The organism is Bradyrhizobium sp. 41S5, assembly GCF_011516665.3.
Lineage (GTDB): Bacteria > Pseudomonadota > Alphaproteobacteria > Rhizobiales > Xanthobacteraceae > Bradyrhizobium > Bradyrhizobium quebecense.
Map to the genome: position 1 here is coordinate 6,851,515 of NZ_CP083721.1, position 55,110 is coordinate 6,906,624.

The following is a 55,110-nucleotide window of genomic DNA, read 5'->3' on the forward strand; positions in this document are numbered from 1 at the left end:
CGCACGGGTCGCACGGCGATCTATGACTGCAGCCTCACCAATGCGACGAACGGCAAGATCGTGGCGGAATTCCGCGGCCATTCCCGGACCATCGCCGACGCGATGCCCGCTCACGCCGAATCGCTCCCGGCGCGATGATCCGGCATCGGCTGTCGTGCTGCGGCAATCAGCCAGCTCACGCGAACTATCGCCATCAAGCGTGAGTTCGGGGACGCCGAGCCATCAATGCCGGCATTCGCCGGTGGCGACCGGGAGCGCGCCCCAGACGTTGTCATCGCGTGTGTCGCCCTGCCCCCTCGGGGCGGATATTGCCATTCTCACCGGAATCTGCTTCGACAGCGACCACAGGCTGCTCGAACCAGCCGGCCAGTATTTTGACAAGGAGCTTGATCAGGCATGCCGTCACCCGTGCGTTCCGGCGACCGATCTCGTCGGCAGGCGGAGGCGCGCCGACCAAAGAGATCGCTCGCGGGCACTGTGCGCAAGGCCGCCGGCGACAAGGATCCCGCAGCAGCCGCGACAAAGTCCGAGCGATCGCGAGACCTGATCTTGCAATCCGCAGCACAACTGTTTCGGCGCCAAGGATTTTCGGCCACGACACTGCGCCAGATCGCCGCGAGGGCAAAAATAAAGGCCGGGAGCATCTACTACCATTTTGATTCCAAGGAAGAGATCCTTGGCGAGGTTCTGGATCGTGGCCTGCGTCACGTCTTCGAAACCGTAAAGAATGCAGTCGAGCGGGCCGGCAAAGTCTCGCACCGGCGCAGGATCGGCCTCGCGATCGAGGCCCACCTTGTCGCACTGCTCGAGACCAGCGACTTCACGTCAGCCAACATCCGCATCTATGGTCAATTGCCGGAGCATTTGAAGAAGCCGCATCGGCCGTTGCGGCGCGCCTACGCCGAATATTGGGACAAGCTCTTCATCGAGGCGCGGCGCGCCGGCGAGATCCGGGCGGATATGGAGGTGGTGCCGTTGCGCATGTTCGTGATCGGCTCCCTCAACTGGACGAGCGAATGGTTCAGGCTGGAAAACCGCGATGCGGTCCTTGAACTGGCGCACCGCACGGAGCTGCTGATCTTCGAGGGCGTTCGCACCTCCTGAGGCACGTTACCTGCCCTGCCACACCGGCTTGCGCCTCTCCGCGAAGGCTTTCGGCCCCTCGACGGCATCGAGACTTGCATAAGTCTCGACATGGAGCCGCTCGGCTTCGACGAGTCCCTGCGCGTAGCCGAGATCCATCGCGGCAAGCACGCTGGCCTTGGCCGCCTTGACCGACAGCGGCGCGCCTTCCACGACCTTGCGGGCCAGTTCCTGTGCGCGCTCCCGGACCGCCTGCGGCGTTTCTTCGAGAGAATTGACGAACCCATGCTCGGCCAGCCGCTCGATCGGCATCGTCTCTCCGGTGAGAACCATTTCCATCAGCATTGGCTGCGGCAGCATCCACAGCAACGGCACTGCCCAGGGCGTCCCGCGCCCCATCTTCACTTCGGTGATACCGGCGCGCGTGCCGCGCAACGCGACCCTCAGGTCACATTTCAGCGCCAGCATCATCCCGCCGGCCATCAAGGAGCCGGTCATGGCGGCGATGATCGGCTTGGAGACCTTCCGCATCGCATTCTGCATCGGATCGCGCATCAGCGTCAGGATATCCACTCCATCCCGCGATCGGATTTCTGCTGCCTGTTTCAGATCGAGTCCTGCACAGAACACGCCGCAATCCGCCGAGGTCAGAATGACGACACGCACCGACGGATCGGCTTCCACCCTGCTCCAGGCATCCGTCAGACCATTCATCGCCTCGACTGACAGCGCGTTCTTCCGCTCAGGACGGTCGATCGTCACAGTCGCAATGCCGTCCTCGACCGCGTAGCAGACCTGTTCTTTGTCGGTCACAGTATCTTCTTCCTTGAATTCTAACATTTGTTAGAATACATCGCCGGAGGCCGAATGCAACAGAATGGCGAAGGGCTCGAAGGAGGAAACAGGATGGCGCATTTCTGGACGCCGCCCGCGGAACTCGTGGAGAGGAGCAACCTGAGTGCGTTTCTTCGCGCTACAGGGCAGCCCGACTACGACGCACTCGCCGCGAAGGCGGATGCTGATCCGGCGTGGCTCGTGGAGGAAGTGTTCAAGTTCTGCGACGTCCGCTTCTATCATGCTTTCGACAGGGTTCTGGATCGTGCGCGGGGCGAGCCGTGGGCGCGCTGGTGCGTCGGCGGGACCACGAACATCGTCCTCAACTGCATCGACCGGCACCGCGGTACGGCCGTCTGGGACAAGCCTTTTCTGATCTGGGAAGGCGAGGACAGGCACGAACAGCGGCGATTGAGCTATGCCGAGTTCGCCGCCGACGTCGGACGGCTGGCCTCTGGCCTGCGCAAGCTCGGCATCGGCAAGGGCGACGTCGTCGCCATCTACATGCCGAACCTGCCGGAAACCTTCGTGGCCTTCTTTGCGATCCTGAAGATCGGCGCGATCGTGATGCCGCTGTTCTCGGGCTTCGGCCCCGACCCGATCCGCTCTCGGCTCAATCACGGCGAAGCGAAGGCAGTCATCACGGCGAACGGCACCTGGCGCCGCGGCGTTCCGGCACCGCTGAAATCAGTCCTCGACGAGGCACTCGAAACTGCGCCGAGCGTCCAGCATGTCGTCGTGGCCGACCGCGGCGGGCTCGGCATCGACACCCCCATGCGCCCGGGGCGAGACCACAGGTGGGACGAAATCGCCCGGGAGGGCGCGGACCTCCCGACCGCGGAGATGGACGCCGAGGATCCCGCAGTCCTGCTCTACACCTCGGGCACGACCGGCGAGCCGAAGGGTTGCGTATGGACGCATATCAGCTTCATCGGCTCCATGGTTACGCGGGACATGATCATCTGCGGCGACTTCAAGCCGACCGACCTGTTCTTCTTCTTCAGCGACATGGGGTGGATGGTGGGCGCGATGTGCGCCTGTATCCCAAGCTTCGCCGGCGGTAGGCTGCTGGTCGCGGAGGGCACGCCGGATTATCCCGATACGGGCCGCTTCTGGCGCCTCATCGAGGAACACAAGGTCACCTATCTCGGCGTGTCGCCGACCATCGTGCGGGGGATGATGCGATATGGCGAGGAGGTCGACAGATACGACGTCTCGAGCCTGCGGATGACCGCTTCGGGCGGCGAAGCCTGGACCGATATGCCGTGGAGATGGTTCTTCGAGCACGTTTGCAAGTCAAAGATTCCGATCATCAACATATCCGGCGGCACGGAGGTCGGCGGCTGCATTTTCACCGGCACGCCGAACCACCCGATGAACCCATGTTCGTTCTCACGGCCGGCGCTCGGGGTCGGTGCAGACATCGTCGACGTAGCGGGCAACCGCGTTCCCGACGGCGAGGTCGGTGAGCTCGTCCTGCGTCACGCGTCGATCGGGCTCACCAAGAGCCTTTGGAGGGCCGATCAGCGCTATCTCGAGAGCTACTGGAATACGATTCCCGGGATCTGGGTGCACGGCGACTTTGCGATGCGGGGCAAGGATGGACTCTATTACATCCTCGGCCGCTCCGACGACACCATCAAGATTTCAGGAAAGCGCGTCGGTCCGGCCGAACTGGAAGGCGTGCTGACCGCAACCGGAAAAGTCGCGGAAGCGGCGGTCTTCAGCATCCCTCATCAGGTGAAAGGCTCGGCAATTGTGTGCGCCTGCGTGCCGATCGCAGGACTGCAAGAGTCCTCTACCCTGCCCGAGGAACTGTCCCAGGCACTGGTGCACGGCATGGGCGCCTCGTACCGCCCGGAGAGGGTTCTCTTGGTCGACGATCTGCCAAGGACGCGCAACATGAAGATCATGCGCCGCGTGCTACGTGCCGTCTTCGAGGGCAAAGACCCCGGCGACCTGTCGGCGCTCGCCAATCCCGAGACCATCACGGATATCCGGCTCAGACTCCAGGCGCCGGTCTAGAGCATTTTCGGTTCTGATTGAATCGGAACCGAAGCTCTAGATTCTTGTTTTGACGCGTTTTCTTCACGCGAACCGGGTCCACTTCGCTCGAAAACGCATAGGGCGCATCACACGAAGCGTGAGATCGCTTCGCGTGATGAAACTGGCCTCACCGGGAGGGTCGGTTCCTTGTCGATCAGAACCGATCGTGACTAGATCGGGCAATCCGGCGGGAACGAAGGCTTGCGCTTCTCCAGGTGAGAGGCCAATCCCTCGCGCGCCTCATTGCCGGCAAAGCCGAGGATTTCCAGCGCAGTCGAAGTGTCGAACAACGGCCCGTTGACGCGAAGCCAATTGTTCAGCGCGTATTTCGTCCAGCGGATCGCGCTCTGTGCGCCGGTAGCGAGATCCTGCGCCGTCTCAAGCGCGACCTTCTGGAGGTCCGCATCTTCCACGCACAGCGAAACCAGTCCGATCCTCTCGGCCTCCTCGCCCGACAGCGGCTTGCATGTGAGCAGATAATATTTCGCTTTCGCCAGTCCGCAGAGCAGCGGCCAGATGATGCAGGCGACGTCGCCCGCAGCGACGCCGAGGCGCGTGTGCCCATCGACGATCCGCGCTGATTTGCCGCAAATCGACACGTCGGCGAGAATTCCGACAACGAGGCCGGCTCCCACGGCAACGCCGTTGATAGCCGAGATGATCGGCTTGTTGCAGTTGATGACGTTGTAGACGAGGTCCTTCGCTTCCTTCCAGGTGGCCATCCGCGCCGCCGGATTGTCGAGCAGCGACTTGATTAGCTCGAAATCGCCGCCCGCCGAAAACGCCTTCCCTGCCCCCGTGACGATCACGGCATTGATATCGGGATCGTTGTCGATGTCGCGCCAGATATGGGTGAGCTGCGTATGGGTCTCAGCATCGACGGAATTGTAGGTCTCGGGACGATCGAAGGTCAGCCTCAGTATTCGTTGGGCCGGATAGTCGAGCTTCAGCCTGGTATAGGCGGCGTATCGTTTTGACATCTTGATCTTCCCGCTGTTGGCGCATAAGAAGCGCTACCATTTATTTCTAACAGATGTTAGAATTTGTGGTCTGCCGGCGCAAGCACCGCGTTCGGAACAAGATTGTCGAAAGACAGCGCCTGAGGAAACGACCATGGCAACCGAGTTCAGTGCCCAGATTGGCGCGGCATCCGGTATCGGAACCGTCGGCGCACTGTTCGCCGCTTGTGCCGAACTTCATGCCGGACGAGTCGCGATCGAGCATCGCGGGAGCCGCATGACCTATGGGGAGTTGCTCGACCGGGTGCGTCGTCTGACCGCCGTCCTTGCTGCACGGGGGTTGCGGCGCGGCGACCGCCTCGGACTCTTGTCGCGAAACCGCCCGGAATATCTGGAGATCGAACTGGCAGCGGCCAATTTGGGGGTCATTACAACCTGCCTGAACTGGCGATTGTCGGACCGCGAGCTCGCCTATTGCATCGAGCTCGTGTCGCCCAAGCTCCTGGTCGTCGAAGCCGATCTCGCGGCAAACCTCTCGCCCGCCGTCAGGGTCAACCCGATCCTGGAAATCGGTCGGCAGTATGAAAACGAGCTCGCGCGACAAGACGGGCGCGCTTCCCCGTCAATCGCCGATCCGGAAGATGGGCTCGTCATTCTGTACACCAGCGGAACGACCGGCCTGCCGAAGGGCGCCGTCATCTCCCACCGCGCGATGGTGATGCGCGCGCTGCTGTTTTCGTCCGAACTCGGCATAGCGCCGCACGACACGTTCGTCGCGTGGACACCACTGTTCCACATGGCATCGACCGACCATGCACTCGCCACGCTGCTGCGCGGCGGAACGGTCGTCGTGGTGGATGGATTCGATCTGGCAACGCTACTGACCACCGTATCCCGGCACGACATCGGCTGGCTGGTGCTGATCCCCGGCATGGTGGAGGCCTTCGTCGAAGGCCTGGACGCACAGCGGACCAAAGTGAAGGGCGTGCGGGTTTGCGGGGCGATGGCGGACCTCGTGCCCCCGCACGCCATCGCCGCGGTGACCAAGCTTCTTGATGCCCCCTATCTCAACAGCTTTGGCTCGACCGAGACCGGCCTGCCACCCGCGACCAGGGCGTTGATCGCTCCGGGAGAAGTGCCGGCCACTTTGTCCAAACGCCAAAATGCGTTCTGCGAGATCAAACTGGTCGATTCGTCCGACCACGAGGTCGCGCTCGGCGAACCCGGCGAACTGGCGATCCGCGGCCCCACGCTCTTCTCCGGCTATTGGCAGGCGGACGAGACCAACGCGCGCGATTTCCGCGGCGGCTGGTTTCACATGGGCGACGTCTTCAGGCGCAACCAGGACGGATCACTCGATTTCGTCGACCGCGCCAAATACCTGATCAAGTCGGGCGGCGAGAACATCTATCCGGCCGAGATCGAGCGCGTGTTGCTGAGCGACGAGCGGGTCACAGAGGTCACGGTCGTGCGCGCCGCCGACGCCAGGTGGGGAGAGGCTCCCGTTGCTTTTATCGCATGCCGTGACGATGCCCGGCCGGCCGAGGATGAACTCGTCGATTTGTGCCGTCGCGAACTGGCCGGCTACAAGCGGCCGCGTGAGTTCCGCTTCATCGCCTTTGATGAATTTCCGCGTTCCACGAGCGGCAAGGTCCTCCGCCATGAACTTGAACGCCTGTTGAAGGCCTCCACATGAGCGACAGCAGTCTTCGGGGAAAGGTCGCCGTTATCGGCATTGGAATGTCGGCGGTTGGCAAGGTGCCAGGCCGCAGTCCCCTCTCGCTTGCCGCCGAAGCCGCAAGGCGCGCACTCGCCGATGCCGGAATCGCAAAGAGCGAGGTGGACGGTGTCCTCTCGAGCCATGCTTTCGCGTCGCCATTCCACCGCTTCAGCGTTGCATTCAGCGAATATTTCGGGATCCGCCCCACCTTCTCGAACACTCTGCAAGTCTCCGGCGCTACGGCGGCGACGATGTTCAACGTGGGCGCTGCCGCCATCCACGGCGGCCTCGCCAAAGTCGTTCTGGTTGTCGCGGCTGACAGCCTTCTGACCGGACTGACGCCGGATCTGGCGCTGCGTTCCCTCACCGAGAGCCGGGATCAGCAATACGAAATGCCGTTCGGAATTCCCGTTGCCAATACCTTCGCGATGACCGCGCACCGGCATATGAAGGAATTCGGTACCACGGCCGGGCAGCTTGCCGAGGTCGCGGTGGTGCACAGGCGCCATGCGGCGCGGACCCCGGGCGCGCAGCAGACAACGCCAATCACGGTCGAGGACGTGCTCACCTCGCCGATGGTTACCACACCCTATCACAAGCTTGACTGTTCATTGATATCGGACGGTGGAGCGGCATTCGTCCTCGCTTCCGCCGAACATGCCAAGGCGCTCGGCATCGAAAACCCGGTCTACATCCTTGGCTGCGGCGAGTGCTACACCCACGAGCACATCTTCCTGATGCCTTCCCTCACATCGACGGGAGCAGTCGAGTCCGGCCGACGGGCCTATGCCATGGCCGGTTACGGGCCGGCCGACATGGATGTCGCCGGCATCTACGATTGCTTCACCGGAACCGTGATCATGATGCTCGAGGATCTCGGCTTCTGTCGCAAAGGAGAGGGCGGACCGTTCGTCGCTGACGGGCACATGACATATGGCGGACAAATCCCGTCCAACACCCACGGTGGCCTGTTGTCGTTCGCCCATTCGGGAATGCCTGGCTCCTTGTTTCACTTCCATGAGGTGATCGCTCAACTGCGCGGCCAGTGCGGCGATCGGCAAGTCGAGCGCGCGCAGCTTGGGCTGGTGCATAGCCTTGGAGCAGGATTTGCGACCAACGCCAGCACCGTTCTGGGCACGCGGGGGGCATTGTGATGTCGGTCGAGGACGCTGCCCGAAGGCCCCTCCCCGCCCCGGACGCCGACACGGCCGCGTTCTGGCGCGGCTTGCAGGAGGGAAAGCTGCTGCTGCAACACTGCCGCCGGTGCCGGCATGTGCAGTATTATCAGCAAGCGACGTGCCGTCAGTGCGGCAGCGAAGAGCTCGAGCACAGGCCGGCAAGAGGCCGAGGCAAGGTCCACTCCTTCAGCGTGGTGCATCGCGCGCCGGGCCCGGCCTTCAAGGCCGACGTTCCGTACGCGGTACTGCTCGTCGAGCTTGTGGAAGGGCCGCGCATGATCAGCACCTTGACGGGAAGTAACCCGGCGGACGTCACCTTCGACATGGATGTCGAGCTGACCTTCGAACGCGCCTCCGACGACATCACGCTGCCGCGATTCCGGAAAGCCTAGAGGTTTGCATGAGTTCTCCTTGCATCCGCGCGCGACTAATTCTAACGGTTGTTAGAATTTGACGAAATGATCGGCCAGATGACTTCCAACCTTACCCACGAGCAGGCGCGTATCCGGATGCCGAAATACGCACTGACCTGCACAGCAATCCGCAACGATATCGGCAAGCCATCGATCGGCTCGCCGAGCAGCCAGAGGCGCGCGCAATGGCAATCATGAAGTCGGACGTCATCACCTCAAGTGAGGAATATCTACGCAACCGCGACGCCTACTCTGCGCGTGTCGCCGATCTCCGACGTCGCCGGGCCGCGGCTGCGATCGGCGGGCCCGAGCGAGCGCGCAAGCTGCACAAGGAGCGTGACCAGCTCTTGCCGCGCGAGCGGATCGCGGCCCTGATCGATCCCGGATCGCCATTCCTCGAATTCTGTCAGCTTGCGGGCGAAGGGCTGTACGACGGCGTACCGCCCGGCGGCAGTATTGTCACCGGCGTCGGAACGATATCCGGACGGCCTTGCATGATCATTGTCAACGAGCCCACCGTGAAGGGCGGGACCTACTACGGCATCACCTGCAAGAAGCACGTCCGCGCCCAGCGCTTCGCCTGGCAGCACCGGCTTCCGTGCGTGACCATGGTCCAGTCGGGTGGCGCCAATCTGCCCGACCAGCCCAACATCTTCCCCGACGACGGCCAGTTCGGCTCGATCTTCTACAACCAGGTCCGGATGTCCGCCGAAGGCATTCCACAAATCGCGATCGTGCACGGTCCGTCGACGGCGGGCGGCGCCTACATACCCGCCCTTTGCGATGAGACCGTCATCATCAGAAACCAGGGCGCCATGTTCCTCGGCGGTCCGCAGCTCGTCTACGCGGCCACCCGCGAGGAGGTCGGCATCGAGGCGCTCGGCGGCGGAGAGATGCACAGCCGCGTCAGCGGTGTCACCGATCATCTCGCCGAAAACGACGCGCATGCGATCGCAATTGCGCGCGAGATCGTGGCCAATCTCGGCGAAATCCCAAAGCAGAGCTGGACGATCGGCCCGGTGCGCGATCCCTTGTTCGATCCAACCGATATCTACGGCCTGATCAGCTCGGATCCCCGCGTTCCCACCAACAATCGCGACATCCTGGCCCGTCTCGTCGACGGCAGCGAATTCCATGAATTCAAGCCGCTTTACGGCGATACCCTGATTACCGGCTTCGCGCGGATCATGGGCTTCGAGATCGGGATTCTCTGCAACAACGGCGTGCTGTTCTCCGAGAGCGCGCTCAAGGCCACGCATTTCATCGAGCTGTGCTGCAAGCGTGACATTCCGCTGCTGTTCATGGCCGACGTCACCGGCTTCATGGTCGGCCGTGACGCCGAGGAAGGCGGCATCACCAAGAACGGTGCGAAAATGGTCACGGCGATGGCGAGCGCCAATGTGCCGAAATACACGCTGATCATCGGCAACGCCTACGGTGCGGGATACCTCGCGATGTGTGGCCGCGCGTTCCGGCCAAACGCAATGATGATGTGGCCCAACGCCCGTTCTGCGATCATGGGTCCCGACCAGGCTGCCACGACGCTCGCGATGGTTCGCGACGAAGTGCACAAGCGCGATGGCACGACGTGGACCGACGCCGAGCGCGAAGCCTACATGGCGCCGACCCGGCAGACGTTCGAAGCCTTCGCCAATGCCTACAACTTCGCCCGCAACACCTGGTGCGACATGGTGATCGATCCGCTCGAAACCCGCAGCGTGATGGCGCTGCTGCTCGATCTCGCCGGCAGGATCCCGCATCAGCACACCGATTTCGGTGTGTTCCGGATGTAAACGCAGGAGACCAGCCGTGTTCAAGAAGATCCTGATCGCCAACCGAGGCGAAATCGCCTGCCGCATCGCCCGCACCTGCCGACGTCTCGGCGTTGCGGTGGCCAGCGTTCATTCCACCGCGGATGCCGACGCCTTGCACGTCAAGGTCATCGGCGAATCCATCGAGATCGGCGGCGCACCGGCCTCGGAGAGCTACCTGCGGATCGATGCCGTGATCGCCGCCGCAAAGGCCACCGGCGCCGAAGCAATTCATCCAGGCTTCGGTTTCCTGGCCGAGAACGCGGCCTTCGCCCGTGCGGTCGAGGCGGCCGGTCTGGTGTTCATCGGACCGACGCCAGAGACCATCGAGCGGCTCGGCGACAAGGCATCCGCGAAACATGAGGCCGCCGCCGCGGACGTTCCGACCGTGCCCGGCAGCAAGGTTCCGAGCCAGGACCCGGCCGAGATCGAACGCGCGATTCGCCAGCTCGAGCTGCCCGTTATGCTGAAGGCTGCCGCCGGCGGCGGCGGCAAGGGCATGCGGGCCATCTCATCTCTCGATGGGCTGCCCGACGAAATCGAGTCCGCAATGCGCGAGGCCAGAAATGCCTTTGGCGATGCCGGTCTCATTGTGGAAAAGCTGATCCAGCGCGGCCGGCACCTCGAAGTGCAAATCGCCGGAGATGGCAACGGCAACGTCGTTCATATGTTCGAGCGCGAATGCTCACTTCAGCGCCGTCACCAGAAGCTGATCGAGGAAGCGCCCGCCGCCAACTTGCCGCCTAGGCTTCGCGAGCGCATCCTTGGCGACGCCGTCCGGCTCGGCCGCCGCCTCAAATATCGCGGTGTCGGCACGGTCGAGTTCATCGTCAGCGGCACCGACTACTACTTTCTGGAGGTAAATCCCCGGCTCCAGGTCGAGCATCCCGTGACGGAAATGGTGACGGGTATTGATATCGTCGAGACCATGCTCCGCGTCGCAGCCGGCGAAGGCCTGCCGATGACGCAGGACGACGTCATCTGCCGTGGTCATGCCGTCGAAGCCCGCATCTGCGCCGAAGATCCGAACGACGGTTTCATGCCTTCCACCGGCGATATCGCCTACGCTCGCTTTCCGAGCGGCGACATCCGCATCGAGACCGGCGTGGAGAGCGGGTCGACCGTGACACCCTACTACGATTCGATGCTTGCCAAGCTCATTGCGCACGCCGCAACCCGCGATCAGGCGCTCGACAGCCTTCGCCGCGCGCTCGATGAGACCTCAATCTTCGGGGTCACGACCAATCGGGAGTTTCTCGGGCGCCTGATCGCCCTGCCTGCGACCCGGAGCGCAACGTTCCATACACGCCTGATCGACGAAGAGATCGCCACGCTCGTGGACCGGGCCGATGCCATCGGCCCAAGCGTGCTCGCTCTGGGAGCCTATTTCTGGATGATGCGCCAGCGCCAGACCGCGTCCGACGGCCCCTGGCGCTCCAGCGCATTGACCGGCTGGCACATGGGGACCGAGGGCGACGGGATGTCCCCGATCCCCCTGCTACACCTTGAGAGCGCGGGCATCAGCGCGGAAATCCGTTTCGCTCCACTGCAGCCCGGCGGTTTGATGCTGATCGGCGTAAACGACGACCGGATTGCGGTGAAGCTGGCGCCGATCGGCAATGACGAATTTGTCGCCGTGGTGGACTCACGGCGCGAGACGGTACGTATCCGCCAGCAGGATAACTCCATCTTCGTGCACGATCCGTGCCGCACGCACACGATGATCGCCATTCCCTATCTCAGGTACATCAGTAGGAGTTCCGAGATCAGCGGCGAACTGCGCGCCCCGATGACGGGCGCGGTGTTGAAGGTCAATGTTGCAGTTGGCACGCGCGTGAAAGCCGGAGATACGGCCGTCGTCATGGAATCCATGAAGATGGAGCTGCGTATTGCCAGCGAGGTGGACGGCGTCGTCACCGCGGTTCACATCAAGCCCGGCGAAACCGTCGAACGCAACGCGATCGTTGCCATCGTCGAGCCGGATCAGGCCGTGCAATAGCGCGGCCTTCAAAACATTCATGACAATTCAGGGATGAACATGTTGCGATTGGGAAGCGTGAACTACGAGGTGCGGGGCAAGATCGCGGTCTTGACGCTCGACGAACCGGACAAGCTGAATGCCCTGACCGCCGGTATTCGTGCAGGCATTCTCGAAGGCCTGAAGCGCGCCGATCAGGACGATGGGGTCCGCGTAACCGTCATTACGGGCGCCGGCGGCAAGGCATTCTGTGCCGGCGCCGATATCGGCAATTTCGATTTCAAGCCGGAGAAGGCGCGCGCGTTCTTTATCAACGCCATGGATGTTCTCGCCGCGCCGGAACGGGCGCTCAAGCCGGTGATAGCCGCGGTCAACGGCATCGCTTACGGCGGCGGTTTCGAGCTTGCGATCGCATGCGACTTCATCATCGCTGCGGAACGCGCCCGTTTCGCCGTACCGGAAATCAAGCTTGGGATATTGCCGGGCTTCGCCATCGTGCGTCTGGGTGACATCGTCGGCCGCGCGAAAGCCAAGGAAATGAGCATGCTCGGCGAGCCTGTCAGTGCCGACGAGGCATGTCGCCTCGGCATCGCGTCTCGCGCTGTCCCCGATGACAGACTTCTTCCCGAGGCGCTGGCGTTCGCGGAACGCGTTGCAGCGCAACCTCGCCTCGCCGTGCAGATGGCAAAGTCGTTCTACAACCGCGGGCTCGGCGGCGATGAGATGCGCCACGCGATCGACGGCTTTCCGTTCCTGTTGACGCATGCCGACGCACGCGAAGGCATCAACGCCTTTAGCGAGAAGCGCAAGCCCCGATTCGGCGACAACTAGAGCATTCTCGGTTCTGATTGAATCAGAACCGAAGCTCTAGACTCCTGCTCTGACGCGTTTTCTTCACGCGAACCGGTGTCCACTTCGCTCGAAAACGCTCTAGCCATACCTGAACCCACCACCGACCATAAGAAACGAGGGAGACTACGTGAAGAAACATTTCCTGGCGCTGGCCATGCTTGCGGCTGCGACATCGACGGCCTCCGCACAGATATCGAACGACGTCGTCCGCATCGGTGTCCTGACCGATCTTTCCAGCTGGGGGCGCGACAATAGCGGTCCCGGTTCAGTCGAGGCGGCGAAAATGGCGGTCGAGGAATTCGGCCCGACAGTTCTGGGCAAGCCGATCGAGATCGTCACCGCCGATCACCAGATGAAGACTGATGTCGGCCTGCAGATCGTGCGGGACTGGTTCGACAACGGCAAAGTCGATGCCGTTGCCGACATCCCGAATTCGGGCATCGCGATCGCCGTTCACAACATGGTCAGGGAGCGCAACAAGATCGCCCTGCTCTCCGGGCCCGGCGCGAGTTCCCTGACGGACGAACTGTGCAGCCCCAATACCGTTCACTTCGCCTACGACACCTATGCACTTTCCAAGGTGACGGCCTCGGCCGTCCTCAACGAGGGCGGCAAGTCCTGGTTCTTTGTCACCGCGGACTACGCGTTCGGTCAACAACTGGAGAAGGACGCAACACGTTTCATCAAGGAGCTGGACGGCAAGGTTCTCGGCAGCGTGCGGCATCCGACCAACACGGCGGATTTTTCCTCCTTCGTCCTGCAGGCGCAGAACTCCAAGGCAGATGTGGTGGCATTCGCCAACGCCGGCCAGGACACCGACAACGCCATCAAGCAATCCGGCGAATTCGGGCTGGTCCAGGCTGGACAGAAATTGGTCGGCCTCCTGATGTTTGACACCGACGTGCATGCCGTCGGCTTGCAGGCTGCGCAAGGCACCTACATGACCACGGCTTCCTACTGGAACATGGATGAAGCGACCCGCGCTTGGTCAAAGAATTTCTTCGCCAGGACCAAGGTAATGCCGACCATGATCCACACCGGCGTATACGGATCGGTGCTACATTATCTCAAAGCAATCCGGGCCGCCGGTACTGACGATCCGGCCGCCGTGATGGCCAAGATGCGCGAACTGCCGGTCGAGGACGCCTTTGTGCACGGCGGCAGGCTGCGCGAGGACGGCCGGGTCATTCGCGACATGTACCTCGCCCGCGTCAAGAAACCGTCCGAATCGAAGGAGCCGTGGGACTACCTTGAGATCGTGAAGACGATCAAGGGCGAGAACGCCTACCGGCCCGTCAGCGAGTCGAAGTGTGCACTTCTCAAAAAGTAGGGGTGATTCACGCCTGGCGAGAGAATTGATCGCCTGCGTGACGTTGACGAGTGCGACGCGCCGGTAGATTCCGGCGCGTTCGACATGCTCGCTGCAACAGCGGTATTGGCCGTGCGCTTGCCGAAGCTTTCCACGAGCGCGGCAACCGCGTCATCATCGCGGGACGAATTTGTTAGCCTCGGAGTACTTTTCCGCTCAGCCGCCAGAGTTTCTCGTCGCTGGTCGATACCGCGACAGCACCGTTCTTGATGGCATCCAGCACGTGGCCGCGATCGCAGATGAAGCCCGACGCGATGATCGGCGGCATGGCTTTGCGATGTTGAACAGGCACGTAGGACAACATGGGCGCCGGCATCAGTTGCACGAGATTGGGTTCACTCTGTCCAAGGGCGGCCACGCTCCTCGGAAAGGTCGAGCGATCCGTCACAAACACTTTCTGAATGGCAACCAGTCCTGACTTCTTCGCGCGCTGAATGGTTGCCACCCGCGTCGAGACGACGCCCTTGGCGCCGATCTCGACGAGATAGTCGACGCCGCCCTTGTCCTGGGACAGACCATCGGAACTGTCGATATTCACGACAGGATACTTGTCGGCATCTAAAAGTGCCTTGATGACCGCCCCGAGCTTTCGCAACTCGAAATTGGCAACGATCGCGATCTCCGCCTCGCCGCCGAGGAATTCCTCGACGAGCTCGGCGCCATAGAGCGTCGCAATCACGGGATGCCTTGTCAGGCGCAAGGCCAAGGATTTGTCCATGGCCTCAATGTAAAGTTACGCGCCGACTTTGTCACTCAATCCGAGTTTCCCGGGATTTAGAATATTCTTCGGATCGAGAGCCGCCTTGACCGTTTCGAGCACCGGGAAAGCCGAGCCCAGCGAGCCCGCCATATAGGGCGCGCGAAGCAGGCCGACGCCGTGATGGTGACTTAACGTCGCATCATACTTGATGATGACGGCATTCGCCGCATCCCATGCCTGGCGATACCACGTCTGACGGTTCTCGACTTCGACTTCGCCGCGCAGCGAGAAATAGAGACAGGCGCCATCGACATAGGCATGCGATTGATGCGCCGAACCGGCCAGCGTGCCCGGAACGGCGTTGATGGCCTTGACGACTTCGTCATAGATCGCCGGCAAGTCGCGCCACGGTCCGATCATTTCCAGCGTGTCCGCGACAAAGCCCGGGCTCGGGGTGAACCCTTCGGCGCTCTTGCCGGTGAGGTAACGGGTGTCGAGCCAGCGCTCGAGGATCGCCTCGCTGTCGAGCTTTTCGCCGAGCTCCGCGCAGGCGGTCTCGCTGATTGCCATCACGGCATCGACCATCTCGCGCGCGCCTTCGTCGGCGATCAGCAACACATTGCTCTTCGGCATGCCGAACTGAACGCCGCTCTCCAGCTCGTCATAGAGCCGGAGCGCGGCCGGACTGGCACCGCGCTGCATGATCTGCCGGCACGCTTCGAGACCGATCGCGAAGGTCTTGAAGCCATAGGCAATGGCACGCCCGTAATCCGGCAGCCTGTGCAGCTTGAAGCGGATCTTTACGACGACGCCGAGCGTGCCTTCCGACCCGATGAACAATTGCAGCAGGTCCGGCCCGACGGCCGCACGCGAATAGCCGCCGACCGTGATCAGCCTGCCATCCGCGAGCACGACATCCATGCCGAACACCATGTCCTCGATCTTGCCGTAGCGCGTGGAGAGCTGTCCTGCTCCGCGGCAGGCAACCCAGCCGCCCACCGTGCTGATCCCGAAGGACGACGGCCAATGGCCCATAGTCATCTTGTAGTCGCGCTGGATCGTGTCCTCGAAGATATCGCCGAACATGCCGGCCTCGACCTCCACGATCTGGCTCTGCTCATCAAAACCGATGAGCTTGTTGAGGTCGCAGAGATCCAGCACGATGCCGCCGCGGACCGGCAATGCGGCGCCGGTGACATTGCTGCGCCCGGCCGAAACCGTCACGGGGATCGCGCCGTCGTTCGCAATCCGCATCCCGCCCTGCACCTGCTCCACGGACGAGACGCGAACAACGACCGCATTCGGCGTCGCCGGCTTTCCGGCAGTTTCCGTCATCATCGACCCCGCCCACCAGTCGCGGGTCCAGGCCACCACATCGGGTGTCTCGGTAATGACGTGATCCGTCACCTTGCGCAGCGCCGCAACGATATCGGAACCGACGACGACCGGATCGCGCTGCAGGCCGGGCGTCGACGATGCCTCCTTCACGCGCGCCACATAGGCCGGCGGCGTATGCGCGCCGACGACGTATTTGCCACGATTGTAGCCGCGGCGGATGGCATCTTTGCTCAGCATTTCTACTCTCCCAGAAGAATGGATTTCTCGCGTGCAACGGCGGCCGTGTAGTCGGCAACCTGTTGCGCAACAATCTGTTCGGACAGCCCCAGCTCGGACTGCAGTATCTGGCCGACCCGCGCGGCCGCGCGTACGGATGCATCGCGCGCGTTCATGCGGGCACGCATGCGGCGCGACAGCACGTCATCGACGGTGCCGGCCATTTCATGGCGCACGGCATAGATCACCTCCGCCTCGCTATGCGGCAGGCCTTCGACGATCGGTACCGCAGAGGCCGGATCGGCCTGAAGGAGATCGCCGACGAAGCGTGCCTCGGTGCCATAGCGCTCGCCGAGATGCGCCTGCATGCCGCCCGTGGCGGTGATGGCTTGCGCGTCGTATCCGGCGGCGCCGAGCAGATAGGCCTTCTTGGTCTGGCATTTGCCGCGCTTCTCGATCACCTGCTGGGCGGCATCGATGGTCTGCTCGGCCATGTGCCGCGAGGTCGTCAGCTTGCCGCCAACGATGGTGATGAGTCCGTCGGCCGCGATCTGGATCTTGTGATTACGCTTGATCTCCAGCGTCTTGCCGCCGGGCGGCGCCACCAGCGGCCGGCATCCTGCGATACTGCCAACCGCATCTTCTGGCACCAGATCCGTCTTGAGTGCCGACCGGGCGCCTTCGAGCAGGAAATCAAGCTCCTCGCGCGTGCAATGCACCTCGTCGAGATTGCCCTGATAGTCTTCGTCGGTCGTGCCGAGATAGGCAACATTACCCCAGCGCGTGATCGTGGCGCGCCGGCTGCGGCCGGGCACGGGGATCGTCACGGTACAGTCGTTGCGAATCTTCAACCAGGGGATGGCAACATGAACGCCCTTTGCCGGCCGTATCTCCAGCGTGCGTTCTTCGCCCTTCTTGATGCCGCTCCAGTCGCGCAGCCAGACGCCGGTCGCCATGACAACGGCCGTGGCACGAATGGTGATTTCACCCCCGTCAGCCTGCACCACGGCGCCAGTGACCTTGCCGTGATTGTTGCGGGTGATCTCGACACCCTTCGTATGATTGGCGATCGCCGCGCCGTGATAGGCCGCTGTCCGCGCCAGATTGAGCGTCAGGCGCGCATCGTCGACGCGCGCATCGAAATACATCAACCCGCCGATCAAATTCTCGTCCCTGAAGGTCGGACAATGCGACAGCACTTCCGCCTTGCCGAGGCGCTGATGCAGGATTCCCTCGCGCCAGCCGCCGGCAAGATCATAGGTCCACAGCAGGCTTTCGAACGCCCCGGCAAACCGCTTGTCGAAGACGCCGTCCTTTTCGAGGATCGGGAACAGAAACGGCAATCGCTGCACGAGATGCCGTGCATTGCGCCTAAGCCGCTGGCGCTCCAGCAGGGAATGACGCACCAGGCCGAGATTGCCCTGCTCGATATAGCGCAGGCCGCCATGAACCATCTTGGACGATTTGGACGATGTCCCCGACGCGAAATCGTCCTTCTCGACAAGCGCCACGCGGAATCCGCGCAGGCTCGCGTCCAGCGCGGCATAGGTCCCGGTCACGCCGCCCCCGATGATAAGGATATCGAATCGGTCGCTCTCCAGCCGCGCCAGATGTTCGCTGCGCACGAATGCGAAAGGTGTCACGCCGGTCATCTCGGCGCGCTCGTGATTGGGTTTCAGCGAAGGAAGAAAATTCATGGCCTGGTGTCCGTTTACTTCGTCCCGAACGCGTCGGCGTGTTCGAGTTCGGATTTGATACGCGCGTGCCACAGCGCGCGACGTTCGGCCCGGATGTCGTTCGCCATTCCTGGTTCGAACACCTTTTCCTCCGGGGCGAACGCCGTGCTGCGCGGGATGTCATCCCAGAACAGTCCGGACGAGCCCGCGAGATAGGCCACTCCCCGCAATGTCGCGCGCGCCGTATTGGGCTTGCGCCGGATCGGTACGCCGATCAGGTCAGCCTGCATCTGCAACAATGGATCGCTGGCCGACAAGCCGCCACCGACGATCAGCTCTGCGACATCGACTCCCGACAGGTCGCGGTCGGATTCGAGGCAACTCGCCACCGAATGCGCGATCCCTTCGAGGATGGCATAAGCGACTTCCGGTCGCGTCGACGCCATGGAAATCCCGGTCAGCGATGCGCGCGCGTTCGGCTGCATGCCGGGCGTTCGCAGGCCGGTGAGCGCCGGAATGAACGTCACGCCATGCGACGACTGGACTTCAGCGGCGAACCGGCTGATCTCCGTCGCGTTCTCGAACCAGCGCAATTTCTCGCAAACCCAGTCCAGCGCGGATCCAGTCGTCGCCGCGAATGTCTCGACGGCGAATTGCGACAGACCGTTCCTGCGGCGCGCGACCATGGTCGTGGTGCCGGCAAACAAGCCGGCCTTCGCCGGCTGCTCCGGTCCGATGATCAGATCCACGAAACTGCCCGTGCCATGGATGCACATGGCCTGTCCGCGATCGAGACAGCCTAAACCGATCGCGCCGGCATGCTGGTCGCCCATGCTTGCCAGAATCGGAACGTCGATCCCGAGCAGCGCGGGATCGGTGCGACCGAGATCGTCCGCATCCGATTGCAGCTCGGGCAGCAGTTCCCGGGGGAACGCAAGTGCGTCCAGCCAATCGCGTTGGTAACGATGCTCGGCAAGCACATAAGCACCGGCCGACGTCGCATTGGTGGGCGTCGTCACATAGATGCGATCGCGCGACAGATGCCACAACAGCCAGGTATCGACCGTGCCGAAGCATAGTCGCTTTTCGGCAAACGCTTTCGCGACATCCGCCGTATCGCAGATGTGCCGCGCCGCCCACAGATAGGGTGAGCGAACCCCGCCCGCCCGTCCGACCTGTTTTGCGAGGACCGCATCCCATGTCGGCGCGAGCTTGTTCAGCTCGCCGACATAGCGCGTGTCCTGCCAGACCATGGCGGGCACGAGTGCCCGCCCGGTATTCTTGTCCCACAGCACGCTGGTGGCGCGCTGGGTGGCGATCGCCAATGCCACGATCCGCAATCCAGCCTGCCCGGCCTGTGCGATGGTCGCGCGACAGGCCGCCACAGTCTTCTCGAGGATCGCGTTCGCATCCTGCTCGACGACGCCCGGGCGCGGCGTATCGACCTCGAGCGGCAGATATTCGAGGCAGGACACGTCGCCATCGGCTGAGACCGTCGCGGCACGGGTGCCGGACGTTCCCTCGTCGATCGCCAGGATCACGTCGGTGAGATGACCGCTCATCAGGACTTTGACGGCTGCAGCACAGCGCTGACAGGAGCCGTGTCGTCCGCGAATTGCGGCGCGCCTGCCTCGTTGTCCGGATTGATGGCGGTCCGCGTCGGATCCCACTTGATCGAGAAGCAGATGATGCTTGCGATCAGCGGAACGGCCGACAGGATCAGGAAGGTATGGTTGAGGCCATACCATTCACGGAACAGCGGGAAGACCAGCAGGCCCAGCGCAGCACCGATCGATCCCACCGCGCCGATCACACCATTCGCACCCGCGCGCAGCTCGCTGCGGAACGAGAGCGACGACAGGCTCTTGCCGTTCGCGCCCGGACCACCGGAGTGGAACAGGATGAACAGCGACGGCACGATCGCCGCCAGCCAGATCGGCATCTTGTCGCTGAACAGGCCGAGGATCAGCAGCATCACGAATACTGCGGCGAATCCCACGGCCGATGCGATACGCAGCCCGAACACTCGCCCGATCGTCGGCGAGAGGAAGCCGCCGAAAATGCCGAACACGTTGAACATCAGCGCCCCGAGCGTCGCATAGACGAAGTCTTTGCCGAATAGCGCAGCGCTGATCAGCGGCAGATACCAGCCGACGGCGAAGTACTGGATAGACTGTCCAACTTGCACCGTAGCGGCAAGGATCGTGCGCGGCAAATAGACGCCGCGGAAGATCAAGGCGACATTCGCGAAACCGCGACGCGCCTGGTTCAGCACCGGAATGCGCTCGGCGACCGGCGCAGCCACGAAGGTCTGATTGTAGATGCGGGTCATGGCCACCGCCGCTTCGTCCAGACGCTCCTTGCGCGCGAGCCAGACCGGGCTCTCAACCAGGAACGAGTACTGCAGCATCAAGGTCGCAACTGCGAAGATCGCAGTCGCGCCGACCGAGTAACGCCAGATCGTGTCACCCACGTCCCACGAAAAGAACAGCAGCGCGAGCAGCAGGTTGGTGCACACGGCGGTGTACCACATGCCCTGCCAGGTATTAAGCCGGCTCCTGAAGCGCGCCGGCGTGAATTCCGCGAGCACGGCCATGGCGATCGCGAAATCGATGCCATAGGCAGCCCGACGAAGAAACGGCCGACGATGATGGTCTCGAAATTCGATGCGAAGATGACCAGCAAGGCGCCGATGATCGCCAGCACCTTCGCCGTGACAAGCGGCACCACGCGGCCCCAGCGGTCGGCCATCCAGCCGCCGATCGGATTGAACGCAATGGCCACCCAGGACGCAAAGGACGTCAGCAACGCAACCTGTGCAGCGGTGAGCTGGAGATTGCGCGTCATCGGGCCAAGACCCGCGCTCAACGCGGAGTTGGCGAAGGCGTCAAGAAAAAGGCCGCCGAGGGCCAGCCACCAGATGACGCCGGCGCGGCCGTTGATACCAGTCCGCGAATCGACGAACGACAGGATGTCGTCGACGCCACGCAGCTTCATTGTCGTTGATTTCACTTTGCTTTCCTCCCCAGAAAATCGATCTGTAAGGAGGCCAAAGCAAAGTATAGACGTGCAAGATGACCATCTTACAGACAGTCTTAAATCTTGCTTCTGTGCGGATAACGTAGAGCGCGCTTCTGACGCTGTCAATGCATCGATGCGAATTTGGGTGAACGTTTAATCTCGAGCCGGTGCCGTTGAATAATGACTGCAGCCATACTCAAATAGAGTTCAACCGCACGCTCACTGACCAACACTTCGAGGGATACAGCCCTCTTGATCGAGAGCATATGAAAGCTCGATTGCGCGCCCGGATAAAATTTGACTTTCAGTCATTGCCTATCTGGGACGGCGATGAGCCAGCCTAGCCCGGCGACGCAGCAATCAGAGCCCCGTCAATACTGACCACTATTGAGAATTTCTTTCAGCAAGACGGCCCCAATGTGGGGGACACTGAGGCCGTCTAAGCAGGATGCCTTGGGCGGCAAGGCGATCCATGCGGTATCAAGACTCCCGAACAACGCTCGTTCCGCGTCATTATATTGTGGGTACCGAACCGGGGACTTCCGGTTCACCTCGAAGACCCGACATTCCAGTGGTCATACCAATCTTCACCTATGGGCCAGACTCGGACTCATGCGCTGCAGCAAACGACATGCACGAACTGCAGTGATTTACTCAATCACCTCGTCGGCGCGGGCGAGTGATCGAGCCGCACCCATCGCGCTCCGTTAATAGACACCACGCCGCACGGCGCGACGCGTATGGCGGTATGCGCGACGGTCGACACGACGCGCAGTCACGCGGGCACGCCGGTACGTGTAGGCCTGCGCTTGATCAATGCTTAACTCCACGCCGCGCGATGTCACCTGCGGCGAGACCGGAATCGTCGCCAACACCACTGCTGCAAACAGCAGTCCGACAATTGAGAAAGCTCTCATTGCGTCTACTCCATGTTGTCCCACACAAGTCGACTCACTCATCTGCAAAAGCCCGACGGACCGCGTCGGGCTGATTGCTAATATGCGTCGTGACCGGCAATCGGCGACTATGTGCAGCATAGATCGGGGCCGTCTGTATAAAATTGATCATCGCCAGAAAAAGTTTGTTGGCGGAGAGCAATGGGCGCTTGGAACCTTCGAGGAACCGGAACCATTGGAATGGCTGGGTGCCTTCCGCGCTGGGGCGTGCCCGAGCGGTCCCGGTTTTCAGCCCCCAAGCCCAGCTGGGACCGCTCACTTTCACGGCGAAGCCAAAAGTTCGTCCTTCGTTTGCATTTGTCCAGTAGCCGACATTTGACTCGCTAATTGCGTTTCCGAGGCGCAGCATCATAACGAAACTTGGCTCAACCAAAGGAAGTCGAGCCATGCTGAATTTCATTTTTCCGGCGAACATAGCCCACTACAAAGAGCTACTGGCGACGGCGACCGACGCTAGGAAGATCGCCAAGCTCCACAAGCTATTGGCGGAGGAAAAAGCCAAGCTGGCCGACTTCCATATCAAGAAGGCGAGAGAGAAGGCGGCGGCCTCATGAGGCCGAAGCTTCGGATTCTGCCGTCGGAAATCGTTATCGTCAGGAGTTGAACATGGCCCACCTTAGACGCGAGTTGTACCGTCAAGTTAGAGGCCCTGAGGTCACCCACGCGGATCGTTGCGCACTGGTCTTCGATACGGACACCAAAAGCTTGTATGTCGAGCACGAGGTGGCGCATTTGGACGCATGCGTCAGCGGTACGATTGAGATCCAAACTGCCGCAATGGATATCGCGGATTATCTCAAGCAAGGTGGCCAAACAGCCGGGCACCGCGAGTTGTGGCGGCTGCTGAGGACACTCTTCAAAGACACTGATGATACCGAAGAGATGATCGGTTACGTGCGCGCGCTCCGATAACCCCCTCTAGAGCATGATGTGTTTATACGGAAACGTACCCTGAATTTTTGAGATAGTTGGCGCACTCCTCCTTAGAGAAGACGTCGAGGAGTTCGCCGACCTTGCGCCAAGTCGCTTCGACATCACGCGGCTGCGCGGCTCGCATCAGGTGTTTGAGCTTGGCGAAGACCTGTTCGATCGGATTGAGATCGGGGCTATAGGGCGGCAGGAAGAGCAGATGGGCTCCTGTGGCGCGGATGGCGTTGCGCGCCGCGTTGCCCTTGTGACTGCCGAGATTGTCGAGAATGACGAGTTCGCCCTTTGCGAGGGTCGGCGCCAGCACCTGCTCGACATAGAGGGTGAAGAGTTCGCCATTGATGGGGCCGTCGATGACCCATGGCGCGCTGATCCGGTCGTGGCGCAGCGCCGCGATGAAGGTCATGGTCTTCCAATGGCCGAAAGGCGCAGACGCCTGGAGGCGTTGCCCACTCGGTCCCCAGCCTCGCAGCGGCGCCATGTTGGTTTTGATCCAGGTCTCGTCGATAAAGACCAGGCGCGAAGCGTCGATCCTGCCCTGATGGGTCTTCCAGCGCGTCCGTTTACGCGCGATATCGGGACGATCTTGTTCGGCCGGCAGGATCGTTTTTTTTGAAGCTCAGCCCTTCGGCATGGACGAACGTCCACACTGCCCGCACGTCGGTCTTGATCCCGCGCGCAGCCAGTTCCTGCGTCAGCTTCCGCAAAGTGAATGGGCCGGAGCGAATGCGTTTGCGCAGCCAGTCGGCATTGGTGCCGGACAGAACCGGCTTCTTGTGACCGCCGATCTTGCCGGGAGAAACGCCGCCGGTCTCCCGCCGCAGATTCTTCCACTTCGTCACACAGGAAGGACTGATCCGAAGCGCTTCTGCAATCGAACGAACCGTCTCGCCAGCATCAGCCCGCGCCAGAGCGAGTTCACGAAGATCTTCCGAATAGGGTCGCGTCATCCATGCTGGCCCCCGTTCCAGCATGGAGTTTGAATCAGAAATTGTCCCCTCTGGGAATCCCGATTCCGGTAAAAAACAACATGCTCTAGGTCGTGTGGACACTTACCGCATCCATAGGACGGTGGCTGCGATGGTAACGACGGCAAGGTAATTTCGGGCGGTCTTTTCGAAGCGGGTTGCGACGCGGCGGAATTGCTTGAGTTTTGAGAAGCAGCACTCCACGAGATGACGCTGGGCATAGAGATGCTTGTCGAGCGGATATTTGAGTGCCCGTGACGGATTGTTGGGGATGACGGCGAGTGCTCCCTTGGCGGCGATGGCTTGGCGCAAATGATCGGCGTCATAGGCTGTATCGGCCATGACGACCTCGGCTGGTAATCCCTCGAGCAAAGCAGCCGCTTGTGGCGCATCGCCCTTCTGACCTGCGCTCAGCGTGAACCGTACGGGACATCCCAAGCCCCGAACGGCCATGTGAATCTTGGTGCTCAGACCACCGCGCGAGCGGCCGATCGCCTGATCTTCAGACCCCCTTTTTTGGCCCCGGCAGCGTGCTGGTGGGCTCGGACGATGGTGGAATCGACGATCAGATATTCGAAGTCCGGATCATCGGACATCACCTCGAAGATCCGCCACCAAACTCCCTTGAGGCTCCAACGACTGAAGCGACGGAAGACGCTGTTCCAGTCCCCGAATGCTTCAGGCAGATCACGCCAGGGAGCGCCCGTACGAACGATCCAAAGCACGCCTTCCACGAACATCCGATTGTCGCGCCCGGTCGAGCCTTTCTGGTCAGGCCGACCTATAATCAGAGGCGCCATTCGTTCCCATGCCGCATCGCTCAAAACCAAACGGTCCAGCACACCCAAGACTGCCTCCCCAAAGGCAGCCTTGAATCTGATTTGCTCCTAAAAGGGAATCCCTAGAGTCCACACGACCTAGCGTGCGTTTGACCAATCTTTCAGGTGCAATCCTGATCCCACAGGGGACACGGCCATGCTGCTATGCGGCATGAAAGTATCGCAAATCTGCCCCCTTCAAGCCGTGGCCGATCAGCGCTACAAGCGATCCATCGAATTGGAATCCTGCTCATGCAAATCTATCATGCAGCGATTTTCGCTGTCGCGTTTGAATTTGTCGCCGGATCGGCGGCCCTTGCTGCGGATGCAAACCATGGGGCGGAGCTGGCAAAACGATGGTGCGCCACCTGTCACGTGGTGAGCGACGATCAGAAGCAGGCAGTCGCCGACGTGCCGCCGTTTGCTACAGTTGCGCGTAACCCAGATTTTAGCCCCGAGAAGCTGGCATTTTTCCTGCTCGACCCGCATCCCAAGATGCCAAACTTTCCGCTGAGCCGAGCCGAAGCAGCGGATATTGCCGCTTACATCGCGTCGCTGCGGAAATAGCGCAGAAGCGAGGTTATTCTGCTGGACGAGGACGATTCTTCCTCAGCCATGTCAAGGCTTCCTGAAACTAAGGGCTCGGCAAATAGCAACTCGCATGTGCCAGCATCGCACCTGTCTTTGCTTCGATCTCTGACCAATGTGCTATTGTTGTAGAGCGTTTCTAGGCCTGGTAGCGCTTTGGCTGTTGGGTGAACTCTAGAAAGTGGTTGTGGCGGGATGACAAAGAAGCCCCATGCTGAAGAGGAAATCGAACTAGAGCCGGACGCGTGCCTGGATGCCAATCAGACAAGGCGACGAGTGGAATTCAGTTCAATACACGACGACGGCGCGGTCGTGTTTGAGCATGCGTGTCGGTTGGGTCTGGAGGGTATCGTCTCGAAACGGATCGATGCGCCGTACCGTTCCGGCCTATCCAAAAGCTGGCTGAAGTCTAAGAACCCGGACAGCGAGGCGGTACGGCGGGAGCGCGAAGAGGATTGGGATATCAGTGCGAAAAGCAGATATCTTAGTTTCATTGTCATCTCCCCTTTGCGGAGCAGTGTGCCGCTGAATGGGGTGAAGTGATAAAGAACGATGCTGATCGATGAACGAGTGGCGACAATTGATCTTGAACAAAGAGAGGCGGAGCCGCGTCGCCCTCAATGCAAGTACCGCTGCCGCCCGCGTCGCTGGATCGACCCGGAGGCGGCCTTTCGGCCTCCGCTCCGACCGCCCGCCCGGACACGCAGCGCGGCTGTCCGGCGCGTTTTTCGCAGCCCGGCGGCCTCCGGTCCCTCTCGGACGCGACCGCGCTTCTACGCCCGCGCTAACGGCTGACGCGCGCTTGAACGGCCTTTTCCGATATTTGGTTCATTCTAAGTCGAGCGCCGTCGCGGTCTCGGAATATTCGGCTAAGCTCTTGAAAAGATTGGCGCTCCCTAGGGGAATCGAACCCCTGTTTCAGCCTTGAGAGGACCAAGTCGATCCACTCGATGATCATCCCGATATGAGTTCGGCGAAGCGCAACGAACGCGATTGGATTGAGACAAAAAGACAGCAACATCAACGAAGCCGATCGTGATCCCGCCGCTCATAGCGGTATAGCTGGATGTCTTCCATACAATGACGCAAGCGGATTCCTGGGCTTGATCACCGCCACAACAACAAGCCCGTTCCAGAATTTATCCGCTCCTCAGAGTCCGCCGTTGTGCTTTCAATCATATCCAAATCAACGATCGATGTGTAAGCGACCTGCCCTTGTTGGACTGCATGCGGCATCTTGCTTTAATGAAGCGTGCGAAGACGAAGGAAATTCTTCATCGTGCACCACGGTGCTTAAACCTACGTAATATAGATCCTGCTTTGGTCAAATTTGTTGAAGCCCTTGCAATTGCCGATGCGAGGCGCGATCATCTCTTCGAGAATGAGCGGCTGATGAAAACTCATATTGATGCCGCCAGCGAAAAACTCATCAGCGGTGGTGATCAAGATGAAGCCCGCGGCAGTTTATGCTCGGTTCTCGACCGAGCTTCAGAACGAAAAGTCGACTGAAGATCAGATTGCTCTGTGTAGGGCCTATGCGGCCCGTCATCAACTCAACGTCGTTGCGACTTTCGAGGACAGAGCTCGTTCCGGAGCCTCTGTATTCGGTCGCGACGGCTTGACAGCTTATGGATGCGGCGCGCCAACAACGTTTCACCGTTGTCATTGTTGAAGCGCTGGATCGACTTTCTCGCGACATCGAAGACCTGGCCGGCATCCACAAAAGACTATCTTTCCAAGGGATTGAGATTCAAGCCGTTCACGACGGCACGGCGGACTCGGTCTTGATTGGAATTCGCGGCCTCGTTGGACAAATGCAGCGCGAAGACGGAGCGAAGAAGGTGCGTCGCGGCATGGCCGGTGTGATACGGGACGGTCGACACGCCGGGGGACGCGCCTATGGATATCGGGCCGTTCCCGGCAAGCCCGGTGAACTTGAAATCGTCGAAGACGAAGCTGCGATCGTGCGCCGCATTTTCGCGGCATACGTCGCGGGGAGAACGCCCCGGGACATCGCACAGGATCTAAACCGAGAAAGTGTTCGTCCACCGCGAGGCCGGCGATGGAACGCTTCGACGATCAATGGCAACGCCCAACGCGGTGCCGGACTCATCTTCAATGAACTCTATGCCGGCCGGATCGTCTGGAACAAAGTCCGGATGGTCAAGGATCCCGACACCGGCAAGCGACTATCCCGGCCGAACCCTCGTGATGAGTGGCAGAGCATCGAGGCGCGCCAGGTACGCATCGTCGAACAGTCCATTTGGGAGCAAGCTCACGCTCTAAAGACCGCGAAGAGCCACTTGCCCAGTCACGTGAAGCGACGGGCGCCGCATCTCCTCTCCGGTCTCCTTCGCTGCGGTTGTTGTGGATCGGGGATGTCGGTTCATGACCGTGACAAGACTGGAAAGACCAGGATTCGCTGTTCAGCGGTTCGCGAAAGCGGGAGTTGCTCGAATCGCAGGATCATCTATCTGCGCGACATCGAAAGGCTTGTGCTCAGTGGCATGGCCGAGGAATTGAAAGATCCGCGGCTGATCGAGACTTACGTGCGCAGCTACAACAGTGAACGAGAGCGGCTTGCGGGGGATGCGGTCGCGGTACGTGCGCGACTGGTGGCGAAGCGTGACCGGATCGAAGGCGAGCGGCAACGCAATATTGATCTTGTGATCAAATACGTCATCTCCGAGGAGGATGCCAAGCAGCGGATCCTGGAGCTAAAGGAACAGCGGCTGCGCATCGAAGCCGAAATAGCCGCACTTGAAGAAGCCCCGGTCCCCGCTGCACTCCACCCAGCTGCCCTGGATCGCTACATCAGGACGGTGAACACGCTTGCCGAGACAATGGCTGGCCATTCGAAGGCAGAGGACGATCGTGGTTCCCTGGTCCAAGATTTTCGGACCCTCGTGCATAGCGTCACTGTCCACCCAAAGGGACCTGGAAAGGCTTCGAGGTCGAAGTAAAAGGCAAGCTCGCCACCCTAATAGGCGGTGAGGTCTTTCCTCAGGTCCACCACAATAGTGGGGGGATACATGGTAGCGGGAGAGGGACTCGAACCCCCGACCCCAGGATTATGATTCCCGTGCTCTAACCAGCTGAGCTACCCCGCCATGGGCTCGCGATCGGCGGCATGCAAGCCGCGGGTGCGAACGCGCGGCATATAAAGAGTGGCACGCACGCCTGTCAAGCAAACCCGGACGGGAGCGCAAACTATTGCAGACAGGCGCTATTTCGGTCTGACCGATGGGTCGCCGCCGGGGCTGCCAGGTGGCGGAATCACCGGCGTGTTGCCGCCTTGCGGGGTCGGCGCACGCATTTCGGGGTCGACGCCGGCCGGCGGACATAGCACGCCGTCGGATTTGGCCAGCTTGTCGCCCAAAGCTTGCCCGGTGGTGGTTCCCTCTGGCCCCGCAACACCCGGATGCGAAGGCTGCTGCGGCGCGCAATTCGCGGCGGCGGGAGACGGCGCCGGCGGCGCAGTCTGTGCCGGCGGCGTGGCGGGCGTCGGCGGAGCCTGCGCCGCGGCAATGACGGGCGCCATGATCAGGGCCCAGGACAACGCGAGCGTTCGATTGATCCTCATGACGAGAAAACCGTGACGACGCGCCGATGTTCCCGATCAAGATCGCCGCAGTCTCACGATTTGCGGAAACGGATCAGCGAGAAATGCCCCATCGGCGGCATCGGCCGGCGCTCCGCAAGGCTGACGCCGCCATGCTTGGCGGCCCAATTGGTCAGCCGCTCCCACGGAAATTCCGGACGCCAGCCGAGCCGTCGCGCCAGCGGCGCGAAGGCGAGCTCGAAGATCCGGCGCGGGCCGCTCTCGGCGCCGATGTGATTGACCAGGATCAGTTCGCCACCCGGCTTCAGCACGCGAATGAAATCATCCAGCGTGGCTTCGGGATCCGGCACTGCGGTGATGACGTATTGCGCGACCACCGCGTCGAAAAACGAATCCGGAAATGCGAGGTGCTTGGCGTCCATCACCGCCAGCGTCTCGACATTGCTGAGGCCCAGCGCGCGCACGCGCTTGAGCGCCCGCCGCAGCATCGGCTCGGAGATATCGACGCCGCACAGCTTCGTGGTGCGCGCATATTCCGATAGCGACAGCCCGGTGCCGACGCCGACGTCGAGCACGCGTCCGCCGATCCGGTCGGCCTCCGCGATCGTCGACTGACGGCCCTGATCGAACACCTTGCCGAACACGAGATCGTAGATCGGTGCCCAGCGGCCATACGCCTTTTCGACCCCCTCGCGGTCGATGTCCCCAGCCATTCCCCTGCCCCGATGCTTCTTTTGTCTAGCCGCGAACCGCTTCCGCCAGCGGCGCCATCGCATCCTGCGTCGTCGCCCGCGCCGCGCGGCTCGCGCTCGCACTTCTGATGAAGCCGCCGCCGAGCACGCGCGCCTGCCCGGAGGCCGCGTCGTAGAACACGCAGGCCTGGCCGGGCGACACGCCCTCCTCGCCCGCGACGAGCTCGACCTCATAGCCGCCATCCGTGGCGCGCAACCATGCCGGCTGCGGCGCGCGCGTCGAACGCACGCGGACATGGATCTCGATACCCTCGCCGATCACGCGGTCCAGCGCGCCGTCGCCGATCCAGTTGACGTCGCGCAGCGCGATGCGATCCATGCGCAGCGCCTCGCGCGGCCCGACCACGACCCGGCGCGTCGCCGCATCGAGCTTGACCACATAGAGCGGGTGGCCCGAGGCGATGCCGAGGCCCTTGCGCTGGCCGACGGTGAAATGAACGATGCCCTGGTGCTGGCCGATGACATTGCCGGCGAGATCGACGATGTCGCCGGGGGCGATCGCATTCGGCTTGAGCCGTCCGATGATGTCGGTGTAGCGGCCGGTCGGCACGAAGCAGATGTCCTGGCTGTCCTGCTTGTCGGCGACCTCGAGATCGAAGCGCCGCGCCAGCTCGCGGGTCTGCGGCTTGGTCATGTCGCCGAGCGGGAAGCGCAGGAAGTCGAGCTGCTCGCGCGTGGTCGCGAACAGGAAATAGCTCTGGTCGCGATCGGCATCCGCCGCGCAAGTCAGCGAGCGCGATCCGTCGGCAAGCCGGCGCGAGGCGACATAATGACCGGTGGCCAGGGCCTGCGCGCCGAGCTCGCGCGCGGTCGAGAGCAGATCGCGGAACTTGACCGAACGGTTGCACTCGATGCACGGCACCGGCGTCTCGCCGAGCGCGTAGCTGTCGGCGAAATTGTCGATCACGGATTGCTTGAAGCGGCTTTCGTAATCGAGCACGTAATGCGGGATGCCGATCCGCTCCGCGACATTGCGTGCGTCGTGGATGTCGCGGCCGGCGCAGCAGGCGCCCTTTCGATGGGTCGCGGCACCATGGTCGTAGAGCTGCAGCGTGATCCCGACCACGTCATAGCCCTGCGACTTCAACAGCGCAGCCGTCACCGACGAGTCGACGCCGCCAGACATGGCAACGACAATCCGTGTGTCTTCAGGGCGGCCTTCAAGATCCAGACTGTTGAGCATCTCTAAGCGGTCATTGGTTACTGTCGCGGCGAGCTTATGCGCTCCGCGACGAAATTGGAAAAAGCCTTTATCCAGAGAGCCTTAGAGCGCGTCCAAGGCCGGTTCGGTCGGTTCGGGACGCGTCGGAGGCCACCTTTAATATAGGCCGTATTCCGGCGAGGCAATCCGGCGGAATCCGTGCCTTGCCGTGCGCGGACGGCAAATCTTGCCGCCGGGCAAAAAGGACGCCTGCCTGGAACCTGTTCCAGGTCGCGTGCATAACCTTTAACTAATTGAAATAATTCATATTTCTTTAGGCTCGATAATTGGCCCGCTCCTTGCTCACAAAACGCCGGAAGTCTCATTTGCGAGGGTTGGCAGTGGTCAGCATGACGTCGGAAGCATTGGCAAGCCGGTCTTTTCAGGCCGCGGCGCCGCGGTCGGCGCGGCCCGATCCCGCCTCGCAGGCGGGAAACGACGGCTTTGCCGCGCTGGTCGGCAGCAACACTGCGTCCATGAGCGACAACAACAGGTACGACGCCCAGCCGGCACCCGCGCGCCGGTCCGACGATTCCACCTCGACGACCGATGCGCGCTCCCGCGACACCAGCACGGCCCCCGATCGGACGTCGCGGGATTCCGGCAGCTCGCGCGACGACAACAAGGTCGATAGCAGCAGCGACGCGCCGCCCAAGACCAAGTCGAAATCGAAATCGAAATCGGACGACTCGAAGTCGAGCACCGATGCGCAATCCACCGGCGACAAGGCCACGGCGCAAGCCGTGCCGCAGCCGGACCCAGCCAATGCGGCAGCGGCCAGCGCCGTGGTTGCCGTTCCCGTCGCCGCCGCACCGGCGACTAACCCGACAGCGGCGACCGCGCCATCGGGCCAGCCGGCCGCACGGCTTGCGATCGCGGCTGCGGCTATCGCGGCAAGCTCCGCCATCGCCGCCACCGGTGCGCCAGCCGGCAGCGGTGCGCCTGCCGGCGCCGACACCGCAACGGCGGCGACCACCGCGGCGAATGCCGACAAGGTCGCGAAGGCGGCTGGCGTCAAGACCGAGGGACAGGTCATCACGACAGATTCGGCAACGGTTTCCGGCGCAGCGACGGCGACCGGCGATGCAACTCTCGCCGCCACGGTTGCCGCCGGAACGCCCGCCACGAAGACGACGACGCAAGCCAAGGCACAGGTGGCCGCAAAGGACGCGACTGCGACAACGCCAACCAGCCAGGACGGCGCAGCACAGGGCAACGCCAACACCGCGCAGGCTGCTCCGACCAACATCGTTCCCGCAGCCACGCAGCCGGCGGCTGTATCCGGCAAGGCGAAGGCCACCGCGGACGGCGCAGCCGATGCCATCAAGGCCGATGCAAGCGGCGACGGCAACGCCGCGCCGACGCCGACGGCCGGTGGCCACGCGGCTGCCCAGGCCCAGCTCACGACACCCGATCCCAGCGCGCAGGCGGCGAATGCACTCCAGGCGCAACTGCCGACCAGCCAGACGACGCCGTCTGCGACCGCGCAATTGACCGTGACCAACGCCGCACAAACCGCCGCCGTGCCGCTCAGCGGGCTTGCGATGCAGATCGCCGCCTCCGCCAAGAGCGGCAAGAGCCGCTTCGAGATCCGGCTCGACCCCGCCGAGCTCGGCCGCATCGATGTCCGCATCGACGTCGATCGCAACGGCCAGGTGACCTCGCACCTCACCGTCGAACGCCCGGAGACGCTGTCGATGCTGCGCCAGGACGCCAACCAGCTGCAGCGCGCGCTCGACAATGCCGGCCTGTCGACCGGCAATGGCGGATTGCAGTTCAGCCTGCGCGATCAGTCGCAGTCGGGCCAGAACAACAACGGCCAGTCCAATCCGAACGCCCATCGTTTGATCGTCGCCGAGGAGGACAGCGTCCCCGCCGCAGCGGCGGGCCGCTCCTATGGCCGCGCAACCGGCGCCCTCGGCGGCGTCGATATCAGAGTGTAAGGAGTTCACCATGGCAGTCGACGCAACCATGCCGACGCCGGTCGTCTCAGCACCGGGCACCAGTAACGGAACGAGCTCCGGAAGCAGCAGCAGCAGCAACGGCAGCGGCCTGACGACCTCGTCGCAGGGCATCGCCGACAATTTCCAGACCTTCCTGACGCTGCTGACCACGCAGCTGCAGAACCAGAACCCGCTCGACCCGCTCGACACCAACCAGTTCACCCAGCAGCTCGTGCAGTTCGCCGGCGTCGAGCAGCAGCTGAAGTCCAACGATCAGCTCAAGCAGCTGATCGCGATCGAGAAGAGCGCGCAGTCGACCCAGGCGCTGGTCTATGTCGGCAACACGGTGGCCGTCGACGGCAGCAAGACGCAGCTCAACAAATCCGCGACCTGGAATCTGGTGTCCCCGCAAGCCACCAGCGCCACCGTCACGATCACGAGCTCGACCGGCCAGACCGCCTATTCCGGCAACTTCAACCTGAGCCAGGGCAACGCCAGCTTCGTCTGGGATGGCAAGGGCAATGACGGCACGCAATGGCCGGCCGGCGCCTACACGCTGACCGCGACCGGCAAGGATTCCAAGGGCAACCCGCTTGCGATTTCCACCGAAGTGCAGGGTGTCGTCGACTCCGTCGACCTGACCGCCACCCCGCCGCTGCTCTCGATCGGCGGCCAGACCTACACCACCGACAAGATCAAGCGCGTGGTGCGCGGCGCGACGAGCAGCAGCTAAGCCTTGTCGCCTCGACTTGCGCCGCGCCCGTCACCGCAACACCCGTGACGATGCGCAGCGCCCCTCGCTCGGGTGAGACGGGTGAGCCATACACTCGGCTGCATTTCTGATAAAGCGAACTATCTTGCGAAGGGAGCTTGCGCCGTCGGGCAAATCAGTGCCAGGGCTCTAATGCTTCCTAAGCAGCATCAGCAGACATAAACAGCAATAAATTGCGACACGTCAGCTTCCTGTAAGCAAGCGGACGTTATCTTCATATTCCGCGTTTGAACGCCGCTTCCGCCCTGAAACTCCGCAGCTGCCCAAGCTGCGCGCCTTGACCGCCGGCAAGAGCTAGCCTGTGACCCCGACACGCCCGACACCGCCAGATCGCGCCCAGACCACTCCAAGCCATGCCGGGGCACCCCACCCGCAGCTTGCCGAGACAATGACCGAGAATGCGCGCCTCAGGACCATCGCCATCACCGTCATGCTCGAGATCGCAGCGCTTCGGGAACGGCTGCCGCCGACTGCCGGCGAGTAGCAACGCAGCCGGAGTGGAATGACAAAGCGAGGCTGTCTCGCCGCGCTCACGAACCCCGAACGCAGTCAAGGCTGACTGGCCCGGCCTGCGCCGGCCGCGCAACCGGCGCGGCCCGCTCCATATGCGCGCCGCATCAATAGATTCGAACGTGATTGGCCTCGAACGTCACCGGAAAGTTGTTGCGATCCTGCAAGGTCAGGATCAGCACGACGCCGACACCCCCGCGGTGATCCCAGTACACGGCCCGGTCGGTTTCGTGCAGGGGCTCCATCGAGGTCTGGTTCTTCTCGAAATGCGGCGCGATCGACACGTCGAAAAACTCGTTCGGCGCTTTCGAATCCTTGCCCCACCAGAACGTGAACGGCTGGCTCGAGTTGGCAGCGATCGTATAGGTGCCTTGCTTGTGGTCGATATTGGCCATGATGTCGGAGTCCTTCGTTTTCCATTCGTCGCTTCGATGCGACGCCCCGACAATGATGCGTGACGCGCGCACTCGCTGTGAGCTAGCTCACTCTGCTTTGCAACCGATGCAAGCGCGCCGGCGACGTGCCCAAGCTCTTGCAAGGATTTCTTGCAAGGAGCGTCCTGCCTGAGCGACACTCCCGGATCCAGGCATTGCCGACCTCAGTATTCGCGCGCAATGAGTTGATCGAATGAAACCAGTTCCGAGCAATCGACGCCCCATCCATCACTCGCCGGTTTTCTGGATCGGCATAGCCTTGTGCCTGGCAGCGATCGCGGTCTACCTTTGGTCCGACGACCTGTCCTGGCGGCCGACACCGAGCCCCCGGTGAAGAACCGGCCGCCCATGGCCTTACAATCTCTTCAAGATATCCCTTTGAGCATTGCACAAGTGCCGATCATGTTAGCACGGCTCAGCTGGCTCCCCTTCGGACAAGCCGAACGCCGCGCGGAGAATCGCCGAAGCGAATTCGGAACAAGCGGTTGAAATGCGAAACATCCGAGAAGCCAACCTCCAGCGCGATGTCGGAGATTCGCTGACGGGATGCGTCAGACCGGGTTAGCAGTTCGAACGCCCGCTGGAGACGCAATTCGTTCAGGCGCTCCGTGAACGACGTTCCCGATGACGCCATCAGGCGTTGCAGATAGCGAGGCGAGATGCCCTGGCAGCGTGCGACCGTTGGGACGCTGAGCCCAGGCTCCTGAAAGTGCATCGTGATGTAGTCGAGGGCTGCATTGTGCCGCGCAGCCATCACGGCGCTCGCGCTGCTCTCGCCCAAGGCAGGACACTCGTCGATCGCGAGTGCGACGAGATCGTGGAGATGGGTCACGACCGTATGACGAAGTTTTGGGGCGGTCAGTGCTCTCGCCTTCAGCACCGATTTCAGATATGCCGCGAATAGCCGGAATGCTTCCGTTCGGTGCCCAATCGGCCGCATGGCCAGGCTCTCGACATCCGATACGCGCTGCTCAAGCTCCGCGCGCGGCACCGCGAGACCAAATAGCAATCCATCAACGTAGGTAACGCTGGCGGGCTCGGAATGCAGAATTGCGATCGCATCGCCGGCGCGAAGCTCAACTTCCCGGCAGTGCTGCGATAGCTGACTTCTGCCGGGAGAGCAGAAGATGATGCCGACGGAATCATCGCCATCGGCGAGGTTCGCCTGCGAACGCTCAAAGCGCATCGACGTGCCCTTCAGCGCGAGCATACGCAGGCCCTGAACCGCCTGGAGCGACGCGTCGGCCTGGATCGGAGCGTTCGACAGCGGCTCGATATCGGCGTGCACGACGCATCGCCCAAAGTGCTCGCGCCATAGAGGGAGACGAATACGCTCCGGAAGGTCGCGCGTCGAAAAACGATACGATGCAAAATTGGCTGCGTCCGTAGGCATGGGGACCTCCAGCCGTCACAGAGCATCAGGATGAAATGCTGCGGAACACCATTTTCAATGTCTGCATTTTGCAATTCACGCACAGGCCCTCTCAGGGTCCGTGCGCGCAAGTCCAAGAAGCCATGCTATCGATCTGCTAGTCTGATTTGCCTGTGATCGATGCAGATGTGAACTGGTTCACCTGTCGGTCAGAATATTACGTTTATACTGATCGCGAAAGTCACGGCCTTTATTTCTCCCTTAGGAGGAAACGGTCGTGTTGGCTCTATCTGAAATTGCCGCCAACGGATTCATTGGACGTCCCTGGCGGCACGCAAGCGCAGATCAGCTTGATGCCCCTGTTCGCACTTGATCCGGCTTACGGAACCGCGGGCAGGTTGTCTTGAAAGATTGCCGATACCGATTTTATTTCGCTGCTCTAGCCAAATCGCTAAGCAGAATCTGTCGGACATAAATGCCTGCGGCACTGTTGGCTTTTGGCCGCCGGTTGAAATGGTCGAAATCTGTCACGTGGGAAGTCAACCTCAGTGATCAAGAAGGCGTTCGATCATGTCCATCATATTCGACATGCTTTATCACGAGTACTGTCGTGCCCGCCTCGCCGAAATGCGAAAGCAATTTTTGATACCGCTCGTCGGCGAAGTCCTGCAGGCGCCGCCGGAAGACGGCGATCGTTCCGGGCCCCTTGATTGCGGCTGGCCGGCGAAAGCGCCGCCAACCCTCGGGTAGCTGGAGCGTCCAATCCGATGGCTTGGCCGGAGGCTGGTCCGGCACGCGCACGCCTTGGAGCATCCAAGCGTCGCATGGACCTGTGCCCGATGAGGCCGTACGCGCACGCCGGACAGATCGACAGATGCATGATCGAACCCACACCTCGAAGCGATTGATCGACGAAACTCCGCCGGAGTTCAGATCGGCTGGTCGCGACCCGCGCATCGACGTCTGCCGCGGGATCGCGTTATGGTGGATCTTTCTCGACCACGTTCCAAATAACGTCGGAAGCTGGCTGACGCTGCGCAACTACGGCTTCTGCGATGCTGCCGAAATATTCATGTTCATTTCGGGCGTGACTTGCGCGCTAGCCTACGGCAGAGCCCGTCAACGTGACGGCTGGAGAGGCGTGATCGGCCGTTCGCTGCGGCGGGCATGGGATATCTATGCCGCCTTTCTCTTGCTCGCGCTCGCTTGCGCCGTGCTCGTCTACGTCGCGGGCAGCGATCATCTGGCCGACGACAGCAATACGCGGGTCTTGTTCGAGCGTCCGGGCGCGACGCTTGCGCACGCCGCAATCCTGCAATTCCGCCCTGTCAATACCGATGTCTTGCCAGTCTTTGTGATCTGCCACGTGTTGTTCGCACCGTTGTTGTGGCTGCTGCTGCGCGCACCAAACGTGACGCTCGGCGTTTCGCTGTTGCTTTATGCGCTGGTGCGCGTCTTCGGCTGGCGCGTTCCCGCCTGGCCCGACGGCGTCTGGTTCTTCAACCCGCTGGCATGGCAGTTTCTGGTCGTGCTGGGCGCATGGTACGTCGTCGAGGGGAGGACAATCCGGGATTGGATAACGTCGCGCCCTGCGCTGGTCCTTTCCACTCTCTTTCTCGCGACAAGCCTGGTCATCGCACTCGGCCAGCACGTCAAGCCGGTGGTGCCGCAGGCCTTGACGGACCTGCTATTTCCATCGGACAAATCGAATCTGAGCCCGTTGCGGCTGCTGCATTTCATGGCTCTCGCGATCGTGGCGTCATGGCTCGTTCCCGAGGGCTGGCGAGGACTATCGACGCCGATGCTGCGTGGCGCGCGGTGGTGTGGCGAGAATTCGCTGCCGATCTATTGCCTCGGCGTCCTCCTGGCGCTGGTCGGCCAGTTTGATCTGTTCAACATCTCGAACCGGCCTGCGATGCAGATCGCGCTCAGTCTCGGCGGCGTCTTGATGATGACCACCGTCGCGGCGCTCCTGAACGCGCTCAGCACCAAGCGCAAGCCTGCGGTGGGCGCAGTTGATCGGAAAATGCCCGCCGCCGCTACAAATCGGAAAGTTGAGGATCGCGCACGCAGAACCGTTCTTGATGCACAGCTGACAGCCGTCACCGCTCCATCGACGTACTGCCCTTGATGAAATTTGGATCGTGCCGGACATCGGCTGTTTGCTACGTTCGGCCGCACACGCATTCGCGACGCAACCGTTCCGACCTCTCCCCACACGCGGGGGGAGGCGAAACGGAGCTCGCTGCCGAAGCACGCTTGCCGCCGACGCTCACTACGACCGGCCCGCGGCCTCGAGGATCAGCCGCGCAATCGGCTCAGGCTGTGAAATCAACGCGAGATGGCTGGCCTTCACCTCGATCGTGGTCGCGCCCATCCGCTTGGCCATGAAGCGTTCGAGATCCGGATTGATGGTGCGGTCCTCGGCCGAGACCGCGTAGTAGCTCGGCTTGCTGCGCCAGGCCGCGTGGCTGGTCTTGCCCGCCAGCAGTTGCTTGTGGAACGGCTGCTGCACGGCATAGAGCACCTTCGCCTTGGCTTCCGGGATGTCGCCGGCGAAATCGCGCAGGAACGCCTCTTCGCTCAGCCGGCCCTCGTCGCCATCGAATACGATGCCGGCGCTCGCGGGCGGCGTCGGATAGGTTTTGGCCAGCGCGGTGTAGTCCTCATCCGCATCGGGTGCGCGCGCGGCGACATAGACCAACGCCGAGACATTCGGATGCACACCGGCCTCGGTGACGATCATGCCGGAGAAGGAATGGCCGACCAGAACGGTCGGGCCATCCTGACGATCGAGCACACGCTGCGCCGATGCGACCGCTTCCGGTAGCGTGGACAACGGATTTTGCACGGACGTCACATTGAGCCCTGCCGCCTGCAGGCGCGGAATGACTTCCGACCAGCATGAGCCGTCGGCGAACAGGCCGTGCACCAGCACGACGTTGCGTGCCTTCACCGGCGGCGTGGTTGCGGCGATGCCGCGCGAGGACACCAGTGAAGCTGCAGCTCCCGCAAGCAAGGCGGTCGAGAAAGTGCGTCTGTTCATCATCATGACAAGGGCTCGGATGGAGTGATTGGGGAAACGCGCCCACCTGTGGTGAGCGGACAACGACTCCTACGCACACGAGAGCACGTTGTTACGGCGCTACGCTGTTGTCAAAGAGAAGTGATGACGGTTCGTCCGGCAATCTTTCGACACACGTCGTGACGCGCGACGGGATTGCGAAAGCGAGATTCATGTCAATCATCCCGCCCGGGGCCACCCCTCTCCCCAACCCTCTCCCCTAGTCTAGCGCGGGAGGGTTAGGGAGAGGGGTGCAGCTTGTTCCGCTGCCCGATGAAACGTGCGCACAACCGGCAGCGCACGGCTCCCAAGCGCCCAATCCGCCGCCCTGTTCCCGGCCGTTCCAACGAGATTCGTATTGAACGCTTGGGCTTAGGCAAATTTTAAACCGGTGGGCGTAGGTTACTTCCTGCGAGTTCAGTGGTTGAGAGTTTGTGAGTACGCCATGACAGAACCCCATCGCCCGAGGGTGAAATACGTCATCGGGCCTGACGGCAGCCCGTTAACGATTGCGGACCTGCCGGCCCCCGGTACCAAGCGGTGGGTCATCCGCCGCAAGGCCGAAGTCGTCGCTGCGGTCCGCGGCGGCCTGCTCTCCCTTGAGGAGGCTTGCAGCCGCTACACGTTGACCGTCGATGAGTTCCTTTCCTGGCAGTTCTCGATCGACCAGCATGGTCTGGCCGGACTGCGCACTACACGTATCCAGCAGTACCGGCAGTAAGTTTCTCCTAAAGAGTGGTATTTGACGAAAACCGGCCTCGCCTTGCGAAGCCGGTTTTTTTCATGTCCGCGTTTTTGCCGCGGTTCTTAACCTTCGTTAACCATATGGAAACCATACCCTAGGCAATATTTGCCCAGTCGGACCCGCTTGGGCCGAATCCCTGGGGGCCGTTGGTGCAAAGTCTGGTTGCTTTCTTCAGAGGTCTAGGTGCGGCCCGCCTCGCGGCCATGGTTGCGGTCACCGCGGCCCTGATCGGTTTCTTCGCGTTCGTCATCATGCGCGTCACCACGCCCCAGATGACCACCCTCTTCACCGACCTGTCGACCGAGGATTCCTCGGCCATTATCAAGGAGCTAGAGCGCCAGGCGATCCCGTTCGAGCTGCGCAGCGACGGCGCCGCGATCATGGTGCCGAAGGACAAGGTGACGCGGCTCCGGATGAAGCTCGCCGAGGGCGGCATGCCCAAGGGCGGCGGCGTCGGCTACGAGATCTTCGACAAGTCGGACGCGCTCGGCACCACGAGCTTCGTCCAGAACATCAATCATCTGCGCGCCCTGGAGGGCGAGCTCGCCCGCACCATCCGCGCCATCGACCGCGTCCAGGCCGCGCGCGTCCACCTCGTGCTGCCGGAAAAGCCGCTATTCTCGCGCGACACGCCGGAACCATCCGCCTCGATCGTGCTCAGGGTGCGCGGCGCGCTGGAGCCGCAGCAGATCCGCGCGATCCGCCACGTCGTCGCCTCGGCGGTCAACGGGCTGAAGCCGCAGCGGGTCTCGATCGTCGACGAGGCCGGCCAGTTGCTCGCCGATGGCGCCCAATCCGATGCCGATGCCGCGGTCGGCGACGAGCGCCGCGCCGCCTTCGAGAAGCGGATGCGCAAGCAGGTCGAGGACATCGTCTCCTCTGTGGTCGGCGCCGGGCGCGCCCGCGTCCAGCTCTCCGCCGACTTCGACTACAACAAGATCACCCAGACCTCGGACAAGTTCGACCCCGAAGGTCGGGTGCTGCGCTCGACCCAGACCCGCGAGGAATCGAGCCTCACCGCCGACAATTCCGGCCAGGTCACCGTCAACAACGAATTGCCGGGCAACCAGAACCAGGACAACGCCGCGCGCGCCCGCGACCAGAGCAAGAAGAGCGAGGAAACCAACAATTACGAGATTTCCCGCACCACCAAGACCGAGGTGACCGAGGCCGGCCGCGTCAACCGCATCTCGGTCGCGGTGCTGGTCGACGGCGCCTACTCCAAGAACGAAAAAGGCGAGATGGTCTACCAGGACCGCACCAAGGAGCAGCTCGACCGCATTGCCGCCCTGGTCCGCTCCGCGATCGGCTTCGACCAGAAGCGCGGCGATCAGGTCGAGGTCGTCAACCTCCGTTTCGCCGAGCCGCCAACAGCGCAGCCGATCGCGGAGCCGACCGGCCTGCTCGGCATGCTGCAATTCACCAAGGATGACGTGATGTACGTCATCGAGCTCGGGGTCATGATGATGCTCGGCCTGGTCGTGCTGTTCATGGTGGTCCGCCCGCTGGTCAAGCGCATCGTGGCCGCCGACGTCATTCCGGCGCTGGGCGGCGGCGCCGGCGTGCCCGCGCTGGCCGAAGCCCATGCCGAGAGCGCCGGTGCGCCCGGCCAGGCGCTGATCCCGAGCGGCAGCGGCGCGGCGCAATTGATCGACGTCGCCCAGATCCAGGGCCAGGTCCACGCCCAGGCCGTGCACCGGGTCGGCGAACTCGCCGAACGCAATCCGAACGAAACCGTCTCCATCGTCCGTCAATGGCTGAGCGAGCCGGTAGAGAACTGACATGGCCGCCGTACCCCAGACCACCAACGCCAACGACATCGCCACCGTCCTCTCGACGCTGGCGAACCGGCAGAGCGCCCGGCCCAAGGGCAAGCCGCTGCCCGGCCCGAAGCGCGCCGCGATCCTGATGCTCGCGCTCGGCGAGCAATATGGCGGCAAGATCTGGTCGATGCTCGACGACGAGGAGGTCCGCGAGCTGTCGGTCCACATGTCGACGCTCGGCACCGTCGAGGCCGACGTGGTCGAGGACCTGATGCTGGAATTCGTCTCGCGGATGTCGGCCTCGGGCGCGCTGATGGGCAATTTCGACGCCACCGAACGGCTGCTGCAGCAATATCTGCCGGCCGAGCGCGTCACCGGCATCATGGACGAGATCCGCGGCCCCGCCGGGCGCAACATGTGGGAGAAGCTCTCCAACGTGCAGGAAGAGGTGCTCGCCAACTACCTCAAGAACGAATACCCGCAGACCATCGCCGTGGTGCTGTCGAAACTGAAGCCGGAGCACGCCGCGCGCGTGCTGGCGATCCTGCCCGAGGACATCGCGCTCGACGTGGTCGGCCGCATGCTGCGGATGGAGGCGGTGCAGAAGGAAGTGATCGAGCGCGTCGAGCAGACGCTGCGCACCGAATTCATGTCGAATCTGTCGCAGACCCGCCGCCGCGACGCCCATGAGGTGATGGCCGAGATATTCAACAATTTCGACCGCCAGACCGAGACCCGCTTCATCACCTCGCTGGAGGAGGAAAACCGCGAATCCGCCGAGCGCATCAAGGCGCTGATGTTCACCTTCGACGATTTGATCAAGCTCGACTCCGCCTCGGCCCAGACGCTGATGCGCAACATCGACAAGGACAAGCTCGGCGTCGCGCTGAAGAGCGCCAACGAGGAGGTGCGCAGCTTCTTCCTCGGCAACATGTCCTCCCGCGCCGGCAAGATGCTGATGGACGACATGGCCGCGATGGGCCCGGTGCGCCTGCGCGACGTCGACGAGGCCCAGGCGCTGCTGGTCAACCTCGCCAAGGACCTCGCCGCCCGCGGCGAGATCACCCTGACCAAGAACCGCGCCGACGACGAGCTGGTGTACTGATGGCCGCGCCCGCAAAATTCCTGTTCGACACCGACTTTTCGGCGCCGGACCGTTCGCGCGAGCGCGCGCCGACCCCGGCCGAGGTCGCGCAGAAGGTCGCCGACGCCGAGGCACGCGCCTATCGCGCCGGCTACGAGGCCGCGCTGCGCGAGGCCAAGGTCGAGAGCGACCGCCGCGCGGCGCAGGCGCTGGAAGAGATCGGCACCGCGATCAAGGGCATCGCCGCGCGCTTTGCCGGCATCGAAACGCGGATGGAGACCGAGGCCGTCGATGTGGCGGTCGCGGTCGCCCGCAAGCTCTGCTCCGAACTGGTTGCACGCGAGCCGCTCGGCGAGATCACCGCGCTGGTCTCCGACTGCTTCTCGCATCTGGTGGCGACGCCGCATCTCGTGGTCCGCATCAATGACGCGCTCTACGAGGCTGCGCATGACAATATCGAGCGGATGGCGGCGCAGTCCGGCTTCCAGGGCCGGCTGGTCATCCTGGCCGAGCCCACGATTGCGACCGGCGACTGCCGGATCGAATGGGCCGACGGCGGCGTGGTGCTGGAGCGCGCCGCGATCGAAGGCAAGATCGACGAACTCGTCGGGCGCTATCTGGCGTCCCGCAGCCTGACCGGCTGAAAGATTGAGGACTGAACCATGAGCGACACCGACACCCAAGTCCCGCTTCCCGATCTCAACGCTGCCGACGCGCCCGGGATCGACGACATCGGCTACAACGAGGACGAAAATGCCGCGCGCATCGCCGCCGACCTCGAGGCCGTGTTTGACGTGCCGGTGCAGGTCTCGGCGGTGCTCGGCCGCTCCAAGATGGACGTCGGCGACCTGCTGAAGCTCGGGCCGGGCACCGTGCTCGAACTCGACCGCCGCGTCGGCGAGGCGATCGACATCTACGTCAACAACCGCCTGGTGGCGCGTGGCGAAGTGGTGTTGGTGGAAGACAAGCTCGGCGTGACCATGACCGAAATCATCAAGGCAGAACGCTCTTAAACGAACGCAACGGTAGCGCGCGGAACCTGCGCGACCAGACGAACAGGAGATCATCATGCGGCTTCTCATCGTTGGCACCCTGAAGGGCCAGCTCACGACCGCGACCAAGATCGCGATGGACAACGGCGCCTCGGTGACCCACGCCGAAACCATCGAACAGGCGATGAACGTGCTGCGTAGCGGCAAGGGCGCCGACCTCCTTCTGGTCGATGTCGGCCTCGACATCCGGGACCTCGTGATGCGGCTCGAGGCCGAACATATCCACGTGCCGATCGTCGCCTGCGGCATCTCCAACGATGCTCGCGCCGCGGTCGCCGCGATCCATGCCGGCGCCAAGGAATACATCCCGCTGCCGCCCGACCCCGAACTGATCGCAGCCGTGCTCGCCGCGGTCGCCAACGACGCGCGCGACCTGATCTATCGCGACGAGGCGATGGGCCGGGTGATCAAGCTCGCGCAGCAGATCGCGGGCTCCGACGCCTCCGTGATGATCACCGGCGAGTCCGGCACCGGCAAGGAAGTGCTGGCGCGCTACGTCCATTCCCGCTCGGCCCGCGCCAAGCGGCCGTTCATCTCGATCAACTGCGCGGCGATCCCTGAGCACCTGCTGGAATCCGAGCTGTTCGGCCATGAGAAGGGCGCCTTCACCGGCGCGGTGGCGCGCCGCATCGGCAAGTTCGAGGAAGCGACCGGCGGCACGCTGCTGCTCGACGAAATCTCCGAGATGGATGTCCGCCTGCAGTCCAAGCTGCTGCGCGCGATCCAGGAGCGCGTGATCGACCGCGTCGGCGGCACCAAGCCGGTTCCGGTCGACATCCGCATCATCGCGACCTCGAACCGCAATCTGTCGGAGGCGGTGCGCGAAGGCTCTTTCCGCGAGGACCTGCTGTTCCGCCTCAACGTCGTCAACCTGAAGATCCCGCCGCTGCGCGATCGTCCGGCCGACATCCTCGAATTGGCGCAGCATTTCGCCAAGAAATATGCCGAGGCCAACGGCGTGGCGGTCCGCCCGATCTCGACTGAGGCCCGCCGCGTCCTGACCGCGAACCGCTGGCAGGGCAACGTCCGCGAGCTCGAGAACACCATCCATCGCTCGGTCCTGATGGCGCAGGGCGACGAGATCGGTGCGGACGCGATCCTGACCCCCGACGGCGACCGTCTCGACCTCGCCAAGACCGCTCCCGCGGTCGCGCACGCCACGCTGGCCGCCGAGCAGGTCACCCGCGCGCTGGTCGGCCGCACGGTTGCCGACGTCGAACGCGACCTGATCCTGGAAACGCTGAAGCACTGCCTCGGCAACCGCACCCATGCCGCCAACATCCTCGGCATCTCGATCCGCACGCTGCGCAACAAGCTGAACGAATATGCCGACGGCGGCATCCCGATCACCCCGGCCGGCAATGGCGCGCCCGATTATCAGCGCATGGCGAGCGCCGGCTGACCAACGCGAGCGACGGAGTAATCCTGCCGCGACTAAAGCGCGATGAGATCAAACTCAAGCGTCATCGCGCTCTAACTTCTCATTGCGGATCATTCGAAACGAATAGACTCTACTAAGTAGCTCGGCTGCGGAATTCTATCGACCAGATTGGATAGCTCGCTATCCGAAGCCACATCAAACCTTGCCGCATGGCCGCAAGCAGCTTGAAGTTTAAGCGACTCGCTTATCACATCCCAAGCCAAGGTGTTTCCATAGCTTGCGTCAAACGTTAGAGCAGGACGCTTGATGTATCCCAACGTAACGAAGAACAGATAGTCCATCTGACCTGCTCCCCGATTTGCCCTCGTTTATAAGGAGAGTCTGTTCTGGGTTTGGCCCCTGTTGGGGCGGGTTGCAAACTCGGTCGGTGTGAGCCCGTTGAGGCTCGTGTGCGGTCGGTTGGTGTTGTAGTCGATCCTCCACTCTTCGATGATCCGGCGAGCCTCGTTGAGATTGGCAAACAGGTGCTCGTTCAGGCACTCGTCGCGCAGGCGGCCGTTGAAGCTTTCGACAAAGCCGTTCTGCATCGGCTTGCCGGGCGCAATGTAGTGCCACTCGATCCCGAGTTCTTCCTGCCAGGCCAGGATCGCATTTGAAGTGAACTCGGTGCCGTTGTCGCTCACGATCATGCGTGGGCAGCCCCGGCTTTCAATGATGTGGCCAAGCTCACGCACCACACGCAGGGCGGTGAGCGAGGTGTCGACGACCAGACCCAGGCATTCCCGGGTGAAGTCGTCGACCAGGGTCAGGACACGGAAGCGCCGGCCACTGACCAGCGTGTCCATCACGAAGTCGAGCGACCAGCGCAGGTTCTGATCCTGCGGGATCGTCATCGGCGCCCGGGTGCCCAGTGCCCGTTTGCGGCCACCACGCTTGCGCACGCTCAGCCGCTCCTCCTTGTAGAGCCGGTACAGCTTCTTCCGATTGATCCGGACCCCTTGCCGAGCCAATAGCAGCCCCAGGCGACGGTAGCCGAAGCGGCGACGTTGCGACGCCAATTCCTTCAGCCGGGCTCGCAACGGACCATCGTCCGGTCTCGTCGGGGCATAGCGATAGGTCTTCGGTTGCAGGCCAACCAGCCCGCAGGCCCGCCGCTGCGAGTAGCCCTTCTCATCGATCGCCCAGGTCACAGCGCGTCTCCGCAAGCTGGGCGTCAGAAGTTTTTTCCGAGCATCTCCTTCAGTGTCGATGCGTCTAGCATCGACTCCGCCAGCAGCTTCTTGAGCTTGCGGTTCTCCTCTTCCAGGGCCTTCAGCTTGCGGGCGTCGGAGATCTCCATCCCGCCATAGCGCGACCGCCACTTGTAGAAGGTCGCATCGCTGATGCCGTGCTTGCGGCACAGATCGCTCGCCGACATTCCGGCAGCGTGTTCCTTCAAGACCTTGATGATCTGCTCTTCCGTGAACCTGCCTTTACGCATCGTCTGTCTCCTCGGTGGAGAACAGAACCCTAACTCAAAACCGGGGGCGTTTCAGGGGAGCAGGTCACATCTCCCGCGTGTATTCTTGGCGGAGCGTAGGGTATGTCTCGTAAAAGCGATGTAATACCCAACCCAACTCGTACATACGCTCGCGTTTCGCAATCTCCTGCGAAGCCAATGCACTTTCAATAGCGGTGGCATTGGTCACAACCAGGTACCCCTGCTTATTGATAAGAATCCTTTTTGCTTTTTCGCCTTTTCGATTATGTTTTCGATTCTTTGAGAGAACAGAATCCTTGATCTTTTCGTTTGATTGCGTGTATTGCTCGTCGTTAATTAACAGAGCGACAGCAAGCGATTCATTCGAAGAAATTGCGTCGTCGTTTTTGCTGTCTACGTGCAGCCTTATTAGGGGACGATTCTGCAAAGCCTCAAATTGAACGCCGCGACAGGCGGACTTTGCAACAATATCCACCGCGTTGGCGCACATCGATAGCAAGTCAGGATGATTATGAAGCTGCCGGTTGCTGAATGCGAACTCTTCCGAAAATTGCATGTCATCATAACATGTCAGTCTTACCGAAATTAAGTTTGGTAGAAAGATTTGCCATCTGCAGACCAACTCTACGGCCGCAGCCAAGACCTCGGAGATTGACCTTATAGGGAAAGTTCTTTCCAACGATGGGACCAAGCGCCGGAGTTAGCTTGCGTATCAACCGAAGATGAAACAGATTTGAGAAACGAATATCAATTGGGTGGTAGAGAGTGCGATCCGTTGCACTTATGCGGTTGTGGTAAGATCGCGACTCCTCCAACGTAGCTATCGGTGAGTTTGCCAACCGGCCGAACAGTGCTTCGGTTGAGCGATATAGAACGTGCCAGCCGAATCCAATTGTTCCGAGCATAAAACCTCTAGTAGGGGTGCAGGGATCGAACCTGCTTCATCCAAAGCCGCAAGGCTTTGGTCTTACCGAAAGACCCCCATCCCTATGGTACGCACGCCGGATCGACTTGACAATCCGCACACAGATCATCCTAACGGGTAGGTTCGGGGGCGCACATAAGCATTCTAAGATGCGCGAGGAGCTAGTGACCCTCGTCGGCGACTTGATCGAATAGCGACGCTCGTATACCGCGGAATACGTCCCTCGCTGGCCATTCCGCGACGTACACTAGTCCGTGGCTATATGCGGACAAGCAGACAACGGTAGCCCCCTTATCCAACCGATCTATGAGAAATGGCCAGCCGCGCCTCACGAATAGTTGGGCGCATCGGGCTTGCGAAAGATCCGGATCGGATCGCCGGGTGTGATGTCGCGGCCGGTGAAGGTCACATACGCATAGAGCGCAAGATAAGCGACGGCGATTGCGCCGACGAGATAGAACAGCCAAGCTCCCACGCGCTTCATCGAACCGTCACGTCTGCGAAACATCCGCGGCTTTTAGTGCGCTTGCCGGCAAAGCGCCACGGCCAACATGCCGCGCCGGCCCGCCTTACCGTTCCCTTGCCATTCATCCCTTCAGCCCGCCGAGCTTCGGCCCGAGTGCCGACTACGCTCGTCGTCAGCATCCCCTTGGGCAATTCGGCTCAAACCATCCAAGCCGTATGGGCCGGCGTACGCGGCAGTACGGTCATCATTGACAGTCCCGCGATGCTGACCGCGATGAAGGATTAGGGTCTGAACCGGACCAGCAACGGGTGCTAGCGCGCGCCCCGGGCGTGGACGTGACGTGACGGCAGGCTGACCTCGGCCAGCCTGACGGCGTCTTCGTCGCGGTCGATCGCGACATATTCGCCGTGCCAATACGCCAGCGCGGCGGTGCGCTCCGATGCGATCACATCGAGCACGCGACCGATGACGATCGCGTGCGAATGCCGCTCGATGACCTCCTCGACCTCACAGTCAATCGCAGCCAGTGCTCCGACCAGCAACGGCACGCCCGAGGCGCGCGTCGTCCATTCGGCGCCAGTGAACCGGTCGGCGCCCTTCAAGCCGCCCTTGCCGGTGAAGCGCTCGGCGATATCGAGCTGATCCGCGCTCAGGATGTTGACGCCGAACACGCCATGGCGCGCGATCAGCTGATATGACGAGGCGGCGCGGTTGATGCTGACGATCAGCGACGGCGGCTCGACCGACAGCGACGCCACCGAGGTCACCGTCATTCCCGAAATTTCCTTGCCCCGGCCGGCGGTGATGACGCTGACGCCGCCGGTGAGATGGCGCATCGCGCCACGGAATTCATCGGCCGCCACCGCGGGCTCGATCGAAACATTGCGGACGATGGAATTCATGGCGACCTCATAGATCGGATGCATCTTCCCTGCCCTCGAGCAGGTGCTTCAGGATTTCGCCTTCCAGCGCGGCGAGCTCGGCCGAACCGCGCCGGCGCGGCCGCGGCAGGTCGATCGTGACATCCTCGGCGATCCGGCCGTCCTCGATGACCAGCACGCGGTCGGCGAGCGCGACCGCCTCGGCGACATCGTGCGTCACCAGGATTGCGGTAAAACCCTGGTCGCGCCAGACGCGCTCCAGCAATTGCTGCATCGAGATCCGGGTCAGCGCATCGAGCGCGCCGAGCGGCTCGTCGAATGCCAGCACGCGCGGCTGGGAGACCAGCGCCCGCGCCAGGGCCACGCGCTGCTTCTGACCGCCCGACAACACCGAGGGCCACTGCCCGCGCTTGTCGCCGAGGCCGACCTCGACCAGCGCCCGCTCGGCGCGGGCCTGCGCGTCGGCAGATGAGCGCTCGCGCCCAAGCCCCACCTCGACATTGGACAGCACCCGCGCCCAGGGCAGCAGGCGCGGCTCCTGGAACATGACGCGGACGTCCTGCGCCCGGGGTTCTTCACCGAAGGCGATGCCTCCTGCCGTCGGCGCGTCGAGGCCGGCGATCAGGCGCAGCAGCGTGCTCTTGCCGCAGCCGCTGCGGCCGACGATCGCGACGAATTGGCCGGCCGGGATGTGCAGGTCGATGCCGCGCAGCACCTCATTGTCGCCGAACGCCTTGCGCAAGCCGCGGATGGTCAGCGACAGGCCGCGGGCCGCGCCTTCCGCCACGCGCCGCAAATGCCGCGCCTTCACGACGAGGTCGGCGTGCTCGACCGGTTCGGCGTCGACCGGCTGGAAACGAAGCGCTTCTTGCATTCTCATTCTCACTTCTTCTGGAAGGCGGGATGCCACGACAGGGTCAGCCGCTCCAGCGCCCGCGAGGCGCTGTCGGCGAGCTTGCCGAGCAAGGCGTAGATCAGGATCGAGAGCACGACGACGTCGATCAGCATGAATTCGCGCGCCTGCATCGCCATGTAGCCGAGGCCCGACGAGGCCGCGATGGTCTCGGCGACGATCAGCGTCAGCCACATGATGCCGAGCGCGAAGCGCAGCCCGACGAAGATCGAGGGCAGCGCGCCCGGGAAAATCACCCGTCGGAACAGCTCGCCGTCGGTCATGCCGTAGATGCGGCCCATCTCGATCAGCTGCGGATCGACGGTGCGGATGCCGTGCAGCGTGTTGAGATAGATCGGGAAGAACACGCCGAGCGCGACCAGGAACAGCTTGGCCGACTCGTCGATGCCGAACCACAGGATGACGAGCGGGATCAGTGCCAGATGCGGGATATTGCGCACCATCTGCAGCGTGGTGTCGGTGAGCTTTGCCGAGAGCTGCGACAACCCGTTGGCGAGCCCGAACGCGAAGCCGATGCCGCCGCCGATCACAAAGCCGATCGATGCGCGCCAGAAGCTGACCCAGATGTTGCGGATCAGCTCACCTGACAGCAGCAGCTTCCATCCCGCCAGCGCGACGTCGGTCGGCGCCGGCAGCACACGCGAGGGCACGAAGCCGGTGACGCAGGCAAGCTGCCAGACCAGCACGATCGCGAGCGGCACGATCCAGGGGATCAGGCCGTCGACCTTGGGGAGTTTCGGCGCGCTGGAACTGTTTCCGTTCCGATGGGATCGGAACGGAGCTCCAGATTTTTGTTTGGACGCGTTTTCTTCACGCGAACCGGCATCCACTTCGCTTGAAAACGCTTTGCGGCGCGGTAGTGAATCGATCAAGCTCATGATTGCGATGCCTGCTTCTGCGGACGGTAGTCGTTGCCGATGGTCTCACCGAACGGCCCGGTGTTGACGCGGATCGGCGTCACGTTGCCGGGCTGCGCCAGCGACAGCAGCGGGAACACCAGCTCGGCGAACCGATAGGCTTCCTCGAGATGCGGGTAGCCCGACATGATGAAGGTATCGACGCCGACGTCCTGATACTCCTTGATCCGCGCGGCGACGGTCTGGGGATCGCCGACCAGCGCGGTGCCGGCCCCGCCGCGCACCAGGCCAACGCCGGCCCAGAGGTTCGGGCTGATCTCGAGCTTGTCGCGCCGTCCGCCATGCAGCTGCGCCATGCGCTGCTGGCCGACCGAATCCATCCGCGCGAAGATCTTCTGCGCGGCAACAATGGTGTCGTCGGTGACGTACTGGATCAGTTCGTCGGCGGCCTTCCAGGCCTCCGCGTTGGTCTCGCGCACGATCACGTGCAGGCGGATGCCGAACGAGAGCTTGCGGCCGCGTTGGGCGGCAACAGCCGTCACCCTGGCGATCTTCTCGGCGACCTGCGCCGGCGGCTCGCCCCAGGTCAAATATTTGTCGACGGTGTCGACCGCGACGTCGATGCCGGCGTCCGACGAGCCGCCGAAATACAGCGGCGGCCGCGGCGACTGCACCGGATTGAACAGCAGGCGGCCATCCTCGATCCGGATGTGCTTGCCTTCGACATTGACCGTCTTGCCGGCGAGCAGATCGCTGTAGACGTTGAGGAATTCGCGCGTCACCGCGTAGCGTTCGTCGTGGTCGAGAAAGATGCCGTCGCCCTTGTTCTCGATCGGATCGCCGCCGGTGACGACGTTGATCAGCAGACGGCCGTTCGACAGCCGGTCCAAGGTCGCGGTCATGCGGGCGGCAACGCTCGGCGACTGCAGGCCGGGCCTGACCGCCACCAGATAGCGCAGGCGGTCGGTCCAGGGCGCGACGGCCGAGGCCACCACCCAGGAGTCCTCGCAGCTCCGCCCGGTCGGCAGCAGCACGCCGTAATAGCCGAGCTGGTCCGCGGCCTGCGCGATCTGGCGCAGATAGTTGAAGTTCACCTCGCGGCCGCCGATCGACGTGCCGAGATAGCGGCTGTCGCCGTGGGTCGGCAGGAACCAGAGGATGTTGGCGTTGGTTGAGCTGCTCACGTGCCCGGTCTCCATGCGACGTCGGAAATCTTGATTTGTCTGGGGATCAGGCCGAGCGCGAAGAACGTGTCGGCGACCTGTTGCTGATCCGCGATCACGGTGTCGGTGACCGGCTTGATGCCGTAGGCCTGCCGCTTCAGCGCGACCTCCACCACCGGCACCGACAGGCCGATGCTCGGCGCCAGCTGTTCGGCGACGGCGTGAATGTCACCCTTGGCCCAGTCATCGACCTCGCTCAATTGCGCCAGCACGAGCTCGACGATCTTCGGATCGGCCTGCAGGAACTTCTTCGAGGCGAAGTAGAACTGATAGTTGGCGACGATGCCGGTGCCGTCGGCGATGGTGCGCGCGCCGGTCGCGGCCTCCGCCGCGGCCTGGAACGGATCCCAGATCACCCAGGCATCGACCGCGCCGCGCTCGAACGCCGCGCGCGCATCGGCCGGCGCCAGGAACACCGGCTCGATCTCGGAATATTTGACGCCGACTTTCTCCAGCGCCTTCACCAGGAGATAGTGGACGTTGGAGCCCTTGTTCAGCGCGACCTTCTTGCCCCTGAGATCGGCGACCGATTTGATCGGGCTGTCCTTCGGCACCAGGATCGCCTCGCCTTTCGGCGCCGGCGGCTCGTAGGCGACATACTGGATCGGCGCGCCGGCGGCCTGCGCGAAGATCGGCGGCGCCTCGCCGGTGTTGCCGAAATCGATCGCGCCGACATTGAGCGCTTCAAGCAGCGGCGGCCCGGACGGAAACTCGGTCCACACCACCTTGGTGCCGACCGATTTCAACTTCTCCTCGAGCGAGCCCTTGCTTTTCAACAGCACCAGCTTGCCGTATTTCTGATAGCCGATGCGGACGACCTTCTCCTGACCATAGGAGGCGCCGACGCTAGCAGCCACGATGCTGACCGACAGCACCGCGCGGGCCACCCAGCGCCGAAACAAACGCGTCATGGGAATATCCTTTGCATTCAATTGACCAAACGCGCCGATCAGGTCTGGGTGTTGCGCCAGACGATGTCGCGGATCGCGATCTGCTTCGGGATCAGGCCGAGCTTGAAGAAGCGGTCGGCGACGCCCTGCTGGGTCGCGATGATGTCGTCGGTCACGGGGCCGACCGAGAAGCCGGCGCGCTTCGCCGCGATGGTCTGGATATCGAGCGGGACGCCGGTGACGGCGGCCAGCGATTTCGCGACCTCATCGGGATGCGCCTCGGCCCATTTCGCCGTCGATGTCGTAACATCGACGATCTGCTGCAGCAGGGCGCCGTGCCTGTTCGCGAAATCGCGGTTGGCGATGTAGAACGCGTTGGTCTTGGTGATATCGCTGCTCTTGACCAGAATGCGACCGTTCTGCCTGGTCTCGGCGATCGCAAAATACGGATCCCAGATCGCCCAGGCGTCGATGCCGCCATTGGCAAAGGCAGGACCTGCGTCCGGCGGCGTCAGATAGACCGGCGTGATGTCGTCATAGGTCAGCCCGGCCTTCTCCAGCGTCTGGATCACGACGTTGTGGGCGCTGGATCCCATGGTGAAGCCGACGCGCTTGCCCTTGAGATCGGCGATGGCTGCGATTGCCGAATTCTGCGGCACCAGGATGCCCGACCCGTTGATGATGGGCTGCGCGGCGGCATAGACGATGGCCGCGCCCGCGGCCTGGGCGAAGATCGGCGGGGAGTCGCCGACGGCACCGTAATCGACGCTGCCGACATTCATCGCCTCCATCATCGGCGGCCCCGAGGAGAACTCGACCCATTTCACGCTGACGCCCTGCGGCTTGAAATGATTTTCCAAGGCCTCACGCTGGCGCGTGATAACGAGCACGCCGTTCTTCTGGTAGCCGATACGAATTTCTTTCGCGTCCGCCTGGGCCTGCGCGCGCCGTGACAGCGCAGCAGCAGCGGCTGTGGCGAGCGACAGCTGGAGGAACTCACGACGCTTCATTCCAAGACTCTCCTGACGATCAAGCGCGTTTCTCAACACGCGATCATGCGATGTCAGGATGATGGGGCGCGCGAATGAAGCTGTCGAGCACCGCACAAAAATAGCGATGCCCGCACTTCGGTGCAGGCATCGCACGTGCCGTTTCGTTCAAGGCGCGGGTCGCGCTTAGCGAATTATTTTCTTCACGCGATCGCGAGGTCGCTGCACGGGAGCGTTTTCGAGCGAAGCGGATGCCGGTTCGCGCGATCAGCCCGCGGCTGCGGTCTTCGGGCCGACATTGACCGCGAGTTTACCATAGCGGTCCGAGAACGCCTGGGTGTCGATCTCCTCGAGCTGAATCGAGCCGTCAAGCACGCCCTTCTTCCAGGCATCGTGCTCGGGATCGTGCTGGAACTCGGGCATTACCTGTTTCCCGAAGAGCTCGAGCGACTCGCAGATGTGCTCATGGGTGTTCTTGCCGGCCTGGTTGAGCAGGATCACCTGGTCGATATGCGACGCGCGGAAGCGCCGCAGCTTCTTAGCGATCGTTTCCGGCGATCCGATCAGGCCGCCGCGCAGCGCGGCCTCCTGCGCCTCCGGGTTCTCGCGCTTCCACTTGTTGTACTCGTCCCACATGTTGACCGTACCGGGTGCCGGCCGCTGCCGGTTCTGCGCCTGGCCGTAATGGCGCAGCGCGAACTGGAAGAAGGTCGCGCCGTCGGCGCGCCTCCGCGCCTCCTCATCCGTCTCGGCGCACATGAAGAACGAGACCAGCGCCATGTTGGGATTGATCTCGTAGTCGGCGAGCTTCTTCAACCGCTTGGTGATCGCGTTGTAATAGGCGTGCACCCAGGCATGCGCTGCCTCGGCGCTGACGAACTGAAAGCCGAGCGCGCCGAATCCGTTCTGCCCGGCGCGTTCGATCGTCGGCAGCTGCGAGCAGGCCATCCAGAGCGGCGGATGCGGCTTCTGCACTGGCTTCGGTACGACATTGCGCAGCGGGATATCGAAATACTTGCCGTGATGTTCGGTGCCGACCTTGGTGAACATCGGGAAGATCGCTTGCACGGCCTCCTCGAACACCTCGCGCTTGGTCTCCATGTCGCGGCCGAACGGCGTCAGCTCGGTGATCGAGGCGCTCTCGCCCATGCCGAACTCGCAGCGGCCGTTGGACAGCAGATCGAGCACCGCGACCCGCTCGGCGACGCGCGCGGGATGATTGGTGGTGAGCTGGAAGATGCCGTGACCGAGCCGGATATTCCTGGTGCGCTGGCTCGCGGCGGCGAGGAAGGATTCCGGTGCCGGCGAGTGCGAATATTCCTCGAGGAAATGATGCTCGACGACCCAGGCGTAGTCGTAGGCGAGCCGGTCGGCGGTCTCCAATTGGGTCAGCGCGTTTT

General features: G+C 62.5%; 56 protein-coding genes, 2 tRNA genes and 2 pseudogenes (2 of these 60 cut by a window edge). 30 read left to right on the forward strand and 30 right to left on the reverse strand.

Features of this window, described 5'->3' with window-relative positions; genetic code table 11:
- A protein-coding gene (paaI, locus tag HAP47_RS32925; protein WP_231168533.1) for a hydroxyphenylacetyl-CoA thioesterase PaaI crosses the window boundary here: on the forward strand, window positions 1–138 show its end. The gene continues 273 nt to the left of window position 1, outside the view; the window shows 138 of its 411 coding nt (coding positions 274–411); the start codon falls outside the window, past its left edge; the stop codon is at window positions 136–138.
- A gap of 411 nt (window positions 139–549) precedes the next feature.
- Entirely contained in the window at window positions 550–1,104 is a 555-nt protein-coding gene (locus HAP47_RS32930) for a TetR/AcrR family transcriptional regulator (protein ID WP_173641000.1), read from the forward strand.
- A gap of 6 nt (window positions 1,105–1,110) precedes the next feature.
- On the opposite strand, the gene HAP47_RS32935 is transcribed toward HAP47_RS32930, so the two are convergent.
- The gene (locus HAP47_RS32935) at window positions 1,111–1,923 is read right to left on the reverse strand and encodes an enoyl-CoA hydratase/isomerase family protein (RefSeq protein WP_173640999.1); all 813 of its coding nucleotides are present in this window, start codon (window positions 1,921–1,923) and stop codon (window positions 1,111–1,113) included.
- 66 nt (window positions 1,924–1,989) lie between these two features.
- Between HAP47_RS32935 and HAP47_RS32940 the strand changes: the two genes are divergently transcribed.
- The gene (locus HAP47_RS32940; protein WP_173640998.1) at window positions 1,990–3,942 is read left to right on the forward strand and encodes an AMP-binding protein; all 1,953 of its coding nucleotides are present in this window, start codon (window positions 1,990–1,992) and stop codon (window positions 3,940–3,942) included.
- A gap of 191 nt (window positions 3,943–4,133) precedes the next feature.
- Here the strand turns inward: HAP47_RS32940 and HAP47_RS32945 are convergent, their stop codons facing one another.
- Window positions 4,134–4,943 (reverse strand): enoyl-CoA hydratase/isomerase family protein, encoded by an 810-nt coding sequence (locus tag HAP47_RS32945; RefSeq protein ID WP_173640997.1) that lies wholly within the window; start codon window positions 4,941–4,943, stop codon window positions 4,134–4,136.
- Between the two features lie 133 nt (window positions 4,944–5,076).
- Between HAP47_RS32945 and HAP47_RS32950 the strand changes: the two genes are divergently transcribed.
- From HAP47_RS32950 to HAP47_RS32985, 8 genes are all read left to right on the forward strand, one after another.
- Window positions 5,077–6,618, forward strand: a complete 1,542-nt coding sequence (locus HAP47_RS32950) for a class I adenylate-forming enzyme family protein (RefSeq protein WP_173640996.1) — start codon at window positions 5,077–5,079, stop codon at window positions 6,616–6,618.
- The gene (locus tag HAP47_RS32955) at window positions 6,615–7,796 is read left to right on the forward strand and encodes a thiolase C-terminal domain-containing protein (protein ID WP_173640995.1); all 1,182 of its coding nucleotides are present in this window, start codon (window positions 6,615–6,617) and stop codon (window positions 7,794–7,796) included. The genes HAP47_RS32950 and HAP47_RS32955 overlap by 4 nt, the downstream gene beginning before the upstream one ends.
- Entirely contained in the window at window positions 7,796–8,212 is a 417-nt protein-coding gene (locus HAP47_RS32960) for a Zn-ribbon domain-containing OB-fold protein (RefSeq protein ID WP_173640994.1), read from the forward strand. Before HAP47_RS32955 ends, HAP47_RS32960 begins: the two co-directional genes overlap by 1 nt.
- Window positions 8,213–8,278: 66 nt before the next feature.
- The gene (locus HAP47_RS32965; protein ID WP_173640993.1) at window positions 8,279–8,431 is read left to right on the forward strand and encodes a hypothetical protein; all 153 of its coding nucleotides are present in this window, start codon (window positions 8,279–8,281) and stop codon (window positions 8,429–8,431) included.
- Window positions 8,419–10,026 (forward strand): carboxyl transferase domain-containing protein, encoded by a 1,608-nt coding sequence (locus HAP47_RS32970; RefSeq protein ID WP_173640992.1) that lies wholly within the window; start codon window positions 8,419–8,421, stop codon window positions 10,024–10,026. Before HAP47_RS32965 ends, HAP47_RS32970 begins: the two co-directional genes overlap by 13 nt.
- 16 nt (window positions 10,027–10,042) lie before the next feature.
- Window positions 10,043–12,043 carry an acetyl/propionyl/methylcrotonyl-CoA carboxylase subunit alpha gene (locus HAP47_RS32975; protein WP_173640991.1) on the forward strand — a complete coding sequence of 667 codons (2,001 nt, stop codon included), beginning with the start codon at window positions 10,043–10,045 and terminating at the stop codon, window positions 12,041–12,043.
- A gap of 39 nt (window positions 12,044–12,082) precedes the next feature.
- The gene (locus HAP47_RS32980) at window positions 12,083–12,853 is read left to right on the forward strand and encodes an enoyl-CoA hydratase/isomerase family protein (protein ID WP_231168534.1); all 771 of its coding nucleotides are present in this window, start codon (window positions 12,083–12,085) and stop codon (window positions 12,851–12,853) included.
- Window positions 12,854–13,028: 175 nt separating this feature from the next.
- Entirely contained in the window at window positions 13,029–14,204 is a 1,176-nt protein-coding gene (locus HAP47_RS32985) for an ABC transporter substrate-binding protein (RefSeq protein ID WP_173642999.1), read from the forward strand.
- Between the two features lie 172 nt (window positions 14,205–14,376).
- Here the strand turns inward: HAP47_RS32985 and HAP47_RS32990 are convergent, their stop codons facing one another.
- The 7 genes and pseudogenes from HAP47_RS32990 to HAP47_RS33025 all read right to left on the reverse strand — a co-directional run bounded on the left by HAP47_RS32990 (window position 14,377) and on the right by HAP47_RS33025 (window position 22,538).
- On the reverse strand, window positions 14,377–14,961 hold the full coding sequence (locus HAP47_RS32990) for a glycerol-3-phosphate responsive antiterminator (protein WP_173640990.1): 585 nt from the start codon (window positions 14,959–14,961) through the stop codon (window positions 14,377–14,379).
- A gap of 15 nt (window positions 14,962–14,976) precedes the next feature.
- Window positions 14,977–16,518 carry an FAD-binding oxidoreductase gene (locus HAP47_RS32995; protein WP_173640989.1) on the reverse strand — a complete coding sequence of 514 codons (1,542 nt, stop codon included), beginning with the start codon at window positions 16,516–16,518 and terminating at the stop codon, window positions 14,977–14,979.
- 2 nt (window positions 16,519–16,520) lie between these two features.
- On the reverse strand, window positions 16,521–18,194 hold the full coding sequence (locus HAP47_RS33000) for a glycerol-3-phosphate dehydrogenase/oxidase (RefSeq protein ID WP_173640988.1): 1,674 nt from the start codon (window positions 18,192–18,194) through the stop codon (window positions 16,521–16,523).
- A 14-nt stretch (window positions 18,195–18,208) separates the two neighbouring features.
- The gene (locus HAP47_RS33005) at window positions 18,209–19,735 is read right to left on the reverse strand and encodes an FGGY family carbohydrate kinase (protein WP_173640987.1); all 1,527 of its coding nucleotides are present in this window, start codon (window positions 19,733–19,735) and stop codon (window positions 18,209–18,211) included.
- Window positions 19,735–21,017, reverse strand: a pseudogene (locus tag HAP47_RS33010) (MFS transporter); the annotation flags it as partial. The gene HAP47_RS33005 and the pseudogene HAP47_RS33010, both read right to left, overlap by 1 nt.
- 884 nt (window positions 21,018–21,901) lie before the next feature.
- Window positions 21,902–22,111 carry a hypothetical protein gene (locus HAP47_RS33020; RefSeq protein ID WP_173640986.1) on the reverse strand — a complete coding sequence of 70 codons (210 nt, stop codon included), beginning with the start codon at window positions 22,109–22,111 and terminating at the stop codon, window positions 21,902–21,904.
- Window positions 22,112–22,145: 34 nt separating this feature from the next.
- Window positions 22,146–22,538: a hypothetical protein gene (locus HAP47_RS33025; protein WP_173640985.1), complete on the reverse strand. Its 393-nt coding sequence runs from the start codon at window positions 22,536–22,538 to the stop codon at window positions 22,146–22,148.
- Here HAP47_RS33025 and HAP47_RS33030 point away from each other — a divergent pair.
- The gene (locus tag HAP47_RS33030) at window positions 22,537–22,704 is read left to right on the forward strand and encodes a hypothetical protein (RefSeq protein WP_173640984.1); all 168 of its coding nucleotides are present in this window, start codon (window positions 22,537–22,539) and stop codon (window positions 22,702–22,704) included. The two genes, HAP47_RS33025 and HAP47_RS33030, sit on opposite strands and share 2 nt — an antisense overlap.
- A gap of 52 nt (window positions 22,705–22,756) precedes the next feature.
- A complete protein-coding gene (locus HAP47_RS33035; protein WP_173640983.1) occupies window positions 22,757–23,062 on the forward strand; it encodes a hypothetical protein in 306 nt (101 codons plus the stop codon).
- Between the two features lie 22 nt (window positions 23,063–23,084).
- On the opposite strand, the gene HAP47_RS33040 is transcribed toward HAP47_RS33035, so the two are convergent.
- Window positions 23,085–24,027 (reverse strand): IS630 family transposase gene (locus tag HAP47_RS33040; RefSeq protein WP_173640059.1). Its coding sequence is split into 2 segments (ribosomal slippage): window positions 23,085–23,690 and window positions 23,692–24,027, totalling 942 coding nucleotides; the frame shifts between segments, so codons are not numbered across the junction.
- A gap of 102 nt (window positions 24,028–24,129) precedes the next feature.
- Window positions 24,130–24,893 (reverse strand): IS5 family transposase gene (locus HAP47_RS33045; protein ID WP_173639670.1). Its coding sequence is split into 2 segments (ribosomal slippage): window positions 24,130–24,555 and window positions 24,558–24,893, totalling 762 coding nucleotides; the frame shifts between segments, so codons are not numbered across the junction.
- A 222-nt stretch (window positions 24,894–25,115) separates the two neighbouring features.
- Here HAP47_RS33045 and HAP47_RS33050 point away from each other — a divergent pair.
- Window positions 25,116–25,430 (forward strand): c-type cytochrome, encoded by a 315-nt coding sequence (locus tag HAP47_RS33050; RefSeq protein ID WP_173640982.1) that lies wholly within the window; start codon window positions 25,116–25,118, stop codon window positions 25,428–25,430.
- 216 nt (window positions 25,431–25,646) lie between these two features.
- Window positions 25,647–25,994: a hypothetical protein gene (locus HAP47_RS33055; protein WP_173640765.1), complete on the forward strand. Its 348-nt coding sequence runs from the start codon at window positions 25,647–25,649 to the stop codon at window positions 25,992–25,994.
- A 344-nt stretch (window positions 25,995–26,338) separates the two neighbouring features.
- Here the strand turns inward: HAP47_RS33055 and HAP47_RS33060 are convergent.
- Window positions 26,339–26,403 (reverse strand) — tRNA-Glu (locus tag HAP47_RS33060).
- A gap of 293 nt (window positions 26,404–26,696) precedes the next feature.
- Between HAP47_RS33060 and HAP47_RS33065 the strand changes: the two genes are divergently transcribed.
- The 3 genes and pseudogenes from HAP47_RS33065 to HAP47_RS41485 all read left to right on the forward strand — a co-directional run bounded on the left by HAP47_RS33065 (window position 26,697) and on the right by HAP47_RS41485 (window position 28,414).
- Window positions 26,697–26,960, forward strand: a complete 264-nt coding sequence (locus tag HAP47_RS33065; RefSeq protein WP_176396272.1) for a hypothetical protein — start codon at window positions 26,697–26,699, stop codon at window positions 26,958–26,960.
- Window positions 26,899–27,679, forward strand: a pseudogene (locus tag HAP47_RS41480) (recombinase family protein); the annotation flags it as partial. The gene HAP47_RS33065 and the pseudogene HAP47_RS41480, both read left to right, overlap by 62 nt.
- A 150-nt stretch (window positions 27,680–27,829) precedes the next feature.
- Window positions 27,830–28,414: a zinc ribbon domain-containing protein gene (locus tag HAP47_RS41485; RefSeq protein WP_231169025.1), complete on the forward strand. Its 585-nt coding sequence runs from the start codon at window positions 27,830–27,832 to the stop codon at window positions 28,412–28,414.
- A gap of 70 nt (window positions 28,415–28,484) precedes the next feature.
- Here HAP47_RS41485 and HAP47_RS33080 read toward each other — a convergent pair.
- The 4 genes from HAP47_RS33080 to mnmA all read right to left on the reverse strand — a co-directional run bounded on the left by HAP47_RS33080 (window position 28,485) and on the right by mnmA (window position 30,948).
- Window positions 28,485–28,561 (reverse strand) — tRNA-Met (locus HAP47_RS33080).
- Window positions 28,562–28,677: 116 nt separating this feature from the next.
- Entirely contained in the window at window positions 28,678–29,034 is a 357-nt protein-coding gene (locus HAP47_RS33085) for a hypothetical protein (protein WP_173640980.1), read from the reverse strand.
- Window positions 29,035–29,087: 53 nt separating this feature from the next.
- On the reverse strand, window positions 29,088–29,789 hold the full coding sequence (locus HAP47_RS33090; protein ID WP_231168537.1) for a class I SAM-dependent methyltransferase: 702 nt from the start codon (window positions 29,787–29,789) through the stop codon (window positions 29,088–29,090).
- Window positions 29,752–30,948 carry a tRNA 2-thiouridine(34) synthase MnmA gene (gene mnmA / locus HAP47_RS33095; protein WP_173640978.1) on the reverse strand — a complete coding sequence of 399 codons (1,197 nt, stop codon included), beginning with the start codon at window positions 30,946–30,948 and terminating at the stop codon, window positions 29,752–29,754. Before mnmA ends, HAP47_RS33090 begins: the two co-directional genes overlap by 38 nt.
- Window positions 30,949–31,316: 368 nt before the next feature.
- On the opposite strand from mnmA, the gene HAP47_RS33100 reads away from it, so the two are divergent.
- From HAP47_RS33100 to HAP47_RS33110, 3 genes are all read left to right on the forward strand, one after another.
- Complete coding sequence (locus tag HAP47_RS33100; RefSeq protein ID WP_173640977.1) at window positions 31,317–32,909, forward strand: flagellar hook-length control protein FliK; 1,593 nt, start codon at window positions 31,317–31,319, stop codon at window positions 32,907–32,909.
- A 10-nt stretch (window positions 32,910–32,919) separates the two neighbouring features.
- The gene (locus tag HAP47_RS33105) at window positions 32,920–33,642 is read left to right on the forward strand and encodes a flagellar hook assembly protein FlgD (protein WP_173640976.1); all 723 of its coding nucleotides are present in this window, start codon (window positions 32,920–32,922) and stop codon (window positions 33,640–33,642) included.
- Window positions 33,643–33,982: 340 nt separating this feature from the next.
- Entirely contained in the window at window positions 33,983–34,165 is a 183-nt protein-coding gene (locus HAP47_RS33110; protein ID WP_173640975.1) for a hypothetical protein, read from the forward strand.
- A 133-nt stretch (window positions 34,166–34,298) separates the two neighbouring features.
- Here the strand turns inward: HAP47_RS33110 and HAP47_RS33115 are convergent, their stop codons facing one another.
- Together HAP47_RS33115 and HAP47_RS33120 are read right to left on the reverse strand one after the other, a co-directional pair.
- Window positions 34,299–34,586, reverse strand: coding sequence for a hypothetical protein (locus HAP47_RS33115; protein WP_173640974.1), 288 nt, complete (start codon window positions 34,584–34,586; stop codon window positions 34,299–34,301).
- A 454-nt stretch (window positions 34,587–35,040) separates the two neighbouring features.
- Complete coding sequence (locus tag HAP47_RS33120) at window positions 35,041–36,018, reverse strand: helix-turn-helix transcriptional regulator (RefSeq protein WP_173640973.1); 978 nt, start codon at window positions 36,016–36,018, stop codon at window positions 35,041–35,043.
- A 549-nt stretch (window positions 36,019–36,567) separates the two neighbouring features.
- Here HAP47_RS33120 and HAP47_RS33125 point away from each other — a divergent pair.
- Window positions 36,568–36,747, forward strand: coding sequence for a hypothetical protein (locus HAP47_RS33125; protein ID WP_173640972.1), 180 nt, complete (start codon window positions 36,568–36,570; stop codon window positions 36,745–36,747).
- Between the two features lie 124 nt (window positions 36,748–36,871).
- The gene (locus tag HAP47_RS33130; protein WP_173640971.1) at window positions 36,872–38,128 is read left to right on the forward strand and encodes an OpgC family protein; all 1,257 of its coding nucleotides are present in this window, start codon (window positions 36,872–36,874) and stop codon (window positions 38,126–38,128) included.
- 144 nt (window positions 38,129–38,272) lie between these two features.
- Here the strand turns inward: HAP47_RS33130 and HAP47_RS33135 are convergent, their stop codons facing one another.
- Window positions 38,273–39,049, reverse strand: a complete 777-nt coding sequence (locus HAP47_RS33135) for an alpha/beta fold hydrolase (protein WP_173640970.1) — start codon at window positions 39,047–39,049, stop codon at window positions 38,273–38,275.
- 457 nt (window positions 39,050–39,506) lie between these two features.
- On the opposite strand from HAP47_RS33135, the gene sciP reads away from it, so the two are divergent.
- From sciP to flbD, 6 genes are all read left to right on the forward strand, one after another.
- A complete protein-coding gene (gene sciP / locus HAP47_RS33140) occupies window positions 39,507–39,782 on the forward strand; it encodes a CtrA inhibitor SciP (protein ID WP_002714638.1) in 276 nt (91 codons plus the stop codon).
- Between the two features lie 227 nt (window positions 39,783–40,009).
- A complete protein-coding gene (fliF, locus tag HAP47_RS33145) occupies window positions 40,010–41,587 on the forward strand; it encodes a flagellar basal-body MS-ring/collar protein FliF (RefSeq protein WP_371821695.1) in 1,578 nt (525 codons plus the stop codon).
- A 1-nt stretch (window position 41,588) separates the two neighbouring features.
- On the forward strand, window positions 41,589–42,674 hold the full coding sequence (gene fliG, locus HAP47_RS33150; RefSeq protein ID WP_021077001.1) for a flagellar motor switch protein FliG: 1,086 nt from the start codon (window positions 41,589–41,591) through the stop codon (window positions 42,672–42,674).
- Window positions 42,674–43,297 (forward strand): FliH/SctL family protein, encoded by a 624-nt coding sequence (locus HAP47_RS33155; RefSeq protein ID WP_173640968.1) that lies wholly within the window; start codon window positions 42,674–42,676, stop codon window positions 43,295–43,297. The genes fliG and HAP47_RS33155 overlap by 1 nt, the downstream gene beginning before the upstream one ends.
- 18 nt (window positions 43,298–43,315) lie before the next feature.
- Window positions 43,316–43,666 (forward strand): flagellar motor switch protein FliN, encoded by a 351-nt coding sequence (fliN, locus tag HAP47_RS33160; RefSeq protein WP_050631817.1) that lies wholly within the window; start codon window positions 43,316–43,318, stop codon window positions 43,664–43,666.
- Window positions 43,667–43,721: 55 nt separating this feature from the next.
- A complete protein-coding gene (flbD, locus tag HAP47_RS33165; RefSeq protein WP_173640967.1) occupies window positions 43,722–45,107 on the forward strand; it encodes a sigma-54-dependent transcriptional regulator FlbD in 1,386 nt (461 codons plus the stop codon).
- A gap of 89 nt (window positions 45,108–45,196) precedes the next feature.
- Here the strand turns inward: flbD and HAP47_RS33170 are convergent, their stop codons facing one another.
- The 4 genes from HAP47_RS33170 to HAP47_RS33185 form a co-directional block, all read right to left on the reverse strand.
- Window positions 45,197–45,427: a hypothetical protein gene (locus tag HAP47_RS33170; RefSeq protein ID WP_173640966.1), complete on the reverse strand. Its 231-nt coding sequence runs from the start codon at window positions 45,425–45,427 to the stop codon at window positions 45,197–45,199.
- A 27-nt stretch (window positions 45,428–45,454) separates the two neighbouring features.
- A protein-coding gene (locus HAP47_RS33175; RefSeq protein ID WP_173640965.1) for an IS3 family transposase occupies window positions 45,455–46,566 on the reverse strand; the annotation gives its coding sequence in 2 pieces (ribosomal slippage) (window positions 45,455–46,311 and window positions 46,311–46,566; 1,113 coding nt in all).
- Between the two features lie 64 nt (window positions 46,567–46,630).
- Window positions 46,631–47,122 (reverse strand): hypothetical protein, encoded by a 492-nt coding sequence (locus tag HAP47_RS33180; RefSeq protein ID WP_173640964.1) that lies wholly within the window; start codon window positions 47,120–47,122, stop codon window positions 46,631–46,633.
- A 697-nt stretch (window positions 47,123–47,819) separates the two neighbouring features.
- Window positions 47,820–47,975, reverse strand: coding sequence for a hypothetical protein (locus HAP47_RS33185; RefSeq protein WP_171947754.1), 156 nt, complete (start codon window positions 47,973–47,975; stop codon window positions 47,820–47,822).
- Window positions 47,976–48,110: 135 nt separating this feature from the next.
- On the opposite strand from HAP47_RS33185, the gene HAP47_RS41685 reads away from it, so the two are divergent.
- Window positions 48,111–48,242, forward strand: coding sequence for a hypothetical protein (locus tag HAP47_RS41685; RefSeq protein WP_371821696.1), 132 nt, complete (start codon window positions 48,111–48,113; stop codon window positions 48,240–48,242).
- 26 nt (window positions 48,243–48,268) lie between these two features.
- Here HAP47_RS41685 and HAP47_RS33190 read toward each other — a convergent pair whose 3' ends face one another.
- The 7 genes from HAP47_RS33190 to HAP47_RS33220 form a co-directional block, all read right to left on the reverse strand.
- Window positions 48,269–48,859, reverse strand: coding sequence for a flavin reductase family protein (locus HAP47_RS33190; protein WP_173640963.1), 591 nt, complete (start codon window positions 48,857–48,859; stop codon window positions 48,269–48,271).
- Window positions 48,860–48,866: 7 nt separating this feature from the next.
- Complete coding sequence (locus tag HAP47_RS33195; protein WP_173642998.1) at window positions 48,867–49,712, reverse strand: ATP-binding cassette domain-containing protein; 846 nt, start codon at window positions 49,710–49,712, stop codon at window positions 48,867–48,869.
- Window positions 49,713–49,720: 8 nt separating this feature from the next.
- Window positions 49,721–50,467, reverse strand: a complete 747-nt coding sequence (locus tag HAP47_RS33200; protein WP_173642997.1) for an ABC transporter permease subunit — start codon at window positions 50,465–50,467, stop codon at window positions 49,721–49,723.
- Window positions 50,468–50,625: 158 nt separating this feature from the next.
- Window positions 50,626–51,807, reverse strand: coding sequence for an FMNH2-dependent alkanesulfonate monooxygenase (gene ssuD / locus HAP47_RS33205; RefSeq protein ID WP_173640962.1), 1,182 nt, complete (start codon window positions 51,805–51,807; stop codon window positions 50,626–50,628).
- Window positions 51,789–52,742 (reverse strand): sulfonate ABC transporter substrate-binding protein, encoded by a 954-nt coding sequence (locus HAP47_RS33210; protein WP_173640961.1) that lies wholly within the window; start codon window positions 52,740–52,742, stop codon window positions 51,789–51,791. Before HAP47_RS33210 ends, ssuD begins: the two co-directional genes overlap by 19 nt.
- Before the next feature lie 38 nt (window positions 52,743–52,780).
- Entirely contained in the window at window positions 52,781–53,731 is a 951-nt protein-coding gene (locus HAP47_RS33215) for a sulfonate ABC transporter substrate-binding protein (RefSeq protein WP_173640960.1), read from the reverse strand.
- Window positions 53,732–53,977: 246 nt separating this feature from the next.
- Window positions 53,978–55,110, reverse strand: partial view of an LLM class flavin-dependent oxidoreductase gene (locus HAP47_RS33220; protein WP_173640959.1) — the 3' portion only. 73 nt of this gene lie beyond the right edge of the window; the window shows 1,133 of its 1,206 coding nt (coding positions 74–1,206); its start codon lies beyond the right edge, outside the window; the stop codon is at window positions 53,978–53,980.

What these genes read in the sequence shown, in the direction of transcription:
- HAP47_RS32935 (WP_173640999.1), bottom strand. Translation starts at nt 1,923, where the DNA reads ATGTTAGAATTCAAGGAAGAAGATACTGTGACCGACAAAGAACAGGTC.
- HAP47_RS32940 (WP_173640998.1), top strand. Translation starts at nt 1,990, where the DNA reads ATGGCGCATTTCTGGACGCCGCCCGCGGAACTCGTGGAGAGGAGCAAC.
- HAP47_RS32945 (WP_173640997.1), bottom strand. Translation starts at nt 4,943, where the DNA reads ATGTCAAAACGATACGCCGCCTATACCAGGCTGAAGCTCGACTATCCG.
- HAP47_RS32950 (WP_173640996.1), top strand. Translation starts at nt 5,077, where the DNA reads ATGGCAACCGAGTTCAGTGCCCAGATTGGCGCGGCATCCGGTATCGGA.
- HAP47_RS32955 (WP_173640995.1), top strand. Translation starts at nt 6,615, where the DNA reads ATGAGCGACAGCAGTCTTCGGGGAAAGGTCGCCGTTATCGGCATTGGA.
- HAP47_RS32960 (WP_173640994.1), top strand. Translation starts at nt 7,796, where the DNA reads ATGTCGGTCGAGGACGCTGCCCGAAGGCCCCTCCCCGCCCCGGACGCC.
- HAP47_RS32965 (WP_173640993.1), top strand. Translation starts at nt 8,279, where the DNA reads ATGATCGGCCAGATGACTTCCAACCTTACCCACGAGCAGGCGCGTATC.
- HAP47_RS32970 (WP_173640992.1), top strand. Translation starts at nt 8,419, where the DNA reads ATGGCAATCATGAAGTCGGACGTCATCACCTCAAGTGAGGAATATCTA.
- HAP47_RS32980 (WP_231168534.1), top strand. Translation starts at nt 12,083, where the DNA reads ATGTTGCGATTGGGAAGCGTGAACTACGAGGTGCGGGGCAAGATCGCG.
- HAP47_RS32985 (WP_173642999.1), top strand. Translation starts at nt 13,029, where the DNA reads ATGCTTGCGGCTGCGACATCGACGGCCTCCGCACAGATATCGAACGAC.
- HAP47_RS32990 (WP_173640990.1), bottom strand. Translation starts at nt 14,961, where the DNA reads ATGGACAAATCCTTGGCCTTGCGCCTGACAAGGCATCCCGTGATTGCG.
- HAP47_RS32995 (WP_173640989.1), bottom strand. Translation starts at nt 16,518, where the DNA reads ATGCTGAGCAAAGATGCCATCCGCCGCGGCTACAATCGTGGCAAATAC.
- HAP47_RS33000 (WP_173640988.1), bottom strand. Translation starts at nt 18,194, where the DNA reads ATGAATTTTCTTCCTTCGCTGAAACCCAATCACGAGCGCGCCGAGATG.
- HAP47_RS33005 (WP_173640987.1), bottom strand. Translation starts at nt 19,735, where the DNA reads ATGAGCGGTCATCTCACCGACGTGATCCTGGCGATCGACGAGGGAACG.
- HAP47_RS33020 (WP_173640986.1), bottom strand. Translation starts at nt 22,111, where the DNA reads ATGAGAGCTTTCTCAATTGTCGGACTGCTGTTTGCAGCAGTGGTGTTG.
- HAP47_RS33030 (WP_173640984.1), top strand. Translation starts at nt 22,537, where the DNA reads ATGCTGAATTTCATTTTTCCGGCGAACATAGCCCACTACAAAGAGCTA.
- HAP47_RS33025 (WP_173640985.1), bottom strand. Translation starts at nt 22,538, where the DNA reads ATGGCTCGACTTCCTTTGGTTGAGCCAAGTTTCGTTATGATGCTGCGC.
- HAP47_RS33035 (WP_173640983.1), top strand. Translation starts at nt 22,757, where the DNA reads ATGGCCCACCTTAGACGCGAGTTGTACCGTCAAGTTAGAGGCCCTGAG.
- HAP47_RS33050 (WP_173640982.1), top strand. Translation starts at nt 25,116, where the DNA reads ATGCAAATCTATCATGCAGCGATTTTCGCTGTCGCGTTTGAATTTGTC.
- HAP47_RS33055 (WP_173640765.1), top strand. Translation starts at nt 25,647, where the DNA reads ATGACAAAGAAGCCCCATGCTGAAGAGGAAATCGAACTAGAGCCGGAC.
- HAP47_RS33065 (WP_176396272.1), top strand. Translation starts at nt 26,697, where the DNA reads ATGAAGCGTGCGAAGACGAAGGAAATTCTTCATCGTGCACCACGGTGC.
- HAP47_RS41485 (WP_231169025.1), top strand. Translation starts at nt 27,830, where the DNA reads ATGTCGGTTCATGACCGTGACAAGACTGGAAAGACCAGGATTCGCTGT.
- HAP47_RS33085 (WP_173640980.1), bottom strand. Translation starts at nt 29,034, where the DNA reads ATGAGGATCAATCGAACGCTCGCGTTGTCCTGGGCCCTGATCATGGCG.
- HAP47_RS33090 (WP_231168537.1), bottom strand. Translation starts at nt 29,789, where the DNA reads ATGCGATGGCGCCGCTGGCGGAAGCGGTTCGCGGCTAGACAAAAGAAG.
- mnmA (WP_173640978.1), bottom strand. Translation starts at nt 30,948, where the DNA reads ATGCTCAACAGTCTGGATCTTGAAGGCCGCCCTGAAGACACACGGATT.
- HAP47_RS33100 (WP_173640977.1), top strand. Translation starts at nt 31,317, where the DNA reads ATGACGTCGGAAGCATTGGCAAGCCGGTCTTTTCAGGCCGCGGCGCCG.
- HAP47_RS33105 (WP_173640976.1), top strand. Translation starts at nt 32,920, where the DNA reads ATGGCAGTCGACGCAACCATGCCGACGCCGGTCGTCTCAGCACCGGGC.
- HAP47_RS33115 (WP_173640974.1), bottom strand. Translation starts at nt 34,586, where the DNA reads ATGGCCAATATCGACCACAAGCAAGGCACCTATACGATCGCTGCCAAC.
- HAP47_RS33120 (WP_173640973.1), bottom strand. Translation starts at nt 36,018, where the DNA reads ATGCCTACGGACGCAGCCAATTTTGCATCGTATCGTTTTTCGACGCGC.
- HAP47_RS33125 (WP_173640972.1), top strand. Translation starts at nt 36,568, where the DNA reads ATGTCCATCATATTCGACATGCTTTATCACGAGTACTGTCGTGCCCGC.
- HAP47_RS33130 (WP_173640971.1), top strand. Translation starts at nt 36,872, where the DNA reads ATGCATGATCGAACCCACACCTCGAAGCGATTGATCGACGAAACTCCG.
- HAP47_RS33135 (WP_173640970.1), bottom strand. Translation starts at nt 39,049, where the DNA reads ATGATGATGAACAGACGCACTTTCTCGACCGCCTTGCTTGCGGGAGCT.
- sciP (WP_002714638.1), top strand. Translation starts at nt 39,507, where the DNA reads ATGACAGAACCCCATCGCCCGAGGGTGAAATACGTCATCGGGCCTGAC.
- fliF (WP_371821695.1), top strand. Translation starts at nt 40,010, where the DNA reads ATGGTTGCGGTCACCGCGGCCCTGATCGGTTTCTTCGCGTTCGTCATC.
- fliG (WP_021077001.1), top strand. Translation starts at nt 41,589, where the DNA reads ATGGCCGCCGTACCCCAGACCACCAACGCCAACGACATCGCCACCGTC.
- HAP47_RS33155 (WP_173640968.1), top strand. Translation starts at nt 42,674, where the DNA reads ATGGCCGCGCCCGCAAAATTCCTGTTCGACACCGACTTTTCGGCGCCG.
- fliN (WP_050631817.1), top strand. Translation starts at nt 43,316, where the DNA reads ATGAGCGACACCGACACCCAAGTCCCGCTTCCCGATCTCAACGCTGCC.
- flbD (WP_173640967.1), top strand. Translation starts at nt 43,722, where the DNA reads ATGCGGCTTCTCATCGTTGGCACCCTGAAGGGCCAGCTCACGACCGCG.
- HAP47_RS33170 (WP_173640966.1), bottom strand. Translation starts at nt 45,427, where the DNA reads ATGGACTATCTGTTCTTCGTTACGTTGGGATACATCAAGCGTCCTGCT.
- HAP47_RS33180 (WP_173640964.1), bottom strand. Translation starts at nt 47,122, where the DNA reads ATGCAATTTTCGGAAGAGTTCGCATTCAGCAACCGGCAGCTTCATAAT.
- HAP47_RS33185 (WP_171947754.1), bottom strand. Translation starts at nt 47,975, where the DNA reads ATGAAGCGCGTGGGAGCTTGGCTGTTCTATCTCGTCGGCGCAATCGCC.
- HAP47_RS33190 (WP_173640963.1), bottom strand. Translation starts at nt 48,859, where the DNA reads ATGAATTCCATCGTCCGCAATGTTTCGATCGAGCCCGCGGTGGCGGCC.
- HAP47_RS33195 (WP_173642998.1), bottom strand. Translation starts at nt 49,712, where the DNA reads ATGCAAGAAGCGCTTCGTTTCCAGCCGGTCGACGCCGAACCGGTCGAG.
- ssuD (WP_173640962.1), bottom strand. Translation starts at nt 51,807, where the DNA reads ATGGAGACCGGGCACGTGAGCAGCTCAACCAACGCCAACATCCTCTGG.
- HAP47_RS33210 (WP_173640961.1), bottom strand. Translation starts at nt 52,742, where the DNA reads ATGACGCGTTTGTTTCGGCGCTGGGTGGCCCGCGCGGTGCTGTCGGTC.
- HAP47_RS33215 (WP_173640960.1), bottom strand. Translation starts at nt 53,731, where the DNA reads ATGAAGCGTCGTGAGTTCCTCCAGCTGTCGCTCGCCACAGCCGCTGCT.